The organism is Janthinobacterium sp. GW821-FHT03A03, assembly GCF_059421435.1.
In genome coordinates, this window is record NZ_JBWKUZ010000020.1 from 1 (window position 1) to 57,671 (window position 57,671).

47 protein-coding genes, 3 tRNA genes, 1 pseudogene and 1 riboswitch (1 of these 52 running past the window's edge) are annotated in these 57,671 nt (G+C 63.5%); of the genes and pseudogenes, 18 read left to right on the forward strand and 33 right to left on the reverse strand.

Annotated features, from left to right (window positions below; genetic code table 11):
• The 8 genes and pseudogenes from AC07VI_RS24390 to AC07VI_RS24425 form a co-directional block, all read right to left on the reverse strand.
• Positions 1 to 74 (reverse strand): annotated as a pseudogene (locus AC07VI_RS24390) (GTP-binding protein); the annotation flags it as partial.
• Positions 75 to 162: 88 nt separating this feature from the next.
• Positions 163 to 237 (reverse strand) — tRNA-Thr (locus AC07VI_RS24395).
• 43 nt (positions 238 to 280) lie between these two features.
• Positions 281 to 354, reverse strand: a tRNA-Gly gene (locus AC07VI_RS24400).
• Positions 355 to 414: 60 nt separating this feature from the next.
• Positions 415 to 499, reverse strand: a tRNA-Tyr gene (locus AC07VI_RS24405).
• 223 nt (positions 500 to 722) lie between these two features.
• On the reverse strand, positions 723 to 2,366 hold the full coding sequence (locus AC07VI_RS24410) for a tetratricopeptide repeat-containing response regulator (protein ID WP_099374895.1): 1,644 nt from the start codon (positions 2,364 to 2,366) through the stop codon (positions 723 to 725).
• A gap of 134 nt (positions 2,367 to 2,500) precedes the next feature.
• Positions 2,501 to 4,096 (reverse strand): DUF3369 domain-containing protein, encoded by a 1,596-nt coding sequence (locus AC07VI_RS24415; protein WP_086147085.1) that lies wholly within the window; start codon positions 4,094 to 4,096, stop codon positions 2,501 to 2,503.
• 65 nt (positions 4,097 to 4,161) lie between these two features.
• The gene (locus tag AC07VI_RS24420) at positions 4,162 to 5,247 is read right to left on the reverse strand and encodes a J domain-containing protein (RefSeq protein WP_492992227.1); all 1,086 of its coding nucleotides are present in this window, start codon (positions 5,245 to 5,247) and stop codon (positions 4,162 to 4,164) included.
• A gap of 139 nt (positions 5,248 to 5,386) precedes the next feature.
• Positions 5,387 to 6,538 carry a class I SAM-dependent methyltransferase gene (locus tag AC07VI_RS24425; protein WP_099420336.1) on the reverse strand — a complete coding sequence of 384 codons (1,152 nt, stop codon included), beginning with the start codon at positions 6,536 to 6,538 and terminating at the stop codon, positions 5,387 to 5,389.
• Positions 6,539 to 6,612: 74 nt separating this feature from the next.
• Between AC07VI_RS24425 and AC07VI_RS24430 the strand changes: the two genes are divergently transcribed.
• The 4 genes from AC07VI_RS24430 to pepF all read left to right on the forward strand — a co-directional run bounded on the left by AC07VI_RS24430 (position 6,613) and on the right by pepF (position 10,866).
• Positions 6,613 to 7,401: an SDR family oxidoreductase gene (locus AC07VI_RS24430; RefSeq protein WP_492992225.1), complete on the forward strand. Its 789-nt coding sequence runs from the start codon at positions 6,613 to 6,615 to the stop codon at positions 7,399 to 7,401.
• 53 nt (positions 7,402 to 7,454) lie between these two features.
• Positions 7,455 to 7,853, forward strand: coding sequence for a dihydroneopterin aldolase (locus AC07VI_RS24435; RefSeq protein WP_046682033.1), 399 nt, complete (start codon positions 7,455 to 7,457; stop codon positions 7,851 to 7,853).
• Positions 7,854 to 7,888: 35 nt separating this feature from the next.
• The gene (gene ttcA, locus AC07VI_RS24440) at positions 7,889 to 8,821 is read left to right on the forward strand and encodes a tRNA 2-thiocytidine(32) synthetase TtcA (RefSeq protein ID WP_492996242.1); all 933 of its coding nucleotides are present in this window, start codon (positions 7,889 to 7,891) and stop codon (positions 8,819 to 8,821) included.
• A gap of 167 nt (positions 8,822 to 8,988) precedes the next feature.
• The gene (gene pepF, locus AC07VI_RS24445) at positions 8,989 to 10,866 is read left to right on the forward strand and encodes an oligoendopeptidase F (RefSeq protein ID WP_492992223.1); all 1,878 of its coding nucleotides are present in this window, start codon (positions 8,989 to 8,991) and stop codon (positions 10,864 to 10,866) included.
• A 55-nt stretch (positions 10,867 to 10,921) separates the two neighbouring features.
• On the opposite strand, the gene kefC is transcribed toward pepF, so the two are convergent.
• The 10 genes from kefC to hppD all read right to left on the reverse strand — a co-directional run bounded on the left by kefC (position 10,922) and on the right by hppD (position 27,095).
• Positions 10,922 to 12,748: a glutathione-regulated potassium-efflux system protein KefC gene (gene kefC, locus AC07VI_RS24450; protein WP_099374890.1), complete on the reverse strand. Its 1,827-nt coding sequence runs from the start codon at positions 12,746 to 12,748 to the stop codon at positions 10,922 to 10,924.
• A gap of 84 nt (positions 12,749 to 12,832) precedes the next feature.
• A complete protein-coding gene (locus AC07VI_RS24455) occupies positions 12,833 to 13,408 on the reverse strand; it encodes an SRPBCC family protein (RefSeq protein ID WP_099420340.1) in 576 nt (191 codons plus the stop codon).
• The gene (locus tag AC07VI_RS24460) at positions 13,405 to 13,980 is read right to left on the reverse strand and encodes a dual specificity protein phosphatase family protein (RefSeq protein ID WP_492992220.1); all 576 of its coding nucleotides are present in this window, start codon (positions 13,978 to 13,980) and stop codon (positions 13,405 to 13,407) included. The genes AC07VI_RS24455 and AC07VI_RS24460 overlap by 4 nt, the downstream gene beginning before the upstream one ends.
• On the reverse strand, positions 13,977 to 14,459 hold the full coding sequence (locus AC07VI_RS24465; protein ID WP_492992218.1) for a hypothetical protein: 483 nt from the start codon (positions 14,457 to 14,459) through the stop codon (positions 13,977 to 13,979). The genes AC07VI_RS24460 and AC07VI_RS24465 overlap by 4 nt, the downstream gene beginning before the upstream one ends.
• Positions 14,456 to 15,619 carry an MGDG synthase family glycosyltransferase gene (locus AC07VI_RS24470; RefSeq protein WP_172404823.1) on the reverse strand — a complete coding sequence of 388 codons (1,164 nt, stop codon included), beginning with the start codon at positions 15,617 to 15,619 and terminating at the stop codon, positions 14,456 to 14,458. Before AC07VI_RS24470 ends, AC07VI_RS24465 begins: the two co-directional genes overlap by 4 nt.
• Before the next feature lie 97 nt (positions 15,620 to 15,716).
• Complete coding sequence (locus AC07VI_RS24475) at positions 15,717 to 17,492, reverse strand: M14 family metallopeptidase (RefSeq protein ID WP_492992216.1); 1,776 nt, start codon at positions 17,490 to 17,492, stop codon at positions 15,717 to 15,719.
• Between the two features lie 124 nt (positions 17,493 to 17,616).
• Positions 17,617 to 20,340: a TonB-dependent receptor plug domain-containing protein gene (locus AC07VI_RS24480; RefSeq protein ID WP_492992214.1), complete on the reverse strand. Its 2,724-nt coding sequence runs from the start codon at positions 20,338 to 20,340 to the stop codon at positions 17,617 to 17,619.
• Between the two features lie 162 nt (positions 20,341 to 20,502).
• Entirely contained in the window at positions 20,503 to 21,996 is a 1,494-nt protein-coding gene (locus tag AC07VI_RS24485; protein ID WP_099420341.1) for a S41 family peptidase, read from the reverse strand.
• Between the two features lie 126 nt (positions 21,997 to 22,122).
• A complete protein-coding gene (locus AC07VI_RS24490; RefSeq protein WP_086147072.1) occupies positions 22,123 to 25,716 on the reverse strand; it encodes an indolepyruvate ferredoxin oxidoreductase family protein in 3,594 nt (1,197 codons plus the stop codon).
• Positions 25,717 to 25,967: 251 nt separating this feature from the next.
• A complete protein-coding gene (gene hppD, locus AC07VI_RS24495; RefSeq protein WP_077398749.1) occupies positions 25,968 to 27,095 on the reverse strand; it encodes a 4-hydroxyphenylpyruvate dioxygenase in 1,128 nt (375 codons plus the stop codon).
• Positions 27,096 to 27,220: 125 nt separating this feature from the next.
• Between hppD and AC07VI_RS24500 the strand changes: the two genes are divergently transcribed.
• A complete protein-coding gene (locus AC07VI_RS24500) occupies positions 27,221 to 27,745 on the forward strand; it encodes an Lrp/AsnC family transcriptional regulator (protein WP_070220829.1) in 525 nt (174 codons plus the stop codon).
• Here the strand turns inward: AC07VI_RS24500 and AC07VI_RS24505 are convergent, their stop codons facing one another.
• From AC07VI_RS24505 to AC07VI_RS24520, 4 genes are all read right to left on the reverse strand, one after another.
• Entirely contained in the window at positions 27,746 to 28,462 is a 717-nt protein-coding gene (locus AC07VI_RS24505; RefSeq protein ID WP_086147071.1) for a GNAT family N-acetyltransferase, read from the reverse strand.
• A gap of 86 nt (positions 28,463 to 28,548) precedes the next feature.
• A complete protein-coding gene (locus tag AC07VI_RS24510; protein ID WP_086147070.1) occupies positions 28,549 to 29,646 on the reverse strand; it encodes a tRNA nucleotidyltransferase/poly(A) polymerase-related protein in 1,098 nt (365 codons plus the stop codon).
• Positions 29,647 to 29,658: 12 nt separating this feature from the next.
• A complete protein-coding gene (locus tag AC07VI_RS24515; RefSeq protein ID WP_086147069.1) occupies positions 29,659 to 30,375 on the reverse strand; it encodes a glutathione S-transferase family protein in 717 nt (238 codons plus the stop codon).
• A gap of 22 nt (positions 30,376 to 30,397) precedes the next feature.
• On the reverse strand, positions 30,398 to 32,386 hold the full coding sequence (locus tag AC07VI_RS24520) for a lytic transglycosylase domain-containing protein (protein WP_099374885.1): 1,989 nt from the start codon (positions 32,384 to 32,386) through the stop codon (positions 30,398 to 30,400).
• 27 nt (positions 32,387 to 32,413) lie between these two features.
• On the opposite strand from AC07VI_RS24520, the gene AC07VI_RS24525 reads away from it, so the two are divergent.
• Positions 32,414 to 33,016, forward strand: coding sequence for a 5-formyltetrahydrofolate cyclo-ligase (locus tag AC07VI_RS24525; RefSeq protein ID WP_172404822.1), 603 nt, complete (start codon positions 32,414 to 32,416; stop codon positions 33,014 to 33,016).
• A 19-nt stretch (positions 33,017 to 33,035) separates the two neighbouring features.
• Here the strand turns inward: AC07VI_RS24525 and metF are convergent, their stop codons facing one another.
• The 4 genes from metF to metK form a co-directional block, all read right to left on the reverse strand.
• Complete coding sequence (metF, locus tag AC07VI_RS24530) at positions 33,036 to 33,866, reverse strand: methylenetetrahydrofolate reductase [NAD(P)H] (protein ID WP_086147066.1); 831 nt, start codon at positions 33,864 to 33,866, stop codon at positions 33,036 to 33,038.
• Positions 33,853 to 34,209 (reverse strand): phage holin family protein, encoded by a 357-nt coding sequence (locus tag AC07VI_RS24535; protein WP_086147065.1) that lies wholly within the window; start codon positions 34,207 to 34,209, stop codon positions 33,853 to 33,855. The genes metF and AC07VI_RS24535 overlap by 14 nt, the downstream gene beginning before the upstream one ends.
• A gap of 149 nt (positions 34,210 to 34,358) precedes the next feature.
• A complete protein-coding gene (gene ahcY / locus AC07VI_RS24540) occupies positions 34,359 to 35,783 on the reverse strand; it encodes an adenosylhomocysteinase (protein WP_086147064.1) in 1,425 nt (474 codons plus the stop codon).
• 24 nt (positions 35,784 to 35,807) lie between these two features.
• Positions 35,808 to 35,876: riboswitch (S-adenosyl-L-homocysteine riboswitch) on the reverse strand.
• Positions 35,877 to 36,127: 251 nt separating this feature from the next.
• On the reverse strand, positions 36,128 to 37,294 hold the full coding sequence (metK, locus tag AC07VI_RS24545; protein ID WP_076565088.1) for a methionine adenosyltransferase: 1,167 nt from the start codon (positions 37,292 to 37,294) through the stop codon (positions 36,128 to 36,130).
• 188 nt (positions 37,295 to 37,482) lie between these two features.
• Between metK and AC07VI_RS24550 the strand changes: the two genes are divergently transcribed.
• From AC07VI_RS24550 to dapF, 3 genes are read left to right on the forward strand one after another with little or no spacing between them, the layout of a single operon-like run.
• Entirely contained in the window at positions 37,483 to 38,352 is an 870-nt protein-coding gene (locus AC07VI_RS24550) for a lysophospholipid acyltransferase family protein (protein ID WP_086147063.1), read from the forward strand.
• Complete coding sequence (locus AC07VI_RS24555) at positions 38,349 to 39,224, forward strand: LpxL/LpxP family acyltransferase (RefSeq protein ID WP_086147062.1); 876 nt, start codon at positions 38,349 to 38,351, stop codon at positions 39,222 to 39,224. The genes AC07VI_RS24550 and AC07VI_RS24555 overlap by 4 nt, the downstream gene beginning before the upstream one ends.
• An 11-nt stretch (positions 39,225 to 39,235) precedes the next feature.
• Positions 39,236 to 40,099 (forward strand): diaminopimelate epimerase, encoded by an 864-nt coding sequence (dapF, locus tag AC07VI_RS24560; RefSeq protein ID WP_492992207.1) that lies wholly within the window; start codon positions 39,236 to 39,238, stop codon positions 40,097 to 40,099.
• An 8-nt stretch (positions 40,100 to 40,107) separates the two neighbouring features.
• Here the strand turns inward: dapF and AC07VI_RS24565 are convergent, their stop codons facing one another.
• Positions 40,108 to 41,613 carry an SEL1-like repeat protein gene (locus AC07VI_RS24565; RefSeq protein ID WP_086147060.1) on the reverse strand — a complete coding sequence of 502 codons (1,506 nt, stop codon included), beginning with the start codon at positions 41,611 to 41,613 and terminating at the stop codon, positions 40,108 to 40,110.
• Between the two features lie 414 nt (positions 41,614 to 42,027).
• Between AC07VI_RS24565 and AC07VI_RS24570 the strand changes: the two genes are divergently transcribed.
• The 8 genes from AC07VI_RS24570 (at position 42,028) to AC07VI_RS24605 (ending at position 49,438) form a co-directional block, all read left to right on the forward strand.
• Complete coding sequence (locus AC07VI_RS24570) at positions 42,028 to 43,116, forward strand: porin (protein WP_086147059.1); 1,089 nt, start codon at positions 42,028 to 42,030, stop codon at positions 43,114 to 43,116.
• 163 nt (positions 43,117 to 43,279) lie between these two features.
• Positions 43,280 to 43,957: a DUF484 family protein gene (locus AC07VI_RS24575; protein ID WP_086147058.1), complete on the forward strand. Its 678-nt coding sequence runs from the start codon at positions 43,280 to 43,282 to the stop codon at positions 43,955 to 43,957.
• Positions 43,958 to 43,964: 7 nt separating this feature from the next.
• Positions 43,965 to 44,912: a tyrosine recombinase XerC gene (locus AC07VI_RS24580; RefSeq protein ID WP_099374883.1), complete on the forward strand. Its 948-nt coding sequence runs from the start codon at positions 43,965 to 43,967 to the stop codon at positions 44,910 to 44,912.
• Between the two features lie 125 nt (positions 44,913 to 45,037).
• On the forward strand, positions 45,038 to 46,138 hold the full coding sequence (locus tag AC07VI_RS24585; protein ID WP_492992203.1) for a CobW family GTP-binding protein: 1,101 nt from the start codon (positions 45,038 to 45,040) through the stop codon (positions 46,136 to 46,138).
• A gap of 482 nt (positions 46,139 to 46,620) precedes the next feature.
• Entirely contained in the window at positions 46,621 to 47,073 is a 453-nt protein-coding gene (dksA, locus tag AC07VI_RS24590; RefSeq protein WP_034753066.1) for an RNA polymerase-binding protein DksA, read from the forward strand.
• A 219-nt stretch (positions 47,074 to 47,292) separates the two neighbouring features.
• Positions 47,293 to 47,829, forward strand: a complete 537-nt coding sequence (gene hslV / locus AC07VI_RS24595; RefSeq protein ID WP_076565072.1) for an ATP-dependent protease subunit HslV — start codon at positions 47,293 to 47,295, stop codon at positions 47,827 to 47,829.
• Between the two features lie 46 nt (positions 47,830 to 47,875).
• Positions 47,876 to 49,228, forward strand: a complete 1,353-nt coding sequence (gene hslU, locus AC07VI_RS24600) for an ATP-dependent protease ATPase subunit HslU (RefSeq protein WP_086147088.1) — start codon at positions 47,876 to 47,878, stop codon at positions 49,226 to 49,228.
• Positions 49,229 to 49,243: 15 nt separating this feature from the next.
• On the forward strand, positions 49,244 to 49,438 hold the full coding sequence (locus AC07VI_RS24605) for a hypothetical protein (protein WP_099420344.1): 195 nt from the start codon (positions 49,244 to 49,246) through the stop codon (positions 49,436 to 49,438).
• 138 nt (positions 49,439 to 49,576) lie between these two features.
• Here AC07VI_RS24605 and AC07VI_RS24610 read toward each other — a convergent pair whose 3' ends face one another.
• Entirely contained in the window at positions 49,577 to 50,191 is a 615-nt protein-coding gene (locus AC07VI_RS24610) for an outer membrane protein (protein WP_086147055.1), read from the reverse strand.
• A gap of 167 nt (positions 50,192 to 50,358) precedes the next feature.
• Between AC07VI_RS24610 and AC07VI_RS24615 the strand changes: the two genes are divergently transcribed.
• A complete protein-coding gene (locus AC07VI_RS24615) occupies positions 50,359 to 51,144 on the forward strand; it encodes a helix-turn-helix domain-containing protein (protein ID WP_172404820.1) in 786 nt (261 codons plus the stop codon).
• Here AC07VI_RS24615 and AC07VI_RS24620 read toward each other — a convergent pair.
• From AC07VI_RS24620 to gspD, 5 genes are all read right to left on the reverse strand, one after another.
• Positions 51,117 to 53,372, reverse strand: a complete 2,256-nt coding sequence (locus AC07VI_RS24620; RefSeq protein WP_099374880.1) for a patatin-like phospholipase family protein — start codon at positions 53,370 to 53,372, stop codon at positions 51,117 to 51,119. The two genes, AC07VI_RS24615 and AC07VI_RS24620, sit on opposite strands and share 28 nt — an antisense overlap.
• Positions 53,373 to 53,455: 83 nt before the next feature.
• Positions 53,456 to 54,019: a type II secretion system protein N gene (locus tag AC07VI_RS24625; protein ID WP_099374879.1), complete on the reverse strand. Its 564-nt coding sequence runs from the start codon at positions 54,017 to 54,019 to the stop codon at positions 53,456 to 53,458.
• Positions 54,020 to 54,038: 19 nt separating this feature from the next.
• A complete protein-coding gene (gene gspF / locus AC07VI_RS24630) occupies positions 54,039 to 55,259 on the reverse strand; it encodes a type II secretion system inner membrane protein GspF (protein WP_086147907.1) in 1,221 nt (406 codons plus the stop codon).
• A gap of 10 nt (positions 55,260 to 55,269) precedes the next feature.
• Complete coding sequence (gene gspE / locus AC07VI_RS24635) at positions 55,270 to 56,691, reverse strand: type II secretion system ATPase GspE (RefSeq protein WP_099374878.1); 1,422 nt, start codon at positions 56,689 to 56,691, stop codon at positions 55,270 to 55,272.
• Positions 56,692 to 56,701: 10 nt separating this feature from the next.
• A protein-coding gene (gene gspD / locus AC07VI_RS24640; RefSeq protein ID WP_086147905.1) for a type II secretion system secretin GspD crosses the window boundary here: on the reverse strand, positions 56,702 to 57,671 show its 3' portion. The gene runs 1,265 nt beyond the window's last position; the window shows 970 of its 2,235 coding nt (coding positions 1,266-2,235); the start codon falls outside the window, past its right edge — the gene reads right to left on this strand; its stop codon occupies positions 56,702 to 56,704.

Consider the following 57,671-nt stretch of genomic DNA (forward strand, 5'->3'; position numbering starts at 1 on the left):
TTACCGTGGTCGACGTGGCCGATGGTGCCGACGTTAACGTGCGGCTTGGTCCGTTCGAATTTACCTTTTGCCATTTTGAACTCCTAATGATTTGATTAGATTGCTCAGGCACACGCCCGACGGTCTGGTTTGAATTGCTTCTGTGCTGCCTACTGCGAATTCTGGTGCCCTTGACGTGGATCGAACACGTGGCCTCTCCCTTACCAAGGGAGTGCTCTACCACTGAGCTACAAGGGCTGTAATTTGTTGCATGCGATGCATCAAGCATCTGAACGGAAACTGGAGCGGGTGAAGGGAATCGAACCCTCGTCGTAAGCTTGGAAGGCTTCTGCTCTACCATTGAGCTACACCCGCGAGGTATCGTTCACTTTATCTTCACTTACTTGCTACTACCCAGTTTTCCTTGCAAAAACTTGGTGGAGGGGGCTGGATTCGAACCAGCGTACTCATAGAGAACAGATTTACAGTCTGTCGCCTTTAACCACTCGGCCACCCCTCCGCGGGAACCGCAGAGTATGAAGCATCTACTCACAACTGTCAACCTTATTTACTGATGCCTGACTGCTGCATTTGCTTATAAAGAAGAAGTTGGCTGCTTCGGGGCGTGATTATAAGCTCCCGATTTGAGAATGTGCAAGGGTTGGCGCGAAAAAGTCGCTCTTTTTCGCATTTTTTTTATCCCTCCTGCCTGCAAACCGCATTTTCCCGTCATGCACCCTTCATTAAGCCTCGGACGGATGCATCCAGGAGCTGCCGTGAGGCTTATATTTGCGCAGTAACTGCTGGTGCAAGCCTGCAAGCACGGGCAATTTGGGGTTGCGCGGGTCCAGGCGGCGCACGCCGGCAATAAAAATCAGCGCCTGCTGCCCCATGCGCTCGTCCCAGCCTTCATGCTCGATGCATTTCAATACGGCCACGGCCGCATTGAACACCACTTGCGGATTGTCGGGCAGGCGCGTGACGGCCTCGTCCATTAACTCGACGGCGCCGCGGAAGTCGCCTTCGCCCGCCCTGGCCGCGCCGGCCGCCACCATGTCGGCCACCTCCTGGCGGCTTTGCCGCGCCAGCGCCTTGGCCAGCTCATCGCGCCCCGCCTGTTCGAATACGGCCATGGCACGCGTCATGGCGGCGCTGTCGGGCGCATTGCGCATGACCTCGCGCATCACCTCGGCGGCGCCGTCTTCGCGTCCATGCGCCAGACAATGGCGCGCCAGCTCCGTTTTCAAGGCATTCGAGCCGCCGGGAGCGTGGCGGTTGGCCAGCAGGGCCGCATCGAGCGCCTGCTGCAAGCGCTCGGCATTGCCCGTATGCGCATGCAGCATGGCACTACACACCGCGCTGCACAGTTCCACATTCTTTTGCCCGCCCATCGACTTGTCCAGGTCGCGGATCACGGCGCCCACCTGCAGCGGATCGCCCTTGCGCACCAGGGTCTGCACGAGGCGCACATGGTCTTCCGGATCGCGGAACTCGGAATACTTGGCTTTGCTTACCACCAGTTTCAGGGCTTTTTCCGCCATCTCGATATCGTCGGCCGCCAGGGCCGCCTCGCCCAGCCGGCGCAGCCGGCGCACGGCATGCGGCGACAGGGCCACCGCTTCGCTCAGGGCTGCCTGGGCCAGTTGCGGCTTGCCTTGCGCCAGGTGCGTGCGCGCCAGCCAGTCATAGGCGTCGAGAAAGCGCTTGTTGTTTTCCAGCAAGCCTTCCAGCATGCCCTGCGCCGCCTCATACTCGCCCAGCAGAAACTGCGTCTTGGCCTGGCCCAGGCGCGCCCAGCCGATGGCCTTGGCCTCGTACAGTGCCGCATAGATCGGCTCGGCGTCGGCCGCTTCGCCCAGCAGCAGATGCAGTTCCGCGCGCAGGCGCATGAAATCGGTCGCATAGCGCGGGTACAGGCTGGCTCCCTCGGTACAGGCGGCAATCGCCGCGCGCTCATTGCCCACGTCGATCAGTTCATATACGGGCACGAAGGCGTTGCGCTTGTCCAGCGCGCGGCCTATGCGCTCAAGCATGCTGTCAGCCGTAAAAGGTTTCAGGATGTAATCGGTGGGCAGCAGCTCGACGGCGCTGACCACCTTGGCAAAACTGCCCTCGCCCGTGACCATGAAGAACATGGTAGAGGCATGCATCAGCTTGTGATGGCGCAAGTCTTCCAGCATCTGCTGGCCATCCTGCCCCCCTTCGAGGTCGTATTCGCACAGGATCAGGTCATACGATTTACTGCCCAGCATGCGGATCGCCTGGCCGGAGCTGGCCGCATCGTCGATCTTTGCCAGGCCGCACAGGTTGAGCATATTGTGCAGACTCGAGCGCATGCCCGGATGCGGCTCAATGATCAGTGCGCTAAGGCCCTTGAGTTCTTTCATGTCGTGATGTCCGAAAACTCAGCGGCGCACCACACTGGTGCATGGCGCCAGCCTGCATGAGGCTGCCGAGTATATGCCGGCGGCGCGCCCAAGGGAATGGCGCAACGCCGGAAACTGGCAACGAAGCCGATAACTCAAGCGACAGCGCGCTCCGGATGCCACAGTTGCGGCTCGTGGTCGATCAGGTCGAGCAGCGCCGCCACCACTTCCGGGTCGAACTGGCTGCCGCTGCGCTGTTCGATATATTCGCGCACTTGCGGATACGGCCAGGGTTCCTTGTACGGCCGTTCATGCAGCAAGGCATCGAACACATCAACGACGGCAACGATGCGCGCGGAAATCGGGATGTCGCGCCCCTTCAGGCCGTTCGGATAGCCGGCGCCATCAAAATGCTCGTGGTGGCCGCCGGCGATCTGCGCGCCGTACGTCAGGTAGCTGACGCCATCGACCATGTTGGCGGCCCGCTCGAGAATGGTGCGGCCCACGCTGGCGTGCAGCTGCATCTGCGTGCGCTCCTCGTCCGTATGCCGGCCCGGCTTGAGCAGCACGGCGTCCGGCGTGGCCACCTTGCCCACGTCGTGCAGGATGCTCGCCAGGCCGATCATGTCGAGCAGCTGCGGCGTCAGCTCGTCCGGGTACACGCCGCGCTGCTGCATGCGGCGGGCGATGGCGTCCGACAATTGCTGCACGCGCCGCACATGGCCGCCCGTGTCGCTGTCGCGGAACTCGGCCAGGTCGGCCAGGGCCACCACGGTGGCTTCCTGCGCCTTGCGCAGCTGGCCGAACATATACAGGTTATCGAAGGCGGCGGCGATGCGCTGGCAAAACACTTCCAGCAAGTCGCGCTGGATCTGCGCCAGCGGCCACGGCGGCGTGACGGAAATGGCCAGCTCGCGATTGCCCTCCGTATGGATGAACAGCACATTGGCCGGATGCTCGAACTGGCTGCGCTTTTCCGCGAAGGCCTTGTCGATGGTGGGCGTGAGCGCGTGGTTGACCGGCATGGCTTCCGACTCCGCCAGCATGGCGTAGGTGCCCGTGGCGGCAACCACCTCGGGCCGTCCGGCGCCGCCCTGCATCAGGCATAGTACGCCGTCGGCACCCACGTCGAGAATGGCGCTGACCTGGTTCAGCACGCCAGAGGCGAATTCACGCAGCGAGTGGATCTGGTACAGATTGGTGGCGCCGGCGAGGATCTTGCCCAGGCCGATGCGGCTGCGCTCGAGCATCATCAGGCTCTCGTAGGCGCGCAGGGCCGAAATGACGGTGGTAAACAGCTTCTGTGTCGTCAGTTCCGTCTTGGCCTTGTAATCATTGATATCGTATTCGATGATGACGCGCTGCTCGGGCGCCTGGCCCGGCTGGCCCGTGCGCAGCACGACGCGCACGATGGAGTTGTTCAGGTCGGCGCGAATGCGCTTGGCCAGGATCAGACCCGCATCATCCGTTTCCATCACCACATCGAGCAGCACCAGCGCGATATCGGGCGTGTCGCGCAGGATGTCATACGCTTCGCGGCCGCTGTAGGCGGAGAACAGCTCCAGTTCACGGCCCTTGAAACTGACATTGCGCAGCGCCAGCCGCGTTACCGCATGCACGTCGACGTCATCATCGACAATCAGGACGCGCCACAGGCGCTGGTCAGGGGCGGCCAGTCCGGCAGGACTCGCCACCGGCTCATCCTCGTCAAGCAGCCAATTGTCATCGGCATCGGCTTTGAGGTCGGTCATGGATGCTGCTCCTAAAGGATAGATTCGAGATGAAAGCCGTTTGACGCATATCAAGCATAATCAGATTAGATGCCGCTTACAACAGGATTCTGCGCACTCCCTTCGGCCGAGGCCGGACCGGGGGCGTGCGCCGGTGCGCTGCTGCGCGTCTTGCCGTCGCAACTGTCCTGGCCGGGTCCGACAGCCTGGTAACGCACTTCATACTTGCCAGCGCTGAGCTGCTCCACCGTCAGCCTGTCGTTCGCCAGGATAAACAGGTAGCGCACATTCGAGCGCCGCTCCGTGTCATACAGTTTGACGAACACGGGCGACGCATTGCCGCTGTTGTCGATGGTCAAAGCCAGCTCATCGCCCTTGTTACTGATCGGAAACCCGTCGACATAACCGGACTGCGCCGGCCACGGCTCGCCGTTCGGCGCCACCAGTCCCGCAGACTCGGCCTGGCCAGTGCCGTCGCAGACAGGCCGGCTGGGCTTCAGGTTGAGCTGGGAAACGGCCTGCACGCGGATCTCGGGCGCCTTGGGCTGCGCCGGTTCGGCCGCATACGGCTTGCCCACTGCCCAGCTATCGATGGCCACCGTCTCGTTCTTTGCCGGTGGCGTGGCGGTCGCGCCCGGCCCCGCCGTCTCCGCGGACGGCTTGGCGCCATCGTGGGCCAGGCCGCTCCAGGCCGACGCCAGCGCGGTCGGCATGGGCTGCGAGGTATCGAGCATCAGCAAGGCGCCCAGCCAGCCCAGCAGCAGGCAAACAAGCAGACTCAGCCACCAGCGCCAGTTGCGCCAGATCGGTAGTGCGCCGCGCTGTGCCTTGCCCGCCGTCGGCGGCACATCCTTCGCCCACGCATGCTCATGCTGATGCCCATGCTGCCTGCCATCCTTGGATTTGCCTTCTTCGTGGTGGGTGCTTTCCAGCCATTCGATTTCCCATTCCTCGGCGGCGATCCACTCATCGTGCTCGCGGCGCCGCTGGGGGTCGGACAGGGTGCCGTAGGCGCTATTCAGGATGGCCATGATGCGGGCCGCCTTTTCGTCACCGGGATTCTTGTCTGGATGATATTTCTGGCTGAGGGCCTTGTACGCGGCACGTATGACTTCCTGCGGCGCCAGGCGCGCCACTTTCAGGTTGTCATAGTGTGTATGTATCTTTCCCATCGTTCTATCTTGAAATCGGTGCGCGGCGACGGGTTCTTGCAGGATGGAACCGTGCTGTGTCGGTCATCATATACGATATGACAAGATAATAACCACCGGCGGACAGGAAATTGCAGGGCGTTAACGCCCTGCCTTGATATTACAAGCGGTGGCTGCGGTCACCTGACAACAGGGTTTCCGGCAACTCCACGCCTTGCCCCACCACCAATACCTTGAACAACTCTCCCATCTCGGCTGGCGACAGCAGTTTCTGCACGGCGCTCGCCTGCGGCAGATATGCCCTGGCCTGCGCGGGATCCGTGCGTAGCAACAAGTCGCCGATGCCGGCGCCCAGCAGGAAGGAGGCCTGGTTCATGTAGGCGAGCACGTCGAGCCCCGCATCCTGCGCCGCCACGGCCATTGCCGTAAAATCCACGTGCGCGGTAATATCCTGCAAACCGGGCAAATAAAATGGCTCCGCATGGGCATGGTGGCGGTAATGGCACATCAGGGTGCCCGTGGCGCGCTGGCCCAGGTAATACTCGTGACCGGGGAAACCGTAGTCGAGCAGCACGGCCGCGCCGCCCTTGCCGGCGGTCAGCATGCGTGCCAGCGAACGCATGAAGCCGCAGGCGACGCCGTGGATCTCGCTGACATAGCCGACTGGCAAGTCATCCGCATCCGGCACCTGGGCGGCGATCTGCGCCGCGACATCCTCGCCCGCGGGGCGCTCGACGAAGATAAACTGGCCGTCGGCAATGCTGACGTCAAGCTCGCACCAGCCGCCGGGCGTCTTGCTGATCAGGTTGACGGGCATGGCGTCCAGCACTTCATTGCCGAACACGGCGCCTTCGAAACTGTCGGGGAAGCCGTCGAGCCACACCACCTGCGGGAAGGCGGCCAGCGCCCGCTCCTGGCGCGCGCGCAATTCGCCGGACAGTTCGACGATCGCATACTGTTCCACATGAATGCCGGCATTCGCTGCTTCCGTCAGGATATCAACGGCCAGCTTGCCCGTGCCGGCGCCGAATTCGAGGATGCGCGGGGCCGTTTGCGCCATAATAGCGGCTGCCACATGGGCCAGGGTGGCGCCGAACAGGGGCGAAATCTCCGGTGCGGTTGTAAAATCGCCATCTTTGCCCAGCTTGGCGGCGCCGCCGCTGTAATAGCCGAGGTCAGGCGCATACAGCGCCAGCTCCATGAAGCGGACAAAGGGAATGGCGCCGTCATTGCGCGCGATTTCGGCGGCAATCTGGTGCTGCAAGGCATGGGACGCGGCCAGCGCGTCGCTATCGGGTGCGGGAAGAGACATATCCGCATTGTAGCGAATCGGCGGCGCATGCCGCCAGTGCGGCGTCCACCGAATATCTCAACCATAGCAAAGACATGACAGACGCAACGACAACGCCATTCGACAGCACACCCCGCGTCGCCCTCGTCACGGGCGCGGCGCGCCGCATCGGCCGCGCCATCGCGCTGGGCCTGGCGCGTGACGGCTGGGATATCGCCGTCCATTACCGCGACTCGCGCGAGGACGCCATCAGCCTGGTGGCGAAAATCACGGCGCTGGGCCGTCGCGCGCAAGCGTTTCCCTGCGACCTGGCGCAGGAAGACGCCGTGCGCCAGCTGCTGCCGCAGGCGCAGGCGGCGCTGGGACCCGTCACTTGTGTAGTGAACAACGCATCGTTGTTTGAATACGACAATGCGGGCAATTTTTCCGTCGCGGCGCTGGACGCCCACATGCACGCCAACCTGGCCGCCCCCATCCTGCTGGCGCAGGCCCTGTACCAGGCCACCCCGAGCGGCGGGCAAGCCGTGGTCATCAACTTGCTGGACCAAAAACTGTACAATCTCAATCCTGATTTTTTGTCGTACACCCTGTCCAAGGCGGCGCTGCTGTCGGCGACCACCATGCTGGCCCAGGCGCTGGCGCCGAAAGTGCGCGTGGTGGGCATTGCCCCCGGCATCACCATGGTCTCCGGCGAGCAGACGGAAGCGAACTTTGCCAAGGCGCATGAAAACACGCCGCTGGGACGCTCCAGCACGCCTGAGGACGTGGCCGACAGCGTCTGTTACGTGGCCGGCGCGCGTGCGCTGACGGGCACGACCCTGCTGGTCGACGGCGGCCAGCACTTGATCGGATTGCCGCGCGACGTCATGTTTTTGACCAAATAATCAGCAGCCCTGCCAAACAACCAGCATTCCAGCATTCCCTAAAAGGTAAAACTATGTCGTCCGCCCTGTCCCACCCCCGCCTGGCCGATTGCCGCCGGCTGTTCCTGCGCAATTACGAAGTCCTCATCAACATCGGCGTCTACGACTTCGAAAAAAAAGGCGAGCAACGCGTCCTCATCAACGTCGACCTGTACATTCCCCTGGCCCTGTCGACGCCGAAGGATGACCAGCTGGAAGAAGTGGTCGACTACGACTTCATGCGCGAAACCATCGCCAAACGCATGGCCCAAGGCCATGTGCAGCTGCAGGAAAGCCTGGTCGACGACGTGCTCGCCGCCATGCTGGCCCACCCGCGCGTGCGCGCCGCGCGCGTGTCGAGCATGAAGCCGGATGTGTATCCCGACTGCGAAGGCGTGGGCGTGGAAGTATTCAAGATCAAGGATGAAGCATGAACAACATGAGCAATAACGCCGTGCTGGAAACGACGATGACGGCCGTGGCATTCCCGGCCAACGCGGAAGCGCAGAAACTGGCGCGCAAGAAGGCGGAAAAGATCGCCCTGGAAAACAACAAGCTGCACAAGCGCCTGTGCCGCCTGGTGGGCCAAGCCATCGGCGACTTCAATATGATCGAAGACGGCGACAAGGTGATGGTGTGCCTGTCGGGCGGCAAGGATAGCTATGCGCTGCTGGACATTTTGATAACCTTGCGCGAACGCGCGCCGATTCATTTTGATATCGTTGCCGTCAACCTGGACCAGAAGCAGCCGAATTTCCCGCCGGAAATCCTGCCCGCCTACCTGACGGAACTGGGCGTGGCTTTCCACATCGAAAACCAGGATACCTACAGCATCGTCAAGCGGCTGATTCCGGAAGGCAAGACGACTTGCTCGCTGTGCTCGCGCCTGCGCCGCGGCATCCTGTACCGCGTGGCCGACGAGCTGGGCGCCAACAAGATCGCCCTGGGCCACCACCGCGATGATATTTTGGAAACTTTTTTCCTGAATATGTTCTTCGGCGGAAAACTAAAAGGCATGCCGGCCAAGCTGCAGTCAGACGACGGCAAGCACATCGTCATCCGCCCGATGGCGTATGTGAAGGAAGAAGACACGCAGCGCTATGCGGAAGTCAAGGGCTTCCCCATCATTCCGTGCGACCTGTGCGGCTCGCAGGAAAACCTGCAGCGCAAGCAGATCAAGGGATTGATGCGCGAATGGGACAAGAAATTCCCGGGCCGCGTGGAAAGCATCTTCTCGTCGCTGTCGAACGTGGCCCCATCGCATTTGATGGACCCGAAACTGTTCGGCTTCAAGGATTTGAAGGCGGACGGCGTGGCCAACCCCATGGGCGACATCGCCTTTGACGAAGAGCCATGCTCGACGCCAACCACCTTCGGCACCATCCCGCTGCAACCGCTGTAAACCTCATGTTGTTTCGCCGCCACCGTCCTGGTGGCGGCATCCGCCCTCTTTCCCCCTGCGTCCATTTGAGGTACCGTAGTCAGCTCTGCCGGTACGCGATGTGTCACGCGCGCATTCCTGCCCGGCGGCCAGCACGCATTCTTCCGACAACCTCACTGGAATGAACCATGACGCCATCCGCGCTCAAGCGCCCCCTGCTGTTCTCCCTGCTGGCCCTCGGGCTCGCCACCGCCACTGCCGCACCTGCGCCCACGGACCGCCAGGCCGACCGCTGGGATCTGACGGCGCTGTATCAAAACGATGCCGCGTTCGACGCCGACGCGAAACGGCTGTCGGCCCAGCTGCAGCAGCTGGCTGGCTGCAAGGGGCAGTTGAAAGCCTCGCCGGCCCGCCTGAAAAGCTGCCTGGACCTGTACGCCGATGCGCGCAAGCGCGTCAATACGCTCACCACCTATGCGGCGCAGTACTACGACCAGGATACGGGCGACAGCAAGGGCAACCAGCTGAACCAGCGCGCCGCCCTGCTGGGCAACGACTTCACCCAGGCCACCACCTTTTTGCAGCCGGAGATCCTCGCCCTGGGCGCCAAGCGCATCGATGCCATGCTGGCGAAAGACAAGGGCTTGCAGCTGTACCGTTTTCAACTGAGCAACATGCTGCGCAGCGCGCCGCATACGCTGGACGCGGCCGGTGAACAGCTGGTGGCGCAGTTCGGCCTGGCGACAGGGTCGGCCGCCAGCGTCTACCGCACCCTGGCCAATGCGGAAATCCCGTGGCCGACCATCAAACTATCGGACGGCAAGGAGGTGCGCCTCGACCAGGCGGCCTACACCAAATACCGGGGCGACGACAACCGCGCCGACCGCAAGCGGGTGTTCGATGCCTTCTTCGGCAAGTGGAAAGAATACGAACGCACGTTCGGCGAAACCCTGTACGGCCAGCTGAAAACGGACGCCGCCAACGCGAAGGTGCGCCATTACGCCGATTCGCAAAGCGCCGCGCTCGACGCCGACAACTTGCCGCCGGCCGTCTACCAGACCCTGATTGCGCAAACCAATGCCAACCTGCCCACCTTGCACCGCTACTTCAAGCTGCGCGCGCGCATGCTGGGCGTCAAGGACCTGGCCTATTACGACGTGTATGCGCCGCTGCTGAAAAGCGAGCGTAGCTTCCCGCTGGCCGAAGGCAAGCAGATGATGCTCGCTTCCGCCGCGCCGCTGGGCTCCGACTACGTCAAGGCGCTGACCGCCGCCGTGGATGCGCGCTGGATGGATGTGTATCCACGCCCACGCAAGGTGGCCGGCGCCTACATGAATGGCGACGCGTACGACGTGCACCCTTACGTGCTGCTCAATTACACGGACAATTACGAAGCCGTCAGCACCCTGACGCACGAATGGGGCCACGCCATGCACTCGGTGCTGGCCAACCAGGCGCAACCGTCGATCTATGCGCCGTACAGCATCTTTGTCGCGGAAATCGCCTCGACCACGAACGAGGCGCTGCTGCTTGACGCGCGCCTGAAACAGGCAAAGGATGACGACGAGCGCCTGCTGTACCTGGGCGCGGCGCTGGAAAACCTGCGCGGCACGTTCTTCCGCCAATCCATGTTCGCCGAATTCGAGGCAGCCATCCACGGCAAGGTGGACAAGGGAGAATCGTTGACGGGCGAAGAGATCACGGCCATCTACGCCGGCATCCTCAAGCGCTACCATGGCGAAGCGCAGGGCATCATGAGCATCGATCCCGCCTACGCGCTGGAATGGGCGTATGTGCCGCACTTCTACCACGGCTTCTACGTGTTCCAGTACGCCACCTCGATCGCGGCGGCGCAGGATTTCGCGCAGCGCATCCTCGACAAGGAACCGGGCGCGCTGGCCGCCTACCTGAAGATGCTCGGCGCGGGTGGCTCGGCCTACCCGTATGATCTGGTGAAGGCGGCCGGCGTCGACCTGGCCTCGCCGAAACCGTACCAGGCGCTGGTGGCGCGCATGAACGGCATCATGGACCAGATCGAGGCAATCGAAGCGAAGCGGGGGAAGTAAGCCCAAAGCAAAGGCTGGGGGCAGCCCCCCACGCACGTTAGCGCAAGCCTCTGCGTTAGCGGTGCCGAGGGTCTGCACCCGATTCTGCAACGTTTTCGGCCGCAAACGCCGCCGCATCGCTCTCGAACATGTCTTCCAGCTCCTCGCGCGCCTGGCGCGTGAGCGACATGACTTTTTGCTGGTCCTGGAAGTGCGGCGCCACTTCCAGCAAAGTCTTGAGGTTATGCCGGCCGAAGATGCCGGCCGCGCGCTGCGCCCGTTCCGCGCTGAAGCCCACCTGCCGCAAGGTCTGCTCGCCCAGCAGCAGCGCCGCGGCAAACGTCTCGCGCTCGATCAGGGTCACGCCCCGCTTCATCAGTTCATAGTAATGCGTGACGTTGCGCGCGCGCGCCAGGATCGTCAGCTCGGGCAGGCGCAGGCGCACGGCGTCGACCAGGGCCAGGCTGTCGTCCACATTGTCGATGGCGATCACCAGCGCCTTCGCTTTCTCGATGCCGGCCGCCACCAGCAGGTCCACGCGGGTGGCGTCGCCATAAAACACCTTGAAGCCGAACTTGCGCAGCAGCTCGATCTGGTCCGGGTCGTGGTCGAGCACCGTCACGCCGATCTTGTTGGCCGCCAGCAGGCGGCCGATGATCTGGCCGAAGCGGCCGAAGCCGGCAATGACGATGGGGTTGTCCTGCGCCTCGATATGGTCGTCGGGGCGGCGCTTCTTGTCACCCTGCAGGCGCGGCGCGACGAATTTGTCGTGCGCCAGCAGCAGCAAGGGCGTGGCCACCATCGACACGGTGACAACGACGACCAGCAGCGCGCCCGTCTGCGGCGAAAACACGTGCGCGGCCACGGCCGTGGCGAAGACGACGAAGGCGAACTCGCCGCCCTGCGACAGCAGCAGCGCAAAGAACAGCTGCTGGCCGCGGGGAATGTCGAAAAATTTCGACAGCAGGTAAAGCAAGGCGATTTTCACCGCCAGCAAGCCGGCCACCAGCGCCAGGATCAGCAGCGGCTGGGCGCGCAGCACGCCGAAATCGACGGACATGCCGACGGCGATGAAGAATAGCCCCAGCAGCAAGCCCTTGAACGGCTCCAGGTCGGAAATGAGCTCATGGCGGTATTCGGAGTCGGCCAGCAGCACGCCAGCCATGAAGGTGCCCAGCGCCATCGACAGCCCCACCGATTCCATCAGCACGCAGATGGCAATCACCAGCAGCAGGGCAAAGGCCGTGAAGATTTCGCGCAAGTCCGTCCTGGCGATGAAGCGCAGGATGGGGTTGACCAGGAAGCGCCCGCCGATCACCAGGGCAGCCAGCACGGCAGCCAGCTTGGCCACGCGCAGCCAGCCCGGTTCGCCGCCATGCGCGACCAGGCCACCGAGCAGCGGCACCAGCGCGATCATGGGAATGGCGGCGATATCCTGGAACAGCAAAATGGAAAAGCCGGCGGAACCGGCCGGCGTGCTCATTAATTTTCGTTCGCCCAGGGTGGCCAGCACGATGGCCGTTGACGACAGCGACAGCCCCAGCGCACCGACCAGCGCCGTGCGCCAGTCCACGCCGAAAGCCATCGCCACGGCGCACAAGCCCGCGCTGACGACGCCCACCTGCGCCCCGCCCCAGCCGAAGATGGGACGGCGCAGCAGCCACAATCGCCTGGGCTCCAGTTCCAGGCCGATCAAAAACAGCAGCAGCACCACGCCGAATTCGGAAAAGCTGAGGATCACCTCGACATTCTTGATCAGACCCAGGCCCCACGGCCCGATGACGACGCCGGCCACCAGGTAGCCCAGCACGGCGCCCATGCCCAGGCGCTTGGCCAGCGGTACCATGATGATGGCGGCCACCAGGTAAAACAGTATATTGATGAGGAAGCTGTGGTGTTCCATGCGGGTTCCGGACAGATGTGTGAATGAAACGACATCATGCCTGAAGTGGCGCGCCGGCGTGCAGTGGCGGCCCCGCTGCGCCGGCTATTTGCGCGCGGCCACCCGCGCCCGCAGCGCGTCGAACATTTTCGGGATGCTGTCACGGCTCATGCTGTCGACGATCCAGCCCAGGCCCATCGGTACCGGGCCCGGATCCGTGTACACCTGGTACTTGACGGCGGCAGCGCCCGCATCGAGCGGATCCGACCACAGCTGCCAGTAGCCGCTGGTGTCGGCGATGGTGTCCTCCACCTTCAGTCCCTCCATGGGCACCAGCTTCCAGGACAAGCTGCAGCTGGCGTCAAGCACCTTGGGCGTCATTCTCAGCCGGTATTGCTTGATTTTTCCCATCGGCAGCTTGAGCGTGACATCGACCAGCGAAGCGCCGCCGCCGGCAGCTGCCACCTTGATCTTGTCGACATTCGGCATGAACTGCGGATAGCCGGCGAAATCCTGGATGGCCGCGCAGACGGTGGCCACGCTGGCCGGCATGCTGGTCGTGGCGACAAAGGTCTTGCCGGGCATGCCAGCTTTGCTGACATCGCGCAAATCGAGCGCAGGCGTGGCCGCCAGGGTGGCCAGCGGATAACCGGCGGCCAGTGCGAACAGCCAGGTCTTCATGGTTTCTCCTGTTCGATCTGCGCGCGCAGCGCCGCCACGTCGACGCGCTTGAGGTAGCTTTCGATATTCTTCCACACGGCGTGATAGCCGTAACCGCCATTTTTCAGCTCGTCGATCGCCTTCTCGCGCGGCCAGCCCTGGTACAACATGCGGTACATGGCGGCCATCAGGCCCGTGCGGTCGGCGCCGTGCAGGCAGTGCAGCAGCACGGGGCCCTGCTGTTCGGCGGCGCGGATGCTGCGCATGGTCTCGATCACATGCTTGTCGCGGATGGCCCAGGTATTGATGGGAATGCGGACGGCGCGGATGCCGCTGCCATCGAGCACCTGCGTGTCGGAGTGGAAGGAACGCAGGCTGATCACCGTCTTCACGCCCAGCGTCTGCAGCTGGGCCACGTCGGCGCTGTCCAGCTTGGCGCTGCGGAACAGGACGGGGGTGACCTGGTGCAGGTTCGACACGTGCGGCAGCGGCCTCGCCCACTCGGCGTTGCGCTCGGGCGCCACGCGCGCCTGCGCGCCGGCGGAACCGGCCGCCAGGGTCAAAAACAACAGCAGGACAGGCGAAAAGGTCATGACTTCCTCTTGTATGAAAACCACAGCAGCACGCCGGCCAGCAGCAGCGATACCCAGTAGTCGGTCGGCGCCCACCACAGCCAGTGCTTGTGCCAGGCGATGTGGGCCGGATTGAAGTGCGCCACGCCATAGGCGGGATTGAGCACGAACCACAGATAGTCCTCGATGATCCAGAACAGCATGATGCAGCCGATGGCGCGGTATTCCAGGCGCAGCGACCACTGCGCCAGGAAGAGCATGGGGAAATGGAAGAACAGGGCAATGAAGGGAAAGACCCAGGCATGGTAGCCCGTCATCGGCCGCCCGCCCCAGAAGATATCGAGCAGCCAGTGGCTTTCGATGCGCCAGGTGGGCAGGTTCGCGGCCCAGCCGGCCGCGCCTTCGATCTGGATTTCCACCTGGGCGAAGAATAGTCCCAGCAGGGCCACCCAGGCCAGCGTCAGGGCGATCTGCCAGGGTTTGGCCACGGCGCCCGTCACGCCGGCTCCGGCGCCACGCTCTGCGCCAATACCTGCACCAGCACGTCGGCGGCGGCGCGCGGACGGCCCAGCGCCAGGGCTTTTTCGCGCATGGCTTGCAACTGCTCAGGATGATCGAGCAACAGGCGCACGCGGTATTCGAGGGTGACGGCATCGAATGCCTTCAGGGCCACGCCCTGCTCCAGCAGATAGTCGGCGTTGCGCTCTTCCTGCCCGGGAATCGGCGAATTGACGATCATGGGCAAGCCCAGGGCCAGGCATTCCGAGGTGGTCAGCCCGCCCGGCTTGGTGATCACCAGGTCGGCGCACGCCATCAGGCGCTCGACTTCGCTGGTAAAGCCTTGTGCCAGCAGGCGGCCCGGATAGCGGCCGGCCAGTGCTTGCAGCGCCGCCAGCGCGGCGGCGTTTTTCCCCGCCAGCACGATCAGCTGGAAGTCGCCATCCAGCGCCAGCAGGCGCGCGGCGATGGTATCGAGGCTGCCTAGTCCCGCCCCGCCGCCCATCAGCAGGATCGTCGTGCGCCGCGGGTCGAGGCCAAACGCCTGCGCGCACTGCGCGCGGTCGGGTGCCTGCGCAAAGGCGGGCATGATGGGGATGCCCGTCACGTGGATGCGTTCGGCAGGAATGCCTTCGTGGCGCATGCGGAACGCCACTTCGTCGGTAGCGGCAAAATAGCCCTGCATCTGCTCATGCACCCACATGCGGTGCAAGTCGAAATCGGTGACCTGCACCCACACGGGGCAAGCCAGCTGCCCCTGGCGCAGCGCGCGCGACAGCAGTTCCGCCGGCAGGAAATGCGTGCAGATGATCGCATCGGGCTGGAAGGCGGCGATCTGCGCCATCAGCGCGCGCGTGTTGAGGCGCTCGACGGCGCGGCGCAACCGCTGCATCGAGCTGTCGCGCGGCGCGTCGTGGGTGGCATGGTACAGATAGCCCCACAGCGCGGGCGCCTTGTTGACCAGCTTGATATAAAAATCCGTGTACAGCTTGCGGAATGCGGGCGTGACAAAATCCATCACGTCGAGATGGCTGGCCAGCGCCGCTGGGCCGGCGCCGTCATCGCGCGCCGCGTATGCCTCGATGGCTTGCGCTGCGCGCATATGGCCGGCGCCGGCCGAAACGCTCAGGATAAGAATTTTTTTCGGTGTTTGCTGCGGCATGCGCTGGTGCTCCACTGGAAGCCCTGATCGGGAAAACAGGCACAATACCATTTTCCGCGCCGCGCACATTGCAAATTAGCAAGGCGCGCGGCTTCCCTTACTTCAGCGCCGGCGCGACATCCGTGCGCAGCACCGGGTACAGATTCAGCCGCTCATCCCACGAGGCGTGGCGGCGGGCGAAGAATTCCAGGCGCGCGGCCGGATTCCTGGCAAACGCGGGATCGTCGGCCAGCTTCTGGTGGAACTGCGCCGCCAGCGCCGGATCGGCCGCCAGCTGCGCACGGGCCACATCTTCGGCCACGTATTCTTCCATGTATTCCTTGCGCTCGAAGGCCGTATTGAAACTGCCCCAGGCCAGCAGGGAATCGGGCGCGCGCGGCTCCAGCATCGCGACGACCAGGCGCGCCTTGGCCTGGTTGACGGGCACGTACAACGCACCTGCATCGACCGGACGCTCCTCTTGCTGCCACTCGCCCTGCACGGCCGCCGTCTGGCGGCCCTCGAACGACTGCGCGCCGAATTTCACCTGCGTGGCGCGGAAGGCTTCGACCGGCAGCTTGCCGGGCGCGGTGGCCAGCACCTGGTACGACACGCCATGCTGGCGCAGCTTGGCCGCCACCATCGGCGCCTGCGCGGCGGGCACCAGGTAGCCGGCCTTCGGCGCGGCCAGCTGCAGGTCGGGCACGATCTCGTCGCGCAGCGGCACGTTCCAGATCTGCGGCGTGGTTTCGTCGTAGCGCGTCATCAGCGCGCCCGACACCTCGGATGGCGTGCGCGTATAGGCGTAGCCGCGAAACGCGATCATGCGGCTCTTGTCCGTCGTTTTATAGGTAAGCGGCAAGGTGGCGCCGGCCAGCTGCGCGGCGCGCGCGTCCGCCTCGAGCGCCGTTTGCCGCCACTGCGCGCCATGCTGCGCCATTTGCGACAACAGCGAGACGATGGTGTTGCGCGTGATGCGCACGCGGGTCGGATAATCCTTCCACGAATGGGTTTCCACCAGCATGCCGAAGCGGTTGCGCAGCAGGAAATAGCCATGCGAGAAGCGCGGATTCGGCGTCGAATCGACAAAGCCCGATTGCGGATTGTCGTTCTCGGCAAACGAAATATAGAACGGCTTCGGGTCCGAGCCCTGCCTGGCCAGGTCGGTCAGGACATTATCGCGCAAAGCCGTGCCGGCCACGCGCAGGGCTGCGTCGCCCGCATGCACGGGTTCGACCTGAATCGAGATATCGGGTTCGAACTGCGCGCCATCGGTGACGTGCAGGTCGACATAAGCCAGCGGATCCCAGGCGTTGACCAGCGCCAGCATGTGCTGCATTTCGGGGGAATCGGCCTTCACATAGTCGCGGTTCAGATTGTAGTTTTGCGCCGTGCTGCGCCAGCCCATTTCCACGGGGCCGCGCTGGTTCGGGCGGTTCCACTGGCCAAAGCGCTCATGGCCATCGACATTGAAGACGGGGACGAACAGCAAGACCTGCTTGTCGAGCGCGCCGGGCGCCGCCTTGCCCTCCAATACTTCGCGCAGCGCCAGGAAGCCCGCATCCTTGCCATCGATCTCGCCCGCATGGATGCCGCCCTGCACCAGCAGCACGGGCAGCTTGCGCCGCGCCGCCTCGGCCGGCGTCAGGGCGCCCGTTTTGGAGACAGCCAGCGCCAGCATGGGGCGGTTTTCCGGCGTGCGGCCGAACTCCACGCAGCGCACCTGCTTCGGATAGCGCGACTGAAACTGGCGGCACAGGGCTTCCACTTCCGCATAGCGGCCCGTCTGCAGGAAAGCGGAGCGCTCGGCCACCGTCGTCAGGGCGGGCGCGGCATGCGCGCTGGCGGCAAAGACGGTGAACAGGGCGGCGGACAACAGGGCGTGACGTGGCATGGGCAAACTCCATCGAGAGTGGACAAGCGGGCAATTATAGAGGGGCGGTCGGCTAAAAACGCAGCGGAAAATAAAAAAGCCGGAACAGCGTTGGCTGTTCCGGCCGTGCTCCGGCAAGTTCGACTTATGAGCCGAAGTGGTAGTTGAATTCAACCCAGCCCTGGCGGCCTTGCGGGCTGTAGCTGCCCACCGGGTAGTACGGCCAGCCGCCGCTGTCGTCGCGCTTGATCTTGTCGAACACGTTGTTGACGATCAGCGAAACGGTGGCGCGGTCATTGATGCGATATACGGTGCTGATGTTGGCCAGCGCCGTCGGCGTCAGATAGGCCTTGCCGGCGGCGTTCGGGATCTTGCTGTAGCGGCTGACCAGCAAGGTGTTCGACCAGTCGCCAGCGCTCCAGTTAACGCTCAGGTTGAGCTTGTCGCGCCAGTCCGAATTGTTCAGCGATTTGAGCTCGTCGATCTCTTCGTCGCCGACGAATTGCTGCGATTTATTGCTCAGCACCTTGGCGTAATTGGCCTTGAAGGCGAAGCGGCCATAGTCCGTCGTGCGCAGCAAATACTTGACGCTGATGTCGATGCCGCTGCTGCTTTGTCTGGCCGCGTTGATCGGATTGACGGTGATGGTCTTGATCTCGCCGGCGCGGTTCAGCGCATTGGCGGCAAAGCGCTCGACGCGGTTCAGGGCATCGACGCAGGTCGGCGAGTTGATGTCGGTCTTGCCCAGGCGGCAATCGGCTTCATCGCGCAGTATCTTGTCGGAACTCAGGTTGGTAACCAGGTCGTCGATCTTGATATTCCAGTAATCGACCGAGACGTCGAAATTGGATGTCGGCGACCAGACGGCGCCCACGCCGAACGACTTACCCTTCTCCGACTGCAGATTCTTGCTGCCGTTCTGCACATAGTCGGCGCCCGGCGATTTGTTCGCGTAGTCGCAATTATCGATGGCCTGCCCGGCGGCGCCGCAACGGTAGTAGTCGGTGGTGCTCGAATAGTAACCGGTGCCGCGCGCCTTGTAGATATAGTTCATGTCCGGTGCGCGGAAGCTGGTGGCGTAGTTGGCGCGGAACAGCAGTTCAGGCGCGGGACGCAGTTCCAGGCCGCCGTTATAGGTGAACTTGCCGTCATGGCGGCCGGCAAAGCTGTAGCGGTCGTAGCGGCCGGCCAGGGTGCCGGTCAGCTTTTCATGCAGCGGCAGATTCAGTTCCGCCCCCAGCGCATAGCGGGTGCGCGTGCCGGCCGTGATGTCGGACCTGGTGGCGACGTTGAAGTAGCCTTCGTTCAGGCGCGCGTCGGGCACGTTGCTGAAGCCCTGCTTGCCCACTTCGGCGATGGTGGCGATCTTCGCCGCGCCAGCGGGCAGCTGGAACAGGTCGCCGTTGGTAGCCAGGCTCAGGGTATTCGTCCAGGCCTTGTCGTCGCTGTCGGAATTGCCCGTGATGCTGTCGAACTCGGCCGCCGTCACCCGGCGCGACAGGCGGGCCGGATCCGGCGCGTAGACCGGCACGCCGGCGGCATCGGTGCCCAGCTTCGGCCCCAGGAAGAAGCCGTCGATATTGGCCAGCGCGCGCGGCGTGTGGCTTTCGCTCTTGTACACCGAGGCGTTGTAATTGGCTTCGTATTGCCAGCTGCTGGTGCCCGGCACGCGGCCCTTGGCGCCCAGCGAGATGGCCGTGGCCAGGTCGTCCCATTTGCGGTTGTAGCGCTCCACGCCGCCCATTTCCTCTGGCGAGATATAGCGCGTCCACGCTTCGTAGCGATTGGTATTCTGGTTGCGGAAATAGCTGCTGCCCGTCGACGACGACGTCCACGTCGGGCCGCGCGTATTGTTCTCGGTCGAGTTCTTGCCGATCAGGAAGTCGGCGAACAAGGTCGTTTCCGGCGACAGCTCATAGTTGGCGCTGCCGAACACGTTCTGGCTGCGGTTCTTGGTCTGCGTGGTCCAGTATGTGGGGCCGACTTTCGGGCTGGCGCAATAGCTGCCGTTCTTCGCCTGGTACTTGACGGTGCTGCCGCCGAACAGGTCGCCGAACTGCGTGCAGGTGTCGCCCAGGTCCACGTAGGTGCCGGAAGTACCCGCCTTTACCACGCGGCGCGACGCGATATTCGTCGGCGTGCCCGAGCGGGTGGCCATGAAGTCGCGCTGCAGGCTCGACAGCGGATCGCGCTGGCTCAGCTCCACGCTGAACAAGGTATGCAGTTTGTCGAAATTGCCGCCGCCCGTCAGCTGCACGCGCTGGTTGCCGGCGCCGCCGCGCGTGGTGCCGCCCGCCTTGACGTTGATATCGAAACCTTCCGTCTGCTTCTTCAGGATGACGTTGACCACGCCGGCGATCGCGTCGGAACCATAGATGGCCGAGGCGCCGCCGTTGAGGATCTCGATGCGGTCGACTATGCTTGACGGGATATTCGCCAGGTTGGTGAAGTTGACGGCGCCTTCGTAAGCGACGGGGAAGTCGGCCAGGCGGCGGCCATTGAGCAGGATCAAGGTGTGATTCGGGCCGAGGCCGCGCAGGCTGATGGTATTGGCCGACGGCGTGAAGGTGTTGCCAAAGTCCTCGCCTTGCGTAAAGCCGCTGTTCTGTACCTGGTTGGTCAGCGCATCGAAGACGTTCTTGTACCCTTGCTTGGTGATTTCATCGCCCGTCAGGATGGTGACGGACGATGGTCCCTCCAGGCTGGCGCGGGGAATCCGCGAACCGGTGACCACGACGGCGGGCGGGGTGGCCGCCGACTGCAGATCCGCTGCGGGCGCTTGCGTCTGCGCGTGCGCCTGCCATGCGGAACCGCCCAGGACGGCCAGTACGGCTATGGTGAGCGGTGGTAACTTGAATTGTATAGGCATCTTTGCGCTTCTCAAGGTTAGGGAGAAGGTGAAAGATATCAAGATGCCAGTTATTACAGAACGAATCGATTCGTTCTTTCATATATCAAAATTGTTATATCGAAAGATTTATGAGCAGGAAACCGCCCCACCTTTGCCCAGGAAGGGGGGCAAAATCGGGCTTTACCGGTTCAACACAGCAATTTCCTTGTAGGCCGGGCGCAGCAGGCGCATGGCCGTGTCGGCCGGACTCTCCATCGAACCCGGCAGCCGGATCGCGCCCGTGGCCGGCGTGCAGTTGCCGCTGCTGCGGTAGCGCAGCGCCGCCGCCAGCATGCCTTCGGCAGGGTCACCCAGCGGGTGCTGGTAGTCGTCCTTCACGTCGCACGTCGGCGCCATGCCATCGGCAAAGTCGCCGAAGCCCTTGGCGTTGACGCCCTGGAACTGCACGGCAAAATACGTGGTGCCGCAATTCGGCGTGGGATAAAAACCATAGGGCTTGCCGCATGTGCTGCCGCCGATCAGGTTGACCTGCACGTCGACGCCACGCAAGCCGTTGATGATCGCTTCGCTGGCCGAACAGGTATTGCCCGTCGTCAGCAAGGTCACGCGCTTGAGGCCCAGCGTAGGCAAAGGCGTGCCCTTGGGCAGGGGATTCGGCCCGGCAAAGCCCTGGCTCTGCGCATGGAATGGCACGGGCGCTTGCGGCCTGGTCTTGTCATTGAAGAGCACCTGCTCGAACGTCTTGCCCGCAGTAGCCTGCGGACCGGCGATCATGTAGGCCAGTTCGCTGGCGACATCGAGGTAGCCGCCGCCGTTGTAGCGCACGTCGAGCACCAGGTCGCTGATGCCGGCCGCCTGGAACTGGCGCATCGCCTCGACCAGCTGGCGTTCCGCCACATTGTTGTGGGTGTTGAACGTCAGATAGCCCACCTTGCCCGTGGGCGTGTCGATGACGCGCTGGTTGAGCACGGCGCTGGTGTTGACTTCCACCGCCTGCAGGCTCGCGGAGACGGGCGAGCCATTGCGGCTGAACGCCAGCGTGTGCGTGCCTTGCGCTGCAGGGGACAGGCCGGCGTTAATGATCTTCACGCTGGCTGCGTCAGGGGCATTGATGAAATCGGCGCCATCGACGGTTTGCAGCTCATCGCCGCGGCGCAAGCCCGCCAGGTCGGCCGGCGAGCCTGGCTCGACAATGGTAACCACCGCCTTGCGCGGCGGCGTGGTGCGCGTCAGCGCCAGCAGCATGCCGTAGCCCAGTTCCACGCCATTGAGCGAGGCTTCCCATTCGGCCGTCGTATAGGTGAAATGGAACTGGTCCTTCGGCTTGCCGGACGCCGTCGTGGCCGTTGTTTTCAACACATCGAAATAGGAAATGGGCGTGGCAAAGTTCTGCGGCTGGTATGTGGCCGGTACTTCGCGGTACCACAGATACGTTTCATCGATCCAGCTGCGCACCCACGTCAGTTCATCGGGCAGGGTACCCGGCAGATCCACGCTGCTGCCCGTACGCGGCTTCTCGCAGCGGTTCGCCACCGTGGACGAGGCCACTAGCGCCGTCGGACCGGTCGACGTCACGGGAGGGGTAACAGGCGCACTCTCGCCGCCGCCTCCACCGCAAGCACTCAGCAACAAGACGAGAGGAACGGCCAGGGAGAAGAGACGCAGGGAATGCATGAGAAAACTTTCCGAAAAGAAATTATCGAAAAATTATAATGCGTTTTGCAGACGGGCGTTGTTTTCTTTGACACGAAAAAAAATGGCGCCCGCAGGCGCCATTGCTACAGCGAGGCGTTCACCCCATCACACGGTGGCCGCCACGGGTGCCGCCACGACGGGCGGCAACGGCGCCGGCGCATTGAAGGCGACCAGCAGACTTGCTTCCTTCTCTTTGGCCGCCTTCAAATGACGCTCCTTCACGTGGCCATAGCCGCGGATGTCTTCCGGAATGCTGGCGATCGCCACGGCTTGCGCCAGCTTGGCCGTCGTCAGCTTCGGCAGCAGGCCGGCCACCGTCGCGCGGTACTCAAGAATCAGCGCGCGCTCCATCTTGCGCTCGGCCGTATGGCCGAACACGTCGAATGCCGTGCCGCGCAAGCCTTTCATTTTGGCCAATACGCCAAATGCCTTGAGCATCCACGGGCCATATTCCTTCTTGATCAGGTGGCCCTGGGCATCCGTTTTCGCCATGATCGGCGGCGCCAGGTGGAACTTGAGCTTGATGTCGCCTTCGAACATGGCGGCGATCTTCGCCTGGAAGGCGCCGTCCGTGTACAGGCGCGCCACTTCGTACTCGTCCTTGTAGGCCATCAGCTTGTAGAAGTAGCGGGCCACGGCCTCCGTCAGGCGCAGGTGCGGGCCGTTCAGGGCGCTTTCGGCGGCGCGCACCTGGCCGACGAAGTCCAGGTACTGCTGCGCGTACGCGCGGTCCTGGTAAGCCGTCAGCAGGGCCACTCTTTTTTCGATGATGTCGTCGAGCGTGTCGATGCGCTTGAACTCCACCACCTTGGCTGGCGTCGTCATGCGCACCAGGCTGGCCGTGTCGTGGGCGCCGGCGCGGCCCCAGTTGAAGGCGGCCTTGTTGAACGCCACCGAGACGTTGTTCAGGTCGATGGCCTTCATGATGGACGCTTCGCTCAAGGGCACTTTGCCCTTTTGCCAGGCGTAACCGAGCATGAACATGTTCGTGGCAATCGAGTCGCCCATCAGCGCCGTGGCGATCTGGCCCGCGTCGATGAAGTCGACGTGGTCGCTGCCACAGGCCTTTTCGATTTCCATGCGCGCCGAAGCGCCGGGGAATTGCCAGTCCGGGTTCTTCACGAAGGCGGCCGTCGACGAGCTGGTCGAGTTGATCATGGCCCAGCTGCGCCCCTCTCCCATGCGCGACAGGGCGTCGCGGCTGGCCGTGACGATCAAATCGCAGCCGATCACCAGGTCAGCCGCACCGGTGCCGACGCGCGTCGAGTGGATATCTTCCTGGCGGTCCGCCAGGCGCACGTGCGACATCACGGGGCCGCCCTTCTGCGCCAGGCCGCTCATGTCCAGCACGGAACAACCCTTGCCTTCCACGTGCGCCGCCATGGCCAGGATCTGGCCGACGGTGACGACGCCCGTGCCGCCGATGCCGGTCACCAGGATGCCGAACGGCTCGGCCGTCGATGGAATGGCTGGCGTCGGCAAGGCCGGCACGGCCGGCGCGTCCTTGTCGGCGCTGGCAGCTTTTTTCGGCTTTTTCAGGCCGCCGCCTTCCACCGTCACGAAACTGGGGCAGAAACCCGTCGTGCACGAAAAATCCTTGTTGCAGGACGACTGGTTGATCTGGCGCTTGCGCCCCAGTTCCGTTTCCAGCGGTTCCACCGACAGGCAGTTCGATTGCACGGAGCAGTCGCCGCAGCCTTCGCAGACGGCTTCGTTGATGACGGCCCGCTTGGCCGGGTCCGGATATTCATTGCGTTTCCGGCGGCGGCGTTTTTCCGAGGCGCAGGTCTGGTCGTAGATCATGGCCGACACGCCGGGCATGTCGCGCAGTTCGCGCTGCACGTCCATCAGTTCCGAACGGTGGCGCACGGTGACGCCTTCGGCCCAGGCGTAATCGTCCGGATACTTTTCCGGTTCGTCGGTGACGACGATGATGGGACCGACGCCTTCGGCGGCGATCTGGCGCGAAATGATGGCCGGAGATAATGGCCCGTCGAATTCCTGGCCGCCCGTCATGGCCACCGCGTCGTTGAACAGAATCTTGTAGGTGATATTCACCTTGGCCGAGACGGCGGCGCGGATGGCCAGGATGCCCGAGTGGAAATACGTGCCGTCGCCGAGGTTGGTAAACACGTGCTTTTCATTCGTGAACGGCGCCTGCCCCACCCAGGTGACGCCTTCGGCGCCCATGTGGGTAAAGGTCGACGTTTCGCGGTCCATCCACAGGACCATGTAGTGGCAGCCGATGCCGGCCAGCGCGCGCGAGCCTTCCGGCACCTTGGTCGAGGTATTGTGCGGGCAGCCCGAGCAGAAGAACGGCGTGCGGTCCTTTTGCGGATCGGGTTTCACGCTGATGGCCTTGAGGACGTTTTCCTTCGCTTCCAGGTAGGCGATGCGCTCCTTCACGCGCTGCTCGACGGGGTGGCCCGCGTAATAGCGCGAGATGCGGCTGGCAATGGCCCGGGCGATCATCGCCGGGTTCAGTTCATACGTGGCCGGCAGCAGCCAGTCGCCGTGTCCGGTCCCCTTCTGGTTGCTCCACTCGCCCGTGTCGTCGAACTTGCCGACCACGCGCGGACGCTCGCCATCCTTCAGGTTGTACAGCTCTTCCTTCAGCGCGTATTCGAGGATTTGCCGCTTTTCTTCCACCACGAGGATTTCGTCGAGGCCCTTGGCAAATTCATGCACGCCGTCCGCTTCCAGCGGCCAGGTCATGCCGATCTTGTACAGGCGGATGCCGATGTCGGACGCCGTCTGCTCGTCGATGCCGAGATCGGCCAGCGCCTGGCGCGTGTCCAGGTAGGATTTGCCGGCCGTGATGATGCCGATGCGCGCCTTCGGGCTGTCCCAGATGATTTTATTGAGCTTGTTGGCGCGCGCATACGCCAGTGCCGCATACCATTTGTAGCTGTTCATGCGGACTTCTTGTTCCAGCACCGTGTCGGGCCAGCGGATGTTCAAGCCGCCGGCCGGCATCTCGAAGTCCGTCGGCAGGGTGATCTGCACGCGGTCCGGGTCGAAATCGACGGCGGCGCCCGACTCGATGATGTCGGTCACGCATTTCATCGACACCCACAAGCCCGTGTAGCGGCTCATGGCCCAGGCGTGCAAGCCGTAGTCGATGTATTCCTGCACCGACGACGGGTACAGCACGGGGATGCCGCAGGCGTTCAGGATATGGTCGGACTGGTGCGCCGTGGACGACGATTTGGCCGCGTGGTCGTCGCCGGCCAGCACCAGCACGCCGCCGTGCTTGGCGGAACCGGCGTTATTGGCGTGCTTGAAGACGTCGCCGCAGCGGTCGACGCCGGGGCCCTTGCCGTACCACATGCCGAACACGCCGTCGTACTTCGCGTCTTCGAACAGATTCGTTTGCTGCGTGCCCCAGACGGCCGTGGCGGCCAGGTCTTCGTTCAGGCCAGGGTGGAATTTGACGTGGTGTTCATCGAGGTATTTCTTGGCCTTGATCGCCGTCATGTCGACGGACGTCACAGGCGAACCGCGGTAGCCGGTGATGTAGCCGGCCGTGTTCAGGCCAGCCTTCAAATCGCGCTCGCGCTGCAACATGGGCAGGCGGATCAGCGCCTGCGTGCCCGTCATGAAGGCGCGGCCACGCTCGAGCGTGTATTTGTCGTTCAGGGAAATTTCGGACGCGTGCGCGCCCGGCTCAAGACTCGAGCCCTTGATTGGTGCATTCATTACTTGTCTCCATTATTCTCTGTGCTACGCGTGCAAAGTCGGTTGAACTCACACGTACCGGCCGCGCTTTGTGAGCATGCCGGTGCGGAAAAATGACTTGTTTGTCGTAGACTACCACAGGAAGGCGCGCAGTTCTTTGCTGCGCTGCACTCCCGTGCTGCTGCTTTTTTGTTACTTTTGGTCAAACCAGCAGAGTGCCGGGCTCAGACCCGTCGGGGCTCGGCGCCCCCGTCTGACCCCGGTACTTCGGCTTACGCCGCGTTCGTATCCTTCAGCACGCCGCGCTTGATCTGGTCCAGCTCGATCGACTCGAACAGCGCGCGGAAATTGCCTTCGCCGAAACCCTGGTCGCCCTTGCGCTGGATGATCTCGAAGAAGATCGGGCCAATCACCGTCTGCGTGAAGATCTGCAGCAGCAGTTCGCGTTCGTTTTCCGTGCTGTGGCCGTCGATCAGGATGCGCAGGCGGCGCAGTTCTTCCAGCTGCTCGCCATGGTTCGGCAGGCGGCGGTTGACCAGCTCATAGTAAGTTTCAATCGTATCCTGGAAATCGATACCCGTATCGCGCATGCCTTGCACGGACGCATAGATATTGTCCGTGCCCAGGGCGATGTGCTGGATGCCTTCGCCATGGTATTGGTCCAGGTATTCGGCGATCTGCGACTTGTCGTCCGACGATTCGTTGATCGGGATGCGGATCTTGCCGCACGGCGAAGTCATGGCCTTCGATTTGAGGCCCGTCAGCTTGCCTTCGATGTCGAAATAGCGCACTTCGCGGAAGTTGAACAGGCTTTCATAGAACGTCGCCCATTCCTTCATGCGGCCACGGTGCACATTGTGCGTCAAATGGTCGATGTAGGTCAGGCCATGGCCGACGGGGTTGGCGACGGCGCCCGGAATAGCGACGAAGTCGACGTCATAGATGCTGATGTCGCCGATGCCGCCCGGCGCGGCGGCGCCTTCCTTGTCGGCGCCCTTGCCGCGCCAGCGGTCGACGAAATACAGCAGGGAATCGCCCACGCCCTTGATGGCGGGGATATTCAGCTCCATCGGGCCGGTTTTGTTATCGAAACCCCAGGCGCCCAGTTCCAGCGCGCGGCGGTAGACGAAGGCCGCGTCGTCGACGCGGATGGCGATGGCGCACACGGACGGGCCGTGATGGCGGGCAAAACGCTGCGCGAACGAATCTTGTTCGGCATTGATGATGAAATTGATGTCGCCCTGACGGTACAGGGTGACATCCTTGTGGCGGTGGCGCGCGATGGCCGTGAATCCCATGTTCTCGAACAGCTTGCCCAATGCTTTTGGGTCTGGTGCTGCATACTCGACGAACTCGAAACCATCGGTACCCATCGGGTTATCCCAAGGCTGAAATTGCATGATGTCTCCTCCAAGAAGTAGCGCACAGTATAGGCGTGGGTCACGGGCATTAAATGCCAAAGATCTCCCGAACAATCATGATTTGCGCAATAATATTGCGTGAAACAAGAACCACCGGAGGAAGCATGAGCAAAATTACGCTGGATAAAACGGATCGCAAGATCCTCGCCGTCCTGCAGGCCGATGGCCGCCTGTCGAATCAGGACGTGGCCGAACAGGTCAGCCTGTCGCCGTCGCCATGCTTGCGCCGCGTCAAACGGCTGGAAGAAGCGGGCGTGATCCGCCAGTACGTGGCCCTGCTGGACCCGGAAAAGATCGGCCTGGGCCTGCTGGCCTACGTCAACGTGCGGCTGGAAAAGCACAGCGACGCCACGGCGCACAGCACGGCGCGCGTGCTGGCGCCGAATCTGGTGACGAATACCTCGCCGCGCGCCGACTTCGCCGTGGCCGTGGCGCATTGGCCGGAAGTGGTGGCGTGCTATGCGATGACGGGCGAGATGGATTATCTGCTGCGCGTGCACGTGGAAGACATGGAACATTTCTCACGCTTCATGATGGCCACCCTGCTGCGCCACCCGGCCGTGCTGGACGTGAAATCGAGCTTCGCCTTGCAGCGCATCAAGGATACGACGGCCCTGCCCCTGCTGTAATCAGTCGGCCGGCGGCGGGGATGGCGGCGGCGCGGACTTCTTGCGCCCCGGCAAGCGTTCGAACAGTTTGCTGGCGGCGCGCGCGTTCGCCTTGAACGTGTAGTCGAACATGGCGAACTGCTCCTGCACGGCTTCCTGCAGCATGCTGGTCGGGTTCGGCGGCAATAGTTTTAAATACGCATCGGCTTCGCCGTAATCGCGCTGGATTTCCATGCCCGCCTTCTTGGCGATATGCATCATCGTCTTGTTCGACGACAAACAATGCATGTACAGAGTATCAACGTCGTTGTTGCGGCAGTGAATCGCCGCTCGCTCGAACAGTTTCGAGCCGACGCCCATGCCGCGCATGGATTTCGACACCGACACGCCAAATTCCGCCACCTGCTCCTTGTCCGTCACCACGCTTTTTGCCGGCGACTGGTCCTTCGGCGCGAACGCCAGATGGCCCACGCCCACCAGCTTGAACAGGCTGTTGTAGACGCCGTAAATCATGTCGCGCGAGAAATCCATCTTTTGCACGTACTGCGCGACGAGTTCATCGGGCAAGGCGCTGCCGAAGCGCAGCAGGCGGTCGCTTTTCTCGAGCGCCAGGAAATGCTTCATCATGCGGCGCCGGTCGCGCTCATGCAATTGCTTGACGAGCACGGTCGGGCGCCCGCCGCCGCTACGGCTGAGCCAGCGGCGAAACGGGTTTTGAAATAGCTTGGGTAAGGTCACGTCGACTCCTGGAGGCGGTGCTGCGGCACGTCAGGCCGGAATTGTGCAGTGCAGCATCCGCCGGTATTGTAGCCTATTCCCGCCATTCAAGCCTGGTCCAGAAAGGCCGCCACGGCCGCCACCCGCGCCGCATGGATGACTTGCGGGATGCGTTTCGGCTCCGTACAGCCTTGCGCCAGCGCACCCGCATTCACGCCGCGCGCCGCGTCCAGTCCGCCCTGCAGCCGCGCCGCCTGGGGAAAGTCGCCGGTGACCTGAGCGTCACAGGCCGCGGCCTGCAGCATCTGCGCAAAGCGCTGCGGCTTGCGCAAGCCGTCGCAGCGCTCGCACAAGCTCACCACGGCTTCGGCGTGCAAGGCCAGCGCGCCGTTGATATGGTCCAGCTCGCGCGCCGCCATGACGGCCAGTTCGCGGCATTCGTTGGGCACGCGCAAGCGCTCGCTCAATTGCTCGATGGAATCTTTACTCATATGCAACGTCAGGACGGCAAAGCGCACGGGCAAGTCCAGGCCCTGCGCGGCCGCATGGTCGATCACCTGCAGCAAGCGCTCGCTGAGCTGGATTTCTCCCATGATGCGCGCCAGCGCGCCGCATTCGTGCAGCACCGTCAGCATGCGCGACGGGCGGCGTTCCATCAAGCCCTTGGCCACTTCCTGCCACACGCGCTCGGCCACCAGGGCATCGACTTCGCCATCAAGCACCATCCGGCGCATCAGGGCCAGAGTGGCCGGTGCAATAGTGAAAGCGTCGTAGCGGGCGGCAAAGCGGGCCAGGCGCAAGATGCGCACGGGGTCTTCGCCGAATGCGTCGGAGACGTGGCGGAAGATCTTGTTACGAATATCCTCAACGCCGCCGAACGGGTCGGTCAACGTCCCATCCTCGGCCCGGGCGATGGCGTTGATGGTCAGATCGCGCCGCACCAGGTCGTCTTCCAGCGTGACGTCGGGCGCCGTATGGAAGACAAAGCCCCGGTAGCCGGGGGCCGTCTTGCGTTCCGTGCGTGCCAGCGCGTATTCTTCCTGCGTCTGCGGGTGCAGGAAGACGGGGAAATCCTTGCCGACGGGGCGGAAGCCCTGGCGCAGCATGTCTTCGGGCGTGGCGCCGACGACGACGTGGTCGTGGTCTTTCACGGGCAAGCCCAGCAGTTGGTCGCGCACCGCGCCACCGACCGTGTATATCTTCATAACACTCTTTTCTTAATCAGGCAGTTCCGCGTCGTGCTTGGGCGCCGTTTCCGTCTCCGCCAGCGCTTCCGTGATCCAGCGGGCTATGGCCGGGTGCGCCTGCACGCGCTCGCAGTAGGCGTTCAGCGCCGGCGCCAGCGACACGCCATACGTGCGGAAACGCATGACGACGGGGGCGAAATACGCATCGGCGATGGAAAACTCGCCAAACAGGAACTGGTGGTGGCCAAAGCGGGATAAACACTCTTCCCAGATTTCGCTGATGCGGCCGATGTCGGCCTGCGCGGCGGCCGTGCGGCCCCGTCCCGGCAACTTCGCCTTGATATTCATCGACATGTCCGTGCGCAAGCCGGTAAAGCCCGAATGCATTTCCGCACAGACACAACGCGCCATGGCGCGCGCGGCCACATCCTGCGGCCACAGGTGTTTGTCAGGAAACTGCTCGGCCAGGTATTCGCAGATGGCCAGGCTGTCCCAGATCGTCATCTCGCCCGCCAGCAGCACGGGCACCCGGCCGCAGGCCGAATAGGCGGCGATTTTCGTCGCCGTGTCCTGCTGGTCGAGCAGCACGCGCACTTCCTGGAACGGAATGCCGAAGGCCGTCATGGCCACCCACGGGCGCATCGACCACGACGAGTAATTCTTGTTGCCGATGATCAGGGTCAAACCTGGCTCGCGCGCGGCGGCCAGGGCTTGCGTCAGGCTGGGATCAAGGATGGTCGTTTGCATAATCAGCTAATCCAGGTAAGGTTCAAGGCAAATCGGCCGCGACAGCGCTGTTTTTCGGTCCCACGGTACCCAGGCGCGCCTTCAGCGACTGCGGGCTTTTCTCGAACAGGGCCGCGTAATACGTGGCGTTGGCCATCACGTTTTTCACGTAGCCGCGCGTTTCCGTGTACGGGATCGTTTCGGCGAAGACGGCGCCTTCCAGCGGCCGCGTCATGGTGGCGCGCCAGATGCGCAGGCGCCCCGGCCCCGCGTTGTAGGCGGCGCTGGCCAGCACTTGCGAACCGTCGAGGCCGCCTAGCACCATGTTCAGGTAATTCGTGCCCAGCAAGACATTCGTGCGCACATCGCTCAAGGTTTCCGTGACGAAATCAGTCAAACCGATCTTCTTGGCGACATAACGGGCCGTCGACGGCATGACCTGCATCAAACCGGAGGCGCCCACGTGCGATTGCGCATCCATGATGAAGCGCGATTCCTGGCGGATCAGGCCATACACCCAGGCTTTATCGAGGCCCAGGGTTTGCGTGGCCGGATGCATGACGTCGTCGTGCGGCGTCGGATAGCGTTGCGTATAGTCCACTTCCAGGCGCGTGCGGTCCGAAGTGTTGACCATGCGGTCGAGCACATTGTTCTGGCGCGCAAATTCCGCGGCCGCCAGATGTTGTCGATCCGTCATCGAGCGCAATTCCCAGTTCCACTCGCGCGTGCCTTCGAAGCGCAAGCGCATATTGAAGAATTTCAAGGCCCGCTGCAGCCCCGGATTGGCGGCCATGGCGGCAATTTCCGCCGGCGTGACGGGCTGGCCCGGCGGCGGCAGCACCAGGTGGTTGCCCAGCTCTTCGTTGGCCAGCAAGCCGTAGAAATTCGACTGGTCGGCAATCGTGCGGTACAGGGCATCGGCCTGTGCATTCGGGCGGCCCGGCGTTTCCGCCTGCTGCGCGCGCGCCAGCCAGTAGACCCAGGTGGGGTCCGTGCGCAGCGAGGCCGGCATGGCCTGGATGGACGACTTCACCATGGGCCAGTTGCCTTCGCGCAAGGCAATGCGCGTTTTCCACTGCATCTGCTCCAGGGTCAATGGCGCGCCATTGGATTTTTGCCAATATTCGAAGGCTTCCGGTGCCAGCGAGTACGACGCCTGCAAGGCCAGGTTGGACCAGCCGATGGCCTGTTCCTGCGCCGTCAGCTGCGCACTCGCCTTTTGCAGCGCCACCACGCCCAGTTTTAATGTGCTTTTCGCCATGCGGCCGATGGCCACCAGGTACATTTCATGGTCGGCGCGGCTGGGGCCCGGCCCCTTGGCCAGCATCAGCGCGGGCAAGTCGATCGCTTGCGCCATCTTCGCGTCGGACGCGCCCAGCAGCAGCGCGATGCGGCGCGCCGGACCCGTGGCGTTGGTCTGGCCCGCCAGGCGGATCTGCGCCCACAGCTCATTCGTGTCAAACTGGCCGTTTTGCGCCAATACGGCGATCAGGCTGCCGCACGCTTCGCCATAACCGGGCGGCGCGACGAGCAGATTGCGCGCCTCGGCCGCCACGTTCTGGCCCTTGGCGGCGCGCGACATCAGCGCGTAGCACTTGAGCTGGGTATCATCGTCGAGGGCAAATTGCGGGTATTGCTCATCGAACACTGCCCAGTCGCGCTTGCGGCCCAGTTCCAGCAGCCAGTCATTGCGGAAGCGGTCGGCGATGGCGCTGCCCTTGTAGCGGTTCAGGTAATCGCGAAATTGCGCCTCGGTCAGCAGTTTGATGCGCGGTTTCAGCCGATAATAGTCGACATACGATGGAATCTGGTAATTCGTCAGCCGCGCCGCATAAAAGTCGGCTTTTTCGGCGTCATCCTTGCGCGCGGCGTCGCGCAGCAGCAGGAAGGCATCATCCTCGCTGCGCGTATCGGACGCCAGCGCGGCAGCGGGGGAGACGGTGGCGGCCACCTGGGCCAGGGCGGCCAGGGGAGACAAGGCCGATGCGGCACACAGCATCGAGCCGGCAATCCATTTCAGTGGGGAAATCAATGTACGACTCTCAATCTTGATGGTGATATGAATAGCGACCCTAGAATAACATGCGACCCGGCTGCACGGCCACCCATTGCGCCACAGGAAAAAGCCGGCTTGCGCAAAGCCTTGCTGGCGGCACGCCGTGCCCTGCCCGACGCCACGCGCGCAGGATGGGATGCGGCCATCGCGCAGCGCCTGCTCGACTGGTGCGCGCAGGAAAACGTCAAGGAACTGGGCGTGTACTGGCCGCTGCACGGCGAGCCCGACTTGCACGAGGCATATGCGCAGCTGGCCGCGCGCGGCGTGCAATTAAGCTTGCCGGTGGTGCTGGAAAAGCACGCGCCGCTGGCATTTTCCGGCTGGACGCCTGGCGAAGCCATGGTCAAGGATGGCATGGGCGTGGCCGTGCCGGCCCGGTTGCGCCTGCACCCGGCGCCCGCGGCCCTGCTCGTGCCCTGCCTGGGTTTTAACCAGGAACGCTTTCGCCTCGGTTATGGCGGCGGCTATTATGACCGCACGCTGGCCCAAACGCCCCGTCCGCGCACCGTCGGTATCGCCTATGCCTGCCTAGCGGCAAGTTTTCCGAACGGCCAATACGACATCGCCCTCGATTACATCGTGACCGAGGGCGATCTTTACTATTAGGCGCTGTAAGCCCGAGGTACTACTTCACCAGGCGCTGCCACAAGGCCGTCGTGGCGGCCGCCTGGTTCATGCTATAAAAATGCAAGCCTGGCGCGCCGCCTTCCAGCAGGCGTTCGCACAGGCCCGTCACCACGTCCAGGCCAAACGCCTTGATGGACGCGCTGTCGTCGCCGAAGCTGGCCAGTTTCAAACGCACCCAGCGTGGAATTTCCGCGCCGCACATGTCCGAAAAGCGCATCAGCTGCGTGTAATTCGTGATCGGCATGATGCCGGCCACGATGGGCACATTGATGCCCAGCTTCTGCGTCTGCTCGACAAACTGGAAATACGCGTCGGCATTGTAGAAGTACTGGGTGATGGCCGCATCGGCGCCGGCCTGCACCTTGCGCGCGAACGCATTCAGGTCGTCCTGCGGCGAACGGGCTTGCGGATGCACTTCCGGATAGGCGGCCACTTCGATATGAAAATGGTCGCCCGTCTCGGCGCGGATGAATTCCACCAGCTCGTTGGCGTAGCGGAACTCGCCCGAGGCGCCGTAGCCGCTCGGCAAATCGCCGCGCAAGGCCACGATGCGGCTCACGCCGGCCGCCTTGAACTCGCCCAGCACGGCGCGGATCGATTCGCGCGTGCCGCCCACGCAAGACAGGTGCGGTGCGGCTTCTTCGCCGGCCGCCAGGATCTCGCGCACAGTGTCCAGCGTGCCCTGCTGCGTGGTGCCGCCCGCGCCGAACGTCACCGAGAAATACTTCGGATGCAATTCGGACAACTTGGCGCGCGTGACGCGCAGCTTTTCCGCCCCTTCCGGGGTTTTCGGCGGGAAAAACTCAATACTGAAATTATGCTTTTCCATCGTCATTACTCAAAAGTAAGGTCGACAAGGCCCAGGAAATGATGCTGTACAGAATGGCACCACCGACGGCAGACCAGAAACTGGCGACATGGAAACCAGCTATCACCTGCGCCACCAGCCAGAACAGGAAGCCATTGATGATCAAAATGAACAGGCCCAGCGACAGAAACGTCACGGGCAGGGTCAGCAGGATCAGCAAAGGACGGATCAGTGCATTGACCAGCCCCAGCACGGCAGCGGCCAGCAGCGCGGTCCAGCCGCTGCTCATCGTCACCGAATGCATCAGATAGGGGACGGCAAACAGGGCTGCCGCATTGATAAACCAAATCAGTAGCAAGCGCATTTCTCTAGCCTGTCAAAAAAGATATTGAGACAGCACAGTAACGGCTGTCTCTAACGATACACCGATCAGTCTTGTTGCCTCAGGAACCGTAGCGAGCGGATGCGCGGCGTGGCCGAGAAGCGCAGTAGGTTCCCGAGGCAAGCAAGCGATTAATAACGGTAGTGCTCTGGCTTATAAGGGCCTTCTTGACGCACGCCGATGTAGTCGGCTTGCTCTTGCGTCAGTTCCGTCAGCTGCGCATTCAACTTTTTGAGTTGCAAACGCGCGACTTTTTCATCCAGGTGTTTCGGCAGGGTGTACACGCCGACCGGGTAGTTGGCCGTGTTCGCGTACAGCTCGATCTGCGCGATCGTCTGGTTGGCGAACGACGAGCTCATCACGTACGACGGGTGGCCCGTGCCGCAGCCGAGGTTGACCAAACGGCCTTCGGCCAGCAGGATGATGCGGCGGCCCGACGGGAAGATGATGTGGTCGACTTGCGGCTTGATGTTTTCCCACTCGTATTGTTTCAACGAAGCAACGTCGATTTCATTATCAAAGTGACCAATGTTGCAGACGATGGCCTGGTCTTTCATGCGCGTCAGGTGGTCGTGCGTCAGGATGTGATAGTTGCCGGTGCAGGTAACGAAGATGTCGCCGTGTTCGCACGCGTAATCCATGGTGACCACGCGGTAGCCTTCCATCGCCGCCTGCAGTGCGCAGATCGGGTCGACCTCCGTCACCCACACTTGCGCCGACAGGGCGCGCATGGCTTGCGCCGAACCCTTGCCGACGTCACCGTAACCGGCGATGACGGCCACTTTGCCGGCGATCATCACGTCGGTGGCGCGCTTGATGCCATCGACCAGGGATTCGCGGCAGCCATACAGGTTGTCGAATTTCGATTTCGTGACGGAATCGTTGACGTTGATCGCAGGGAAAGCCAGCTTGCCTTCCTTGTGCATCTGGTACAAACGGTGCACGCCGGTCGTCGTTTCTTCCGTCACGCCGAGGATTTCCGGCAAACGCTTCGAGTACCAGGTCGGGTCAACCAGCAGGTGCTTCTTGATCGAGTTGAACAGGCAGATTTCTTCTTCCGAACCGGGGTTGGCCAGCACCGACAGGTCGGTTTCCGCGCGCACGCCCAGGTGCAGCAGCAGGGTGGCGTCGCCGCCATCGTCGAGGATCATGTTCGAGTAGACAGCCTTGCCGTCCGCATCCGGCCATTCGAAGATGCGGTGCGTGTATTCCCAGTAGTCGTCGAGCGACTCGCCCTTGACGGCGAACACGGGCGTGCCGGCGGCAGCGATGGCGGCGGCGGCGTGATCTTGCGTGGAGTAAATGTTGCACGATGCCCAACGCACTTGCGCGCCCAGTGCTTCCAGGGTCTGGATCAGCACGGCGGTCTGGATGGTCATGTGGATGGAACCGGTGATGCGCGCGCCCTTCAATGGCTGCGCTGCCGCGAATTCCTCGCGGATGGCCATCAGGCCAGGCATTTCCGTTTCAGCAATCTTGATTTCTTTGTCGCCCCATGCGGCCAGAGTGATATCGGCGATGGTGTAGTCGTGTTGCGATTTGAGTACGGCGTTCATCACGCCCTCCTTTCAGTTGAAAAAGGTACGTGAGCGCGGTTGCAGGATATTCCGAGCCTGGCGAATTTCTTCGTCGCAACGCTCCTCGGACACGGGATTTTAACATTGTCAAGCCGCGCGCGCCAGCCTGTTCGGCATGCATTGCCAACTAACAACATATAAAAAAAGCGCCCGCAGCCTGGCGGCCGGGGCGCTTTTCTTGCAAGTCTGACTAAGTAATCCTCAGGAAATTATTGTGAAATTATGAAGAACAGAAGCCGATGCTATGCAAGGCGCCCGCTGCGACGCAGAGCGCCGGTTATGGAAGTCAGAGATCACAATAATTTATTGGGGGGTTACTTAGATTACTTCAGGCCGGCAGCGTCGCGCAGCAGGGCGACCTTGTCCGTGCGCTCCCACGTGAATTCCGGCTCTTCGCGGCCGAAATGGCCGTAGGCGGCGCTCTTCTGGTAGATCGGGCGCAGCAGGTCCAGCATTTGCACGATGCCCTTCGGACGCAGGTCAAAGTGCGCCAGCACCAGCTTGGCGATTTCCGTATCGGGAATCACGCCCGTGCCTTCCGTGTAGACGGTGATGTTGATCGGCTTGGCCACGCCGATGGCGTAGCTGACCTGCACCTGGCATTGACGCGCCAGGCCTGCGGCGACGATGTTTTTCGCCACGTAACGGGCCGCGTAGGCTGCCGAACGGTCGACTTTCGACGGGTCCTTGCCCGAGAACGCGCCGCCGCCGTGCGGGGCCGCGCCACCGTAGGTGTCGACGATGATCTTGCGCCCGGTCAAGCCGCAATCGCCTTGCGGACCGCCGATGACGAAACGGCCCGTCGGGTTGACGAGGAATTTGGTCTCCGTCAGCCATTCGCGCGGCAGGATAGGCTTGATGATTTCTTCAATGACGGCTTCTTCGATCTGCTTGTGCGAGATTTCCGGCGCGTGCTGGGTCGACAGCACGACCGTGTGCACGCCGACGGGGCGGCCGTCGACGTAGCGCAGGGTCACTTGCGATTTCGCGTCCGGACGCAGCCATGGCAGACGGCCATCCTTGCGCAGTTGCGACTGGCGCTCGACCAGGCGGTGCGCGTAGTGGATGGCGGCAGGCATCAGCTCGGCCGTTTCATCGCAGGCGTAGCCAAACATCAGGCCCTGGTCGCCAGCGCCTTGATCCAGGTCAATGCCCGCGCCTTCATCGACGCCTTGCGCGATGTCCGGCGACTGCTTGTCGTAGGCCACCAGCACGGCGCAACCCTTGTAGTCGATGCCGTATTCCGTGTTGTCGTAGCCGATGCGTTTGATGGTTTCGCGCGCAACTTGAATATAATCCACATTGGCGTGCGTGGTAATCTCGCCGGCCAGTACCACCAGACCCGTGTTGCACAGGGTTTCGGCAGCCACGCGGGCGGCTGGATCCTGGGTCAGGATAGCGTCAAGGATGGCGTCGGAAATTTGATCGGCAACCTTGTCGGGATGGCCTTCCGAGACGGACTCGGAAGTGAAGAGATAGTCGTTTGACATTGCAAGCTCCTGATTACTATGTGAATGTTCTGTCGCAGTAAAGAGGATTTTGCCTGCGACGCTTTAGCGATATTTATATTCCGCTTCGCAAGTTGTCTATTAACTCAGCGGGTACTGCATACGTGGTATTTTACGCTTCTTAAAAAATTTTGGCACGGCAACACGCCATTCCTGGAACCAGCTTATACATGTTAGTCCCTATTTTCCGCTTCTTATCCATCTTTCCCTTGCCCGTCCTGCATGGCCTGGGCGCTGCGCTCGGCTGGGTGATTTACGCCATTTCCCCGTCCTACCGCCGCCGCATGCGCGAGAACATGCAGGGTGCGGGGTTTTCGCAACACTTGCACACGGCGGTGGCCGAAGCGGGCAAGAGCGTGCTGGAACTGCCCTTCATCTGGTGCGCGCCGGCCGAGCGCGTGGCGCGCCATGCGACGGTGGAAAACTGGGAACTGGTGGAAAAGGCGCTGCAGCATGGCCGTGGCATTGTCTTCCTGACACCCCACCTGGGCTGCTTTGAAATCGTCGCCCAGCAGATCGCGCTGCGCACGCCGCTCACCGTCATGTACCGTCCGCCCAAGCGCGCCGCCCTGAAACCGCTGATCGAAGGCGCGCGCGCGCGCGAAAACCTGATGCTGGCGCCGGCCAATATGTCGGGCGTGCGCATCTTCGCCAAATGCCTGAAAAAAGGTCAGCCGATCGGCCTGCTGCCGGACCAGGTGCCGCAGGAGGGCGAAGGCGTGTGGGCCGATTTCTTCGGCCGTCCCGCCTACACCATGACCCTGCCGGCCAAGCTGGCGCAGATGGGCGGCGCCGAAGTCATCATCACCTACGCGGAACGCCTGCCGGGCGGACGCGGCTATGTCGTGCATTTCGTGCCGTTCACCGCGTCCCTCGACAGCACCTCGGCCGAACAGGCGCGCACCATCAACGCGGCCATGGAACAATTGATCGCGCGCAGCCCGGCGCAATACCTGTGGAGCTACAATCGCTACAAGGTGCCGCGCGGCGCGCCGCCGCCCACGCCCGCCACGCCCGAGCCCGCCGGGGAGCAGGCATGAGACTGCTGATCGCCTTCATGTGGCTGCTGCACTGGCTGCCCTTGCCCATCCTCGGCCGCTTCGGCGTGGCCGTCGGCAGCGTGCTGTTCATTGCCATGCCCACGCGGCGCAGGATCGCCCTGACGAATCTGCGCCTGTGCATGCCGGAATTGACGGAACAGCAACGCGTGGCCCTGGCGCGCCAGCATTTCCAGGCCTATTCGCGCAGCGTGTGGGAGCGCAGCATCCTGTGGTGGTCATCGGAAGAACGCCTGAACCGCCTGATCAGGAAAGTGCCCGCCTTCCCGGGCCAGCAGATCGCGGCCAAGCCCACCATTTTGCTGTGCCCGCACTTCGTCTGCCTCGACGTGGCCGGCGCCGCCACGGCCATGGAAATTTCCGCTTCCTCGATGTACGTGCAGCAAAAGAACGCCGCCTTCGACCAGGCCTTGCGCAACGGCCGCTCGCGCTTCAAGCCGCCCAAGCTGTTTACGCGCCAGGACGGCATCAAGACGATTCTGCGCGCCCTGCGCGACGGCTTGCCGTATTTCATGCTGCCGGACATGGATTTCGGCGAGAAGGATGCGGAATTCGTGCCCTTCTTCGGCGTGCCGGCCGCCACCCTGACGGCCACGGCGCGCCTGGCGCTGGCCGCCAAGGCGCAGGTGATACCCGTCATCGCCACTTTTTTACCCAATTACCAGGGCTGGCAAGTGACCTACTATCCGGCCTGGGATGACTATCCGGGCGACGACATCACGGCCGCCACGCGCCGCATGAACGAATTCATCGAAGAGCGCGTGCGCGAAGCGCCGGCCGAGTATTTCTGGACCCATAAACGCTTCAAGACGCGTCCGGAAGGCGAAGCGTCGTTCTATAACCAGCACAAGTGATACGGCGGAACATGAAACTCCAATTTACCAAAATGCATGGCGCGGGCAACGATTTCATCGTCATCGACGCCATCAATCAGGATGTCGATTTCACGCCGGCCCAGTGGCAGCGCCTGGCCGACCGCCGTTTCGGCATCGGCGCCGACCAGATTCTCGTGGTGGAAAAACCACGCCTGCCCGGCTGCGACTTCCGCTACCGCATCTATAACAACGACGGCGGCGAAGTGGAACAGTGCGGCAACGGCGCGCGCGCCTTCGTCAAGTTCGTCAGCGAAAAAGGCTTGTCAAGCAAGAGCAGCATCCGCGTGGAAACCATGGCCGGCATCATCGCACCGCGCCTGGAAATTGATGGCAGCATCACGGTCGACATGGGCGCGCCCGTGCTCGAACCCGCGCTGGTGCCGTTCGATGCAAGCGGCCTCGATGGCGTGGCGCAGGGAAATGACACCTTATGGCCGCTGGACCTGGCGCTGCCCGGTCATGCAGGCCCGGTGCTGGTGTCCGTCGTCTCGATGGGCAATCCGCATGCCGTGCAGGTGGTCGACGATGTCGACGCGCAAGACCTGGAAGCGTCGGGGCCGCTGATCGAGCACCACCAGCGCTTTCCCCGCCGCGTCAACGCCGGCTACATGCAGATCGTCAACCGCCAGCACGTGAAACTGCGCGTGTTTGAACGGGGCGCGGGCGAAACCCTCGCTTGCGGCACGGGCGCCTGCGCCGCCGCCGTGGCCGGCATCATGCGCGGCTTGCTCGATTCCCCCGTGCGCATCAGTGCGCGCGGCGGCGAACTGTCGATCGCCTGGCAAGGCCCGGGCCAGCCCGTCCTGATGACGGGCCCGGCCGTAACCGTCTTCGAAGGCACGATCGAGCTGTAAGGAATGGGTCAGGCGGCCAGGAACTGCTGTTCCTGCGCGACGCCCAGCTCGCCCAGGTAGCACTTCAGGCGGTACAAGCGCTGCCGGTAATTGCCTTCCGGCCCCGCCACGCCGCAATCGACGCGCTCGAACAGGCGTACCACCTGGTCGAGCACCTGGCGCTCCTGCGCCGTGCGGATCAGCGCCAGGCGCCGCTTGCCGCGGCCATGCGCGGCACTGATATCGATCAACAGACAATGCCCCTGGTCGGCCGCATGCATGTCGAGCAGCAATGCCTCGGCGCGCGACAGGTGAAACCAGCGCGCCAGTTCCAGCCGCGCCGCCAGCAAGGGATGATTCTGCTCCAGCTGGCGCAGCGGCGAGCCGGCTTGCAGCGCGGCCCACTGCCCCCAGTCGCCCGGCTCGCCGCGCGGCGCAATGCGCGCCAGCGCCGCCTCCGCTTCAGCACTGCCTTGCGCCTGCGCCTGCAGCAGCCAGTAGGCGGCGCGCACGTCGCTGTTGACGCCATCACGGCGGTTACGCCACGCATACATGCCGCACTCGAGCTGGGCCGGGCCATGCCCCAGGTCGGCCGCCCGCTCCAGGCAGCAATGGGCTTCGACCACATTGCGCTGGGAAAATTCCGGTTTTGTATAGATGCGCGAGAGCACGAACCACGCTTCGGCCAGGCCCTGCTCGCCCGCCTGCGTCAGCCAGCGCACTGCCCGCTTGAAATTCGCCGCGCCATTGCGCGTGGCCAGGCGCTGGCCATGCGCATCCATGCGCGCATAGCCGAGTCCCAGCTCCAGCTGTGCCGTGCGGTCGCCGCCATGCGCGGCCAGTTCGCAACACTGCCAGCCCTCGGCGTCGCCACCGGGCGCCAGCGCCTGGGCGCAACGCGACAGCAACAGCACCTGCTGCGCATCGAGGGCGATGGTGCGCGCGCCGGCCGCCGCCTGGCGCTGCAGCAGTTCGCGCGCCAGCGGCAAGCCCTGCGCCAGGAACGCCGCATGGTCGCCCGTATTCCATGCACGCTCGAGCCCGGCATGCACCAGGGTATCGGCCTCGCTTCCCTGCGCCACGGCATGCCTGACGGCCGCTACAGCGTCTCCGGCCACGCCATCATGCGTGGAGAGCAGCCATTGCGCATCGGGCAAACCGGCGCGTATGGCCGCGTCCAGGGCCAGGCGCGCCTTGGCCCGCAGGATTTCGCACGTGGTGCTGGCCGCATCGCCCAGCACCAGCTGCGCCAGCACGAGACCGGCCTGCGCCAGCCCCGCGTCGTACGCCTGCGCGTAGTACGGAATCAGCACCTTGGCCGCCGGTTGCGCCACCTCGAACGGCACATGCGTGCCGATCAGCATGCAAGCTTCCTGGCTGTCTTCCTGGGCCGCGCGTGCCAGCCAGTGCAAGGCGGTCGGCAAGCTCTGCGGCACGCCCTGCCCGAACAGGTACAGCCGTCCCAGCGCCAGCTGGCAGGCCACATCGCCCGCACGCGCCCCCTTGATCAATCCTAATGTTTCGCGATTTGCCATCGATTCTCGATATTGAGTCAATGATTCTAATAATGGTGAGCTGTCTCAGGCCTGTCGATGCAAGCCGTCCCCTAGTGTACCGTCACGGCGTCCAAATTCCGCCAAAGCCGGCGCAAGAACTTGATTCAACGCAACAATGCCATGGCGACGTTACGCCAATATGCGCTTGCGGCCGATGCGCCAGCAAGGGAAGACGGTGGCCGTTGGCGTGCCGGCCGCAGAAATCGCGCGTTACAAAAATACAACAGGGGCATGCGCTTATGCCGCTTTTCACCAATCTTTTCACGCATATTTGACCAATCCCACACGTCTTGCGTGCCGACGAATTAAGGTTCATTCATCGAAACGCGGCAGTTGGCGCATTTCAATCTGCTCGGATCTCGGACGGAACTTACTTTTAATAGGGAATAAGACATGAAAAAATCACTCGTTGCCCTCGCTCTCTTCGGCGCCTACGCCGCAACCGCACAAGCGCAGTCGTCCGTTCAAATCTACGGCACGATCGATGCAGGTCTGACCAAGGCCACCGAAGGCACCACTTCCGTCGGCAAACGCGACAACAACAAGCTGGGCTTCAAAGGCACGGAAGATCTGGGCAATGGCTTGAAAGCTATTTTCCAACTGGAAATTCGCTATGAATCCGACACGGGCACCATTGAAAACACGTCGGGCAACAACTCGCGTCCACTCTTCCAGGGTCAAAGCCGCGTCGGCCTGCAAGGCGACTTCGGTACCCTGCGTCTGGGCCGTGGTCTGACCGCATACCAGGAAGTGAGCACCTCGTTCGAACCATGGTCGGGCATGCCTACGCAAGCCGGTTTCCAGACCGACCTGACCGTCGCCGGCTACACCAGCGATCCGCTGAGCGCGCCAGGCAACTCGCGTAACCGCTTCTCGAACGCCGTGTTCTACAACTCGCCAGTGTTCAATGGCTTCCAGCTCAACGCCACCGTCGCTGCCAAGGAAGCCAATAACAACAGCGCCGTCCCGGCACGTGCGCCGGGCAATTCGGTAACATTTGCTTCGGGCAACTATGCCGTGCCAGCCAACGTGGCGCCGACATCGACGCCATACTCGATCTCCGCGACGTACACCTCGCCTGGTTTTGCCGCCATGGCTGCCTACGAGCGCAATGGCCTGCAAGCCAAGCTGTGGTCGGTTGCCGCCTCGGTCAATCCTATTCCTGAGCTGAAAGTCATGCTGTCGATCCAGCACCAGAAGGATGATGACTTCAAAATCATCAATACCGGCACCAAATCGTGGGTACTGGGCGCCAACTACGACGTTGGCCCAGGCAAGATCCGCGCCGGCTATGGCCAGAAAACGCCCGATGGCGTCGTCAAAACCAAGCAAGCATCGCTGGGCTATGACTACAATCTGTCGAAGCGCACCTACGTATATGCAGACATCTCGAACAAAAAAGGCGCTGTGGCCGACAATATCAACTACAACGTTGCGAAAAGCATCAACTACTTCGGCATCGGCGTACACCACAACTTCTAATGGCATCGCGCGTCACCCGCTACGGGTGACGTGACGCGCCAGACGGAGCAAGGCGGCATGGGCAACCATGCCGCTTTTTTCATGGGCGCGCGCTTTTGCTCCATATTGCGGCGCACTCTCGGTTAGAATCAAGTGTTCATCCTTCTATCTTCTGACACTATCAATGACCGCCACACTCGATTCCAGCACCGTCGCCCAGTATCTGAGCGAGCACCCGAATTTCTTCGAAGAGCATACAGCTCTGCTCGGCGAGGTCAAACTGAGCAGCCCGCTGACGGGACGCACCATCTCGCTGCAGGAGCGGCAGATGGAAGTGATGCGCGACAAATACAAGGCGCTCGAGCTGCGCATGTCCAAGCTGAGCCGCCTGGCCGAGGAAAATGGCGACATCGCCAGCAAGTTCCACGGCTGGAACCAGGCCATGCTGCAAGTACGCAACGATGCCGCCATGCCGCGCGTGCTGGTCGATGCGCTGCAAAGCAATTTCGACGTGCCCTACGTCAGTCTGCGCCTGTGGCAAGTCTTGCCGGAACACGCCAACGGCTGGTTCACGGAAGACGTCACGGCCGACGTGCGCATGTTCGCCAACAGCCTGCAAGCGCCGTACTGCGGCAGCAACCGCGATTTCGAAGCCGTGCACTGGTTGCAGGCGGATAAAATCGAATCGACCGTGATGATCGCCCTGCGCGCCCCGGGCACCACGGGCACCTTCGGCTTGCTGGTGCTCGGCTCGCCAGACAGCGAACGCTTCACCTCCAGCATGGGCACCGACTTCCTCGTGCATATCGGCGCCACGGCCAGCGCCGCCCTGGCCGCGCTGCGCGCCGGTTCGCCAGCCTGAGGCCGCCATGCATGCGGCGCGCGGCAAGGCCGATTGGCTCGACGCCTACCTGGCGCAGCTGGCCACGCAGCGCAAGCTGTCGCCGCATACGCTGGACGCCTACGGGCGCGACCTGCGCGCCCTGCTGGAACTGAGCGGCAATACGCCGTGGACGGCCCTGGCGCACAATGAAGTGCGCCGCTACACGGCCAAGCTGCACGCCGGCGGCCTCGACCCGCGCTCGATCGCGCGCAAGCTGTCGTCGTGGCGCGGCTTCTTCAACTGGCTCAGCGGCGAAACGGCGCTCGACGCCAACCCCGTCGACGGCATCCGCGCGCCCAAGCGGGCCAAGACCTTGCCGAAAGCCCTGTCGGTGGACGACGCCGTGCGCCTCGTGGCGCCCGCGCAACACCAGCAGGGCGGCGCCGAGCCGGAGCAGCTGTGCAACCGCGCCATGTTCGAGCTGCTGTATTCGAGCGGCTTGCGCGTGTCCGAACTGACCAGCCTGGACACCCACTACTGCAAGGCCGAAGGCGGCCAGCCCGCCTCGCTGGGCTGGCTCGACATGGCCAGCTTCGAAGTCGTCGTCACGGGCAAGGGCAGCAAGATGCGCAAGGTGCCCGTCGGCAAGGCAGCTCTCGTGGCCCTGACCGCCTGGCTGGCCGTGCGCCCGCCGGCAAAAGATGGCAGCGCTGCCTTGTTTTTAAGCACGCGCGGCACGCGCATCTCGCCCCGCGTGCTGCAGCTGCGCCTGAAGGCGCACGCGCTGGCGACGGAAATTCCCGCCAACGTGCATCCGCACGTGCTGCGCCACTCGTTTGCCTCGCACGTGCTGCAATCGTCGGGCGACCTGCGCGCCGTGCAGGAAATGCTGGGCCACTCCAGCATCACCTCGACCCAGGTCTACACGGCCCTCGACTTCCAGCACCTGGCCCACGTCTACGACCAGGCCCACCCGCGCGCCAAGGCCAGATAATCCAGACGGCCTGATCCAAATCAAGCGAATCGGCGCACATTTGCAAGCATTTGGGAAATTCCGGCATAATCGTCCGGATTCGTCCGCTTGCGCGGCGGCACCACCGACTACAGCATAGGCATCGCATGGCAATGATACCCACCACCATCCTCACCGGTTTCCTCGGCGCGGGCAAAACCACCTTGCTCAACCGCATACTGCAGGAAGACCATGGCATACGCATCGCCGTGATCGAAAACGAGTTTGGCCAGGAAAACATCGACAATGAAATCCTGGTGCAGGATAGCAACGAACACATCATCGAGATGAACAACGGCTGCATCTGCTGCACCGTGCGGGGCGACCTGATCGTGGGCCTGACGGAACTGGCGCGCAAGCGCGACGCTGGCCTGATCGCGTTTGACCGCGTCGTCATCGAAACGACGGGCCTGGCCAATCCCGGCCCCGTGGCGCAAACCTTCTTTGTCGACGAGGAAGTGGGCAGCCACTACATGCTCGACGCCATCATCACGGTGGTCGACGCCCGCCATGCCATGAAGCAACTTGACGAATACGAGGAAGCCCAGCGGCAAGTGGGCTTTGCCGACAAGCTGCTGCTGTCAAAAACTGACCTCGTCAGTGATGACGACGTGGCCGCCCTGACGCGCCGCCTGAAGCGCATCAATCCGCGCGCGCCCATCGCCCGGGCCGATTTCGGCCGCGCGCCGCTGGCCGAGGTGCTCGACATCCGCGGCTTCAACCTGAATGAAAAGCTGGAGCTGGACCCGGATTTCCTGGCGACGGAGACGGCGCACGTACATGATCACGACACGGTGCACGACACGGCGCACGACCATGCACATGGCCATGAGCACGGCCACAAACACGAGCACAGCGACGCCTGCGCCACCGACTGCGGCCATGCGGACCACCACCATGCGCAGCACAGCGACGATATCGCCGCCTTTGTTTTCAAGAGTACGCAGCCGTTCGACAGCGCCAAGCTCGACGAATTCCTCGGCGGCCTGGTGCAAGTGTATGGCCCGCGCATGCTGCGCTACAAGGGCGTGCTGCTGATGCAGGGCGCCGAGCGCAAGGTGGTCTTCCAGGGCGTGCACCAGCTGATGGGCAGTGACCTGGGCGCCAAATGGGGCGAAAACGAGGTACGCGGCAGCAAAATGGTATTTATTGGCAAAAATCTACCAAAAGACATTTTTATTCGCGGACTCGAACAATGTTTGGTATAAACTAGCCGGGTTTTGCAAAGTACCCGTTGCAAAGCAGAAACAAAAGGGAAAGTAAAGCACGCTTTCCCGCCATCCGACGACAATCTTGCTGACATAAACCAACAAGTGGCCGCCTCTGATCGGCTAGTCAACAAATCGGGATGGCAATATAAGGCAAAGCGTGCCAAAATCAGCGACGAAAACGGCCCATGTCGTTAGCCTGTCATGAAATGCTGGCAAACTGCCGCTGGCCGCATGCCAGGCATGCAAGCGATCCACCCAACACGCCCGTTGTCGCGCACAGAGCGCGACTGGCATAGAGCGGTAAAAAGTTATCAACATGGCAAAAATAGCCGGCCGGTAGTCCTGGCCGCCGCCGGCAAGCCAAGGTCGCACGCAGTACAGCGGGACAGCAATGCCAAGCGGAACCTGTACAGTTGCTCGGCACCGCCGCATCAACTGATCAATTTGAAAACTCTGTCGTATCGAAGGTAAGCGAAGTTATGACCAAAACTAATAAATCGACCCCGGCCGCCAACCAAGACATCCCTCTCATCAGCGAAGACCAAATTCGCGCCATGAGCGAAGATGACTACATGAATCCGGCACAACTGGCATTCTTCAAGGCGCGCCTGCAGCAGCTCGAGAAAGACTTGCTGAAAAACGCCGGCGAAACCACGGAACACTTGCGTGAAACCGTGCTCGTGCCGGACCCGGCCGACCGCGCCACCATCGAGGAAGAGCATGCGCTGGAACTGCGCACGCGCGACCGCGAACGCAAATTGCTGAAGAAAGTGCAGCAATCGATCGCCAGCATCGACGCCGGCGACTATGGCTGGTGCGAAGAAACGGGCGAGCCTATCGGCATCCCGCGCCTGATCGCCCGTCCGACCGCCACCCTGTCGCTGGAAGCCCAGCAACGGCGCGAACTGAAGCAAAAGCTGTACGGCGACTGATCGCCCCTTCCCTTGCGCGGCCGCCCCGGCGGCCCGTGATGGCGAAAAAAGCACACAACCTGCGTTGCGTGCTTTTTTTTCGTCCCGCGCCGACTACACTGAAGCGAGCGCGGCAGCGGCAAGTGCCGCTTGCAATTGCCTTTTCCATCCCCACTTTTGAGCCATGGGCGCGCAGGCGCATGACGCTGCACGCATAGGCACGAATCTTTTGAGGTCACTATGGAACAATTTCACGGCACCACCATCCTCTGCGTCCGGCGCGGCAAGCAAGTGGCCCTGGGCGGCGACGGCCAGGTCACGCTGGGCAATATCGTCATGAAGGGCACGGCCCGCAAGGTGCGTAAGTTGTACCAGGGCAAGGTTCTCGTCGGCTTTGCCGGCGGCACGGCCGACGCCTTCACCCTGCTCGACCGTTTTGAAGGCAAGCTGGAAAAACACCAGGGCAATCTGCTGCGCGCTTCCGTGGAACTGGCCAAGGACTGGCGCACCGACCGCGTGCTGCGCCGCCTGGAAGCGATGCTGCTGGTGGCCGACAGCGAGTCGACCCTGGTCATCACGGGCAACGGCGACGTGCTGGAACCGGAAGACGGCATCGGCGCCATCGGCTCGGGCGGCACCTACGCCCAGTCGGCCGCCAAGGCGCTGCAGGAAAACACGGACTTGTCGCCGGCCGAGGTGGTCAGGAAGTCGCTGACCATCGCCGCCGAGCTGTGCATCTATACCAACATGTCGCACATTATCGAGACTCTCGATTAAGCGCCAAGCGCGCCCAAGCAAAGAATACAGAAAGCCAACTATGATCATGAACATGACCCCGTCGGAAATCGTTACCGAACTCGACAAACACGTGGTGGGCCAGGCCAAGGCCAAGCGCGCCGTCGCCATCGCCCTGCGCAACCGCTGGCGCCGCCAGCAGGTGGCCGAACCGCTGCGCCATGAAATCACGCCCAAGAACATCCTCATGATCGGCCCCACGGGCGTCGGCAAGACGGAAATCGCGCGCCGCCTGGCCAAGCTGGCCGAAGCGCCGTTCATCAAGATCGAAGCGACCAAGTTTACGGAAGTGGGCTATGTTGGCCGCGACGTCGACACCATCATCCGCGACCTGATCGACATCGGCATCAAGCAGACGCGCGCGCTGGAAATGAAGAAAGTGCGCGCGCGCGCCGAAGACGCGGCGGAAGACCGCATCATCGATATCCTCGTGCCGCCGGCGCGCGACTTCGGTTTCACGCCGAATACGCCAGCGGCCGTGGACACGGGCAGCGGCGACAGCACGCGCCAGACCTTCCGCAAGCGCTTGCGCCAGGGCGAGCTCGATGACAAGGAAATCGAGCTGGAACTGGCCGAGGCGGGCCCGCAGATGGAAATCATGGCGCCGCCGGGCATGGAAGAAATGACGGAGCAGATCAAGTCCATGTTTTCGGGCGTGGGCGGCCAGCGCAAGAAGGCGCGCAAGGTCAAGATCAAGGAAGCATTAAAGCTGCTGGTCGAGGAAGAGGCGGCCAAGCTGGTCAACGAGGATGAGCTGAAACAGAAGGCCATCCAGAACGTCGAGCAGAACGGCATCGTCTTCCTCGACGAAATCGACAAGATCGCCTCGCGCTCGGAAGCGGGCGGCGCCGACGTCTCGCGCGCCGGCGTGCAGCGCGACCTGCTGCCGCTGGTCGAAGGCACGACCGTCAACACCAAGTACGGCATGATACGCACGGACCACATCCTGTTCATCGCTTCGGGCGCCTTCCACCTGGCCAAGCCGTCGGACCTGATCCCCGAGCTGCAGGGTCGCTTCCCCATCCGCGTGGAACTGGAATCGCTGTCGATCTCGGACTTCGAGCGCATTCTGACCAGCACCGACGCCTGCCTGACGATGCAGTACGAAGCCCTGCTGGCGACGGAAAACCTGACCTTGAAATTCGCCCCGGAAGGCATCACGCGCCTGGCGGAAATCGCCTATTCGGTTAACGAGCGCACGGAAAACATCGGCGCGCGCCGGCTGCACACGGTGATGGAAAAACTGCTGGAGGAAGTGTCGTTTACGGCCAGCGAAGGCAGCAGCACGACGGAAAACCTGCTGGTGATCGATGCCGCCTACGTCAATGAACGCCTGGAAGCGCTGTCGGTCAACGAAGACCTGTCGCGCTACGTGCTGTAGTCAAGGAGGGGACCGATGGCAAACAAGGCATTGGCGACGCGGCAGAAAATGCAGTTCCGCGTCGAACCCTCGCAAAAGCCGCGCAACCCGGTCGCCACCGCTGCCCTGCAGCGCGCCGCCGGGGCGCATGTGAAGACCGTGTCCGGCCAGCGCCAGCAGGAAAAACGCCTGCTGGCGAAACTGCTGCTGAAGGCAGACGTCAAGGACTGATCTGGAAATGTCCATGGCAAGGCGCATGGACGAAGACAGTATGCGCAGTGCAACGCCGCCATGGGCATTGCAGGCCGCCCGCGGACACCCCTTTTACAGGGCGTCCGCCATCAGGCCATCGTCTGCTGAACGTCCCCCTTAGAAACGGTAGGACGCGCCCAGCGAAAACATGTCGACCTTGCTCGTCTGTTGGGTGCTGTACTTGACCGGCACGCGGTCCCAATCGAGGTGCAGCGACCAGTTCTTGTTCAACGCATATGCCGCGCCGATACCGTAGGTCAGGCCGATCTTGTCCTTCTTGTCCGAACCGCCGCCCAGATAATCGACCTTGCCCTGCGTGTAAGCCACGCCGGCGCGGCCGCTCAGGGTGAACGCGTCGAACTGGTAGCCGAGCACGCCCTGCATGCCGAGACCGGTGAATTTGCCGCGACCAGCACGCTTGCCGGCGCCCGTGTCAAAGCCGGACTTGACCTCTCCCCCCAGGTACCCCACCAGCTCAATCGAAGGCAGGGCCACGCCGCCCTGAAACGGCAGCGCATCGAAACTGTAGCCCACGTAGGCCTTGCCGCTGCGCTTGCTGCTTTTGTCGCAATCGCCTTGTCCTGGCACGCAATCGAGGTTGGTGCTGGCGCGAAAGCCGTAGCTGGCGCCCATATAGATGGGGCTCGGCGCCGGATCGGCAGCCGCGGCATGCAGGGGAGCGATACTGGCCAGCGCCAGCAGGGCTGCGGGAAAACGGAAAGATGGGAACATGGATAACCTCTACAAGTGGATGGATTGCCTGGTTGTAGCGCGCTGCGCGAGCCACAAGCGGGAGTGTCATCTTTTTTGCCACAAAGTACTATCACCTTGTGCAAAGTGCCATTAAGGGCTACATTCGGTACCGTCATCCGCTACCAAACTTGTAAAAAGGAACTATCGTGAGTTCGCCTGAACTGGTTTTACGCGTGCTGCGCACCCAATTGCGCGCCGCCGGCATCACTTATAAGGTATTGGCCGAGCGCATCGCCATGAGCGAATCGAGCGTCAAGCGCATGTTTGGCCAGCACGACATGTCGCTGTCGCGCCTGGCCCTGATCTGCAAGGCTTCCGGCATCGCCATGGAAGACGTGCTGCGCGGCGCGGCCGACATCACGCCGCACGCCGACACGCTCACCCTGGTGCAGGAAAAGTCGCTGGTGGCGCATCCGCGCCTGCTGCTGGTGGCGATCTGCTGCCTGGGCCACTGGAGCCTGGAGCAGGTGGTGGAAACGTATGCGCTGACGCAGGCCGAGTGCATCGGCTGCCTGGCCGAACTGGACCGCCTGGGCTTGATCGAGCTCAAACCGCTGAACCGCTACAGCCTGCGCGTCTCGAACGCCTTCCACTGGCTGGCCGACGGTCCCGTGCAGCAGTACTTCCGCGAGTACGTGGTAGCCGATTATTTCAGCGGACACTTTGACGGCGCCGGCGAAACCCTGATGTGCATCCCGGCGCGCCTGTCGCTGTCGAGCGCCCAGGAGCTGGTGCAAAAAATCCGCCAGCTGGCCGAGGAACTGGCGCGCCTGCACCAGAACGACCGGCGCCTGCCCGCGCAGGAGCGCGACGGCTTTACCCTGCTGCTGGGTTTTCGCTCATGGGAATTTGCCGCCTTCACGGCGCTGCGCCGCAGCACGGCGTCCGTCGCCCCGGCAGCCCCTTACCAGACCGGTCCCAGGAACAGATAGAGCGTGCTCGCGCCGCCCTTCGACGCGCCCGACGCCACGTACACGGGGCCGAAGCGCGTATCGACGGAGATGAAGGCGCTGCTGGCCTGCGTGAATTTGCTGGCTTTCCAGCGCTCGCTCTGATCGAAGCCGCCGCCCATTTCCAGCGAAAAGCCGGCCCGCACGGCGCCGCCCAGGGTGCTCGGCAGAGAACCGATGCGGCGCGCCATCACGATGCGCGCCAGGGCCACGCTGCGCCCCGTCACCGACTCGAACTGCGTGCCGGACAGGCGCAAAAAGCCGCCCAGGCTGAGCGGCGCCTCGCCCCGCTGCGCGCGCGCCCATTCGCCATACACGTGGCCGGCCCAGTTGCCGCGGCCAAAGGCCTTCATGCCCGTGATGGCGGAACGCCCCAGGCCCGACTCGCCCGTACCGGTGGTCGCCGAGCGCGTCCAGGTGGCGTCGAACAGCACGCCGCGCGTGGGGAAACCGGGCGAATCGAGGGTATCGACGCGGAACTGGACGAACTGGTTGGTGCCCAGCGCCCGCTGGTCGGCCAAGGCCGGGTCGGCGGGAATGCTGACGCCGGCCTTGACTTCGCTGCGCGTGATGCCGAACTGCAGATCGCCCCAGAAACCGAACTGGCGCCCCAGCACCAGGCTGGCGCCCTGGCCGCTGTAGGCGACGCGCGCATTGCGCCGTCCCTTGTCGAACAGGTCGACCGCCTGCGAGCTGTACTGGATCGACGGCGCGATGTACCACGGATTGCCGGCGCCCAGCGGCTGCCAGTACTGCACCCCGAAGTTGCGCGTGGTGCCGATCTGCACCATGCTGCGCAATTCGCCGCCCCAGCTGTTCAGATTCGAGCGCACGTGCAGCAGCTTCAAGGCAAAGGTATTGCTGTCCCTGAAATCGCTGGCCACTTCCAGGCCCACGCGCAGGCGGCTGCTGGCCCACGGCGCCTCGACGGCCTTGATGGTGACGGCGCGCTGGTCGCCCGCATCGACCACGTCCGTCTCGACGCGCGCCACGTCGCCGCGGCCATACAGCTTGGCCGCCGCCTTGAGCACGTCTTCCTGGGTGACCGACTGCCCTTCCACCAGGCCCGATTGCGCCTGCAGGATGCGCGGATTGATATCGCCTTCGCTCTCCACGGCCAGGCGCGTCAGCGGCAGGGCCACGTCGAGCAGGGCCGGCGCGGCCAGGCGCAGCTGCTCGCGCGCCACGTACTGTTCCGGCGGCAGGGCCAGCGGCGCCAGGCGGGCGGCCAGCGCCTGCGCCGCCTGTTCGCCGGCGCGCATGGCGCGCGCATAGTTTTCAAAGTCGAGGAAGCTGACGCCCGTCAGGTCCGGCGCCACCAGGATGTCCTGCGGCTGCAGTTCCTTGAGCGAGCGCTGCACGTTCTGCTCCGTGAGGATCTGCAGCATCTGCTGCGCCACGCCGATGGCGCTGCCCAGCTCTTTTTCCGGCGCCAGCGGCGTGCCCACGTTGACGGCGATGATGATGTCGGCGCCCATGGCGCGCGCCATGTCGACGGGCAGGTTGCGCACCAGGCCCCCGTCGACCACCAGCCGGTTGTTGACGCGCACGGGGGCGAACACGCCCGGCACGGCCAGCGAGGCGCGCATCGACAGGAACAGCGGCGTGTCGACCAGCTCCACCAGTTCGCCATTGACCAGGTCCGAGGCCACCGAGCGGAAGGGCAAGGGCAGCTGGCTGGCGGGACGGTCGCGCATGCCGGCCGGCAGCAGGCGGTTCAGCGCCATCTCCAGCGCCGCATTGCTGGCCGCGGCCGGCGGCGTGGAAATGCCGTTGCGGCTGGTGCCGAATTCGATGCGCGACGGCAGCAGCAAATCTTCCTCGCGGCGGCGGAACGCCAGTTCGTCGCGCGGCGGCCGGTCGGCCACCACGCGCGCCCAATTCGTCTCGCGCGCCATCTTCTCCAGGTCCGCCACGGAAGCGCCGGCCGCATACGCGCCGCCGACCACGCCGCCCATGCTGGTGCCGACCACCATGTCGATCGGCACGTGCAGTTCCTGCAGCACTTTCAATACGCCGATATGCGCGAGGCCGCGCGCGCCGCCGCCCGACAGCACCAGGGCGATGCGCGGGCGCGCGGGCGGGGGAACGGCCTGGCCGGGAACGGGGGAAGGCGCGACGGCGGGAGCGTCGGCTGCGGCAGCGCCGGCTTGCGGCAAGACGCATAGCGCCGCCACGCAGGCCGCCAGGACGGCACGGATCAAGAACATGAAGACTCCTGTGGCGATGGCGGCACGGCGCCATCGGAAAAATACGATAACAACGGCGTTACTGCATAGTGAATGCGGCGGCGTTAATTCGACGGCGGCGCGCTGCTGGTCACCTGCGGCGGCGCCGGCATCATGGTGGCCGGGCGCGGCTGCTCCGTCGGCAACGGCGGCGGCACCAGGTTCGTCGCCGGCGCGGGCGCCGCGGCGGGCGCCGGCGCGGCAGCCACCTGCGCCGGCAAGGCCAGCGCCTTGTCGTCCGCCACCAGGTCGATGCGCTTGCTCACGCCACCGTCAAGCAGCAGCACATGGCGCGCATGCACTTCCTGCACCGTCACGCCGGGCGCCACCTCGGCGCCTTCAGGCAGGGCCACGGACGGCTTGCCGTCGGTCGAGATGATGGCCACGCTGCCGCGGCCATTGCCGGCCGCCACCACGCCCTTGAGCTGATAGTTGCTGGCCGTGGCCACGCTGACCTGGCCGCCGAACAGCGAGGCGCCCGCCTCCACGCTGGCATCCTGCACCACCGGCACGGCGGGAGGATTGATGGGGCGTTGCGGCGCCTTGAACAGCTGCATGGCCCAGTAGGCCAGCGAGACGGACAGCGCCACGACGGCGAGCAAACTTACAAGTTGGGGCAAACGCTTCATGGTTTCCTTGATATTTCTCTTAACGCACCAGCTGATTAATCTCGATAATCGGCATTAATACGGCCAGCACGATCAGCAGCACCACCACGCCCATGGCCAGGATCAGGGCCGGTTCCAGCAAGCCGGCGATGGTCAGGGTGCGGCGTTCCAGGTCCTGCTCCTGCGCGCTGGCGGCGCGCTCGAGCATGGCCGGCAGTTCGCCCGTGATTTCGCCGGCGCGTATCATGTGGATCAGCATGGGCGGAAAATGCTTTTGCGCCGACAGCGCGCGCGCCAGGCTCACGCCTTCGCGCACGGCGCCGCTGGCCTCGACCACCAGTTCCTGCATCGCCACGTTCGTCAGCGTGTCGCGGCTGGTGTCGAGCGCGCGCAGGATCGGCACGCCGGACCCGGTGGTAATGGCCAGGGTGCTGGCGAAACGCGCCGTGTTCAGGCTGCGCTCGAACTTGCCGTACAGGGGCGCCGTCAGCAGCCAGGTATGCCAGCGCCGCTTCAGTGCCGGCTGCTGCAGTGCGCGGCGCCACGCCACCCAGGCGCCGACGAGGGCAATCGCCACGACGATGCCGTAATGGCGCACGAAGTCCGACAGCGCCAGCATGATCACCGTCAGCATGGGCAGCTTCTGCTTGGTATTGGCGAACACGGAAACGATCTGCGGCACCACGTAGGTGAGCAGGAAGATCACGATGGAAAACGCCACCACCGTGACGATGGCCGGATACGTAAACGCCAGCTTGACCTTCTGCACCAGCGCATTGCGCCGCTCGATATAGTCGGCCAGGCGCGAGAGCACGCGCGACAGATGGCCGATCTGCTCGCCCGACGCCACCAGCGCCCGGTAAATTTCCGCGAAATCGCGCGGGTGCCGCGCCAGCACGTCGGAAAACGCGGCGCCGCCGATTACTTCCGAGCGGATCGAGGCGATCAGGTCGCGCAGGTAGGGCCGCTCGGCCTGTTCCAGCAGCGCGGAAAACGCCTGCTCCAGCGGCAGGCCCGCTTCCAGCAGGCTGGCCAGCTGGCGCGTAAACAGGGCCAGCTCGGTGTTTGAGAGGCGCTCGCCGAAGCCGCGCCGCTTGGTGACGCCGGCGGCGTCCACCTGCGCGGCGATCTGCTCGACGGCCAGCGGCACCAGGCCTTGCACGCGCAGCTCGGCGCGCGCGGAACGGGGACTGTCGGCATTGAGCACGCCCTTGCGGGTGGCGCCTTGCGCGTCAACGGCTTCATAACGGAATGCGGGCATGGTGGCGGGCCTAGTCTTTGGTCACGCGCAGCAACTCGGCCTGCGTGGTGGTGCCGTCGCGCAGCCAGCGTTCGCCGTCGTCGCGCATGCCCGTCATGCCGTCCTGCAGGGCGACGGCGCGCACGTCCGCCTCCGACGCCCGGTTGTGGATCTGCGCGCGGATCTGCTCCGTCGTGCGCAGCAGTTCATACACGCCGACGCGGCCCTGGTAGCCCGTCTGGCCGCACTGCTCGCAGCCGACCGCCTGCCAGTACTGGCCATCGAAGGTCTTGCAGGAGCCGCACAGCTTGCGCACCAGCCGCTGCGCCAGCACGCCCAAGAGCGACGACGACAGCAGGAACGGTTCGATGCCCATGTCGAGCAGACGCGTGACGGCCGCCGAGGCATCGTTCGTGTGCAGGGTGGCCAGCACCAGGTGGCCCGTCAGCGACGCCTGCACGGCGATCTGCGCCGTTTCCAGGTCGCGGATCTCGCCGATCATGATCACGTCCGGATCCTGCCGCAAAATCGCCCGCAGCGCCTTGGCAAACGTCATGTCGATGCGCGGATTGACCTGCGTCTGGCCCACGCCGGCCAGGTCGTACTCGATCGGGTCTTCCACCGTCAGGATGTTCGTCGTGGTGGCGTTGAGCATCGACAGCGCCGCATACAGGGTGGTGGTCTTGCCCGAGCCGGTAGGGCCCGTGACGAGCACGATGCCGTGCGGCTGCGTGATCAGGCCGTCGAACTGCTTCAGCATGGGCGCGCTCATGCCCAGGTGCTGCAGGTCGAGGCGGCCCGCCTCCTTGTCCAGCAAGCGCAAGACGGCCCGTTCGCCATGGCCGGTGGGCAGGGTCGAGACGCGCACGTCGACGGGCTTGCCGCCCACGCGCAGGGTGATGCGGCCGTCCTGCGGCAGGCGTTTTTCGGCGATGTCGAGCTGCGCCATGATCTTGATGCGCGAAATCAGCGAGCCGTGGATGGCCTTGCGGGGGCGCACCACGTCGCGCAGGCTGCCGTCGATGCGGAAGCGCACGACGGACGTCTGCTCGAACGGTTCGATGTGGATATCGGACGCGCCTTCGCGCAGCGCCTGCGTCAGCAGCGCGTTGATCATGCGGATGACGGGCGCATCGTCCGACGATTCAAGCAGGTCCTCGATGGCCGGCACGTCCTGCAGCAGCTTGGTCAAGTCCAGGTCGGCGTCGAATTCATCGGCCATCTGCGACGCGTCGCCGCCGCCGCCCGCGTAGGCGCCGGCAATGGCCGCGTCGAGCTCGGGGCGCGGCAGCACCGTCAATTGAATCTGGCCGAAACGGCGCGACACTTCGGCGATGGCCGCCGGCGCCGTCGATGCCGCCACCAGCACCTCGACCGGGGCGCCATCGACGGCGCCGGGCCGGGCCAGCAGGCCGAAATCGCGCGCGTAGGCGTAGGGAAGCAGATTACTCATGGCGCCCCGATCACTTCTGCTGCTGTTGCTGCTGGTATTGCTGCAGCAGCGGCTGCGGCGGCGTGGCCGCATTGGCCGGCGCGCCTGGCGGCGGCGTCGGCGCCGGCGGCACGGGACGCGTCACCATGCTGCCGCCCACCGGCTGGCCGTTTTCCAGGGCCGGCAGGACCGGCGTACCGAGGTCTTTCAGCATCAGGTTGCCCGAAGCCGGCACGGCGGCCGTCTCGGCCGAGCGCATGTAATCGTAGCGGTCGGCCGCCAGGCTGCCGCTCTGCTCCTTGTTGCGCACGATGACGGGGCGCAGGAAGATCATCAGATTGGTTTTCTTGCGCTCGCGCGTCTGATACTTGAACAGGTTGCCCAGCAAGGGGATGTCGCCCAAACCGCGTACTTTTTCCGCGTTGTCGCCCGTGCTGTCCTCGATCAAACCGCCCAGTACAATGATCTGCCCATCGTCGGCCAGCACATTGTTTTCGATCACGCGATTGTTAATCGTGATGCCGCTGACGGCCGTCGCCGTGGATTTATCCACGCTCGACGTCTCGTGATAGATGCCCAGCTTGATGGTGCCGCCCTCGGAAATCTGCGGGCGCACCTTCAGGGTCAGGCCCACCTCCTTGCGGTCGATGGTCTGGAACGGATTCGTGTTGGTGCCGGCCGTGCTGGTGTACTGGCCCGTCAGGATAGGCACGTTCTGGCCCACCTTGATGGTCGCCAGCTCGTTGTCCAGGGTGATCAGGTTCGGCGTCGACAGGATGTTCGCATTGCCGTCCGATTCCAGCGCATGCGCCACGGCGCCCAGGCCCAGCGCGCCGTTGATCTGCTTGAAGATGCCCAGGGTCAGGCCGCCCGTGGGCAGCACCTTGCCGCCGCCCAGCGCCAGCTTGGCGATATTGTTGTCGGTGCCGCCGGCAAACGACTGCAGCGCGCCCACGCGGTAGCTGCTGTTGCTGTCGCCGGACAGCCCCAGCCACTGCACG

Coding starts and splice junctions, on each gene's coding strand:
- AC07VI_RS24410 (WP_099374895.1), bottom strand. CDS start 2,366: ATGAAAGAACTCAAGGGCCTTAGCGCACTGATCATTGAGCCGCATCCG.
- AC07VI_RS24415 (WP_086147085.1), bottom strand. CDS start 4,096: ATGACCGACCTCAAAGCCGATGCCGATGACAATTGGCTGCTTGACGAG.
- AC07VI_RS24420 (WP_492992227.1), bottom strand. CDS start 5,247: ATGGGAAAGATACATACACACTATGACAACCTGAAAGTGGCGCGCCTG.
- AC07VI_RS24425 (WP_099420336.1), bottom strand. CDS start 6,538: ATGTCTCTTCCCGCACCCGATAGCGACGCGCTGGCCGCGTCCCATGCC.
- AC07VI_RS24430 (WP_492992225.1), top strand. CDS start 6,613: ATGACAGACGCAACGACAACGCCATTCGACAGCACACCCCGCGTCGCC.
- AC07VI_RS24435 (WP_046682033.1), top strand. CDS start 7,455: ATGTCGTCCGCCCTGTCCCACCCCCGCCTGGCCGATTGCCGCCGGCTG.
- ttcA (WP_492996242.1), top strand. CDS start 7,889: ATGACGGCCGTGGCATTCCCGGCCAACGCGGAAGCGCAGAAACTGGCG.
- pepF (WP_492992223.1), top strand. CDS start 8,989: ATGACGCCATCCGCGCTCAAGCGCCCCCTGCTGTTCTCCCTGCTGGCC.
- kefC (WP_099374890.1), bottom strand. CDS start 12,748: ATGGAACACCACAGCTTCCTCATCAATATACTGTTTTACCTGGTGGCC.
- AC07VI_RS24455 (WP_099420340.1), bottom strand. CDS start 13,408: ATGAAGACCTGGCTGTTCGCACTGGCCGCCGGTTATCCGCTGGCCACC.
- AC07VI_RS24460 (WP_492992220.1), bottom strand. CDS start 13,980: ATGACCTTTTCGCCTGTCCTGCTGTTGTTTTTGACCCTGGCGGCCGGT.
- AC07VI_RS24470 (WP_172404823.1), bottom strand. CDS start 15,619: ATGCCGCAGCAAACACCGAAAAAAATTCTTATCCTGAGCGTTTCGGCC.
- AC07VI_RS24475 (WP_492992216.1), bottom strand. CDS start 17,492: ATGCCACGTCACGCCCTGTTGTCCGCCGCCCTGTTCACCGTCTTTGCC.
- AC07VI_RS24480 (WP_492992214.1), bottom strand. CDS start 20,340: ATGCCTATACAATTCAAGTTACCACCGCTCACCATAGCCGTACTGGCC.
- AC07VI_RS24485 (WP_099420341.1), bottom strand. CDS start 21,996: ATGCATTCCCTGCGTCTCTTCTCCCTGGCCGTTCCTCTCGTCTTGTTG.
- AC07VI_RS24490 (WP_086147072.1), bottom strand. CDS start 25,716: ATGAATGCACCAATCAAGGGCTCGAGTCTTGAGCCGGGCGCGCACGCG.
- hppD (WP_077398749.1), bottom strand. CDS start 27,095: ATGCAATTTCAGCCTTGGGATAACCCGATGGGTACCGATGGTTTCGAG.
- AC07VI_RS24500 (WP_070220829.1), top strand. CDS start 27,221: ATGAGCAAAATTACGCTGGATAAAACGGATCGCAAGATCCTCGCCGTC.
- AC07VI_RS24510 (WP_086147070.1), bottom strand. CDS start 29,646: ATGAAGATATACACGGTCGGTGGCGCGGTGCGCGACCAACTGCTGGGC.
- AC07VI_RS24515 (WP_086147069.1), bottom strand. CDS start 30,375: ATGCAAACGACCATCCTTGATCCCAGCCTGACGCAAGCCCTGGCCGCC.
- AC07VI_RS24525 (WP_172404822.1), top strand. CDS start 32,414: ATGAATAGCGACCCTAGAATAACATGCGACCCGGCTGCACGGCCACCC.
- metF (WP_086147066.1), bottom strand. CDS start 33,866: ATGGAAAAGCATAATTTCAGTATTGAGTTTTTCCCGCCGAAAACCCCG.
- AC07VI_RS24535 (WP_086147065.1), bottom strand. CDS start 34,209: ATGCGCTTGCTACTGATTTGGTTTATCAATGCGGCAGCCCTGTTTGCC.
- ahcY (WP_086147064.1), bottom strand. CDS start 35,783: ATGAACGCCGTACTCAAATCGCAACACGACTACACCATCGCCGATATC.
- metK (WP_076565088.1), bottom strand. CDS start 37,294: ATGTCAAACGACTATCTCTTCACTTCCGAGTCCGTCTCGGAAGGCCAT.
- AC07VI_RS24550 (WP_086147063.1), top strand. CDS start 37,483: ATGTTAGTCCCTATTTTCCGCTTCTTATCCATCTTTCCCTTGCCCGTC.
- AC07VI_RS24555 (WP_086147062.1), top strand. CDS start 38,349: ATGAGACTGCTGATCGCCTTCATGTGGCTGCTGCACTGGCTGCCCTTG.
- dapF (WP_492992207.1), top strand. CDS start 39,236: ATGAAACTCCAATTTACCAAAATGCATGGCGCGGGCAACGATTTCATC.
- AC07VI_RS24565 (WP_086147060.1), bottom strand. CDS start 41,613: ATGGCAAATCGCGAAACATTAGGATTGATCAAGGGGGCGCGTGCGGGC.
- AC07VI_RS24570 (WP_086147059.1), top strand. CDS start 42,028: ATGAAAAAATCACTCGTTGCCCTCGCTCTCTTCGGCGCCTACGCCGCA.
- AC07VI_RS24575 (WP_086147058.1), top strand. CDS start 43,280: ATGACCGCCACACTCGATTCCAGCACCGTCGCCCAGTATCTGAGCGAG.
- AC07VI_RS24580 (WP_099374883.1), top strand. CDS start 43,965: ATGCATGCGGCGCGCGGCAAGGCCGATTGGCTCGACGCCTACCTGGCG.
- AC07VI_RS24585 (WP_492992203.1), top strand. CDS start 45,038: ATGGCAATGATACCCACCACCATCCTCACCGGTTTCCTCGGCGCGGGC.
- dksA (WP_034753066.1), top strand. CDS start 46,621: ATGACCAAAACTAATAAATCGACCCCGGCCGCCAACCAAGACATCCCT.
- hslV (WP_076565072.1), top strand. CDS start 47,293: ATGGAACAATTTCACGGCACCACCATCCTCTGCGTCCGGCGCGGCAAG.
- hslU (WP_086147088.1), top strand. CDS start 47,876: ATGAACATGACCCCGTCGGAAATCGTTACCGAACTCGACAAACACGTG.
- AC07VI_RS24605 (WP_099420344.1), top strand. CDS start 49,244: ATGGCAAACAAGGCATTGGCGACGCGGCAGAAAATGCAGTTCCGCGTC.
- AC07VI_RS24610 (WP_086147055.1), bottom strand. CDS start 50,191: ATGTTCCCATCTTTCCGTTTTCCCGCAGCCCTGCTGGCGCTGGCCAGT.
- AC07VI_RS24620 (WP_099374880.1), bottom strand. CDS start 53,372: ATGTTCTTGATCCGTGCCGTCCTGGCGGCCTGCGTGGCGGCGCTATGC.
- AC07VI_RS24625 (WP_099374879.1), bottom strand. CDS start 54,019: ATGAAGCGTTTGCCCCAACTTGTAAGTTTGCTCGCCGTCGTGGCGCTG.
- gspF (WP_086147907.1), bottom strand. CDS start 55,259: ATGCCCGCATTCCGTTATGAAGCCGTTGACGCGCAAGGCGCCACCCGC.
- gspE (WP_099374878.1), bottom strand. CDS start 56,691: ATGAGTAATCTGCTTCCCTACGCCTACGCGCGCGATTTCGGCCTGCTG.